Origin of the sequence: Duganella sp. Leaf126, assembly GCF_001423125.1 — a bacterium.
Lineage (GTDB): Bacteria > Pseudomonadota > Gammaproteobacteria > Burkholderiales > Burkholderiaceae_D > Rugamonas.
The window spans coordinates 342872-400542 of sequence record NZ_LMNW01000012.1 but is presented as its reverse complement, the minus strand read 5'-3'; the positions used below and the strand labels follow the sequence as shown (position 1 = coordinate 400542).

The following is a 57671-nucleotide window of genomic DNA, read 5'->3' as shown; positions in this document are numbered from 1 at the left end:
GCCATGGCGCCGCCCCCGGGCAAAAACAGGTTGTCGTGGTCCCAGGCGCGGCAATCGGCATCGACCACGGAATCGCGGTGGTCAAGGCCCATGATGGTGCCGCCCATGATGTGCTTGCTCTGGTTGAACTGGGGACTGAGCTTGATGTCGGTGGCGCCCATGGCCTGGGCGATCCGCTTGCCGATCGGGACCGAGTACACCTCGGCCGACCTGCGCGTGTAGTCGCCCACGTCGTAGTGGATCGCCGGTTTCGGCAGGCCGAGCCAGTCGGTCTTGTCGGACAGCGTCAGGCGGTTGTTCGGGTCGGGCAGCACCTCGTGCGCCAGCACCACGTCGGCGGTGCAGGCCGTCATGCGGCGGATCTCGGCGTCCAGCGCCTTGCCCACCAGGCCTTTTTTCAGCGCCGCGAACGTGACGAAGCGGTTGCGGGCGAAATTATTGAAGCGGAAGTAGGCGCCGGCGTGCTCGCTGCGGAACGCGCCCTGCGAGGTTTCCATGATGCCGCTGTTGACCACCGGTCCCACGCCGGCCCAGAACGGCTCTTCGAGCGTCAGCGTCATGGTCAGCTGCGGGTGGTCCATCATGTTGCGGCCGACCTGGTCGCTGCTGTTGGCCAGGCCGTTCGGGTTGCGGTCGTTCTTCGACATCAGCAGCAGTTTCGGCGTTTCGATGCCGTTACAGGCCAGCACGAACAGCTTGCCCGTGACGCGGTGGCTGGCCTTGTGCTGGTCGTAGTAGTTGACGGCGACCACGCGGTTGGCGGCGTCGGTCTCGAGGCGGTAGGCCACCGCGTTGGCGGTGATCGTTGCGCCTTTCGCCTCGATGCGCGACAGTGCCGTGGCGGCGTCGTACTTGGCGCCCACCGGGCACACGGGCACGCAGTTGTTGTTGGCGCAGCAGGCCGGGCGGTCGTCGTACGACGTGCCGCTGTTGCGGGCCTGCGCGGTCGGGATATTGTGGTAACCAAGCGTTTTCACCACGTCGGTGAAGCGCTGTTCGCCGGGGCCGAACGGCAGCGGCGGCATCGGATACGGTTTCGAGCGTTTGGCGGTGTCGGTCACGGGCGGCCATTGCTCGGCCGGTGCCGACGGACCGCAGATGCCCAGCGCATATTCGGTGCGGGTGTAGTACGGCTCCAGCGTCTGGTAGTCGAACGCCCAGTCGCGGCCCACACCGTAGAGCGTTTTCAGGCGCATGTCTTCCGGCGTCAGGCGCCAGCAGGTGCCGGCCCAGTGCCAGGTCGAGCCGCCGGCGTAGCGGATATAGCTCTGCGCATAGCGGTCGGGCCCGGAGAGCTGCAGGTAGGCGTCCTGCGGCGTCTCGACCGAGGCCATCGGATGCGGGGCCCAGGCCGCCGGCGGGTAGCAGGAAGACGGATCTCCCTTGAGCGCCAGCGGCAGGTTACGGAAGTTTTCCACGATTTCGGCGCGCGCCACGCGCGGGCCGGCTTCGAGCATCAGCACGGACAGGCCGGCGTCGAGCAGCGTTTCGGCGATTGAAACGCCGACGACGCCGGTGCCGACGATGACGACATCGGCGCTAGTAGGGTTGGGCATTTATGTGTTCCTTCGATCAGAAGACCGGCATGCTGGACAGCGGGACTATCGGACGGCTCCACAGATTGGGGCCGGAAAAGCCGTAAGACGGCATGGCCACGGCGTCGGCCGTGGTCTTGTAGGTGAGCGCCTGTTCGTAGGTGAACAGCTGCGCATCCTTTTTTGGCGACGAGCAGCCGGTGTACCAGGCAAAGATCACCCAGTGCGCGAATTCCTGCAGCGGACCTTCGGCGATGTCGGCGAAGAAGTCTTCCACCTGTTTTGCCTGCCTGGCCTGCGCCAGCTCGGCAATGGCCGTCAGCATGCGCGGCATGTCCGGGTACTTGGCGGCTGCCGCGGCTGCGATACGCGCGCCGACCGCGTCGTCGAGCTGGTGGTTGATCAGCAGGCGGGACACCTTCATGAACTGCGCGGTATGGGCACGGGCCGGGGCCGGGGCCGGCGGCGTCGCCACGCCCCACGCCGGCACCGTACCCCAGGTCACCCAGGCGCCGACGATGACGGTGGCGCCCAGCAAAAATTTGCGTCTTGAGAGAGACATATCGAATCCTGTAAAAAGGCCGGACGCGAAGCGGGGCCGGACCAGCGGCCCTGCCCCGCCAGCGCGTCAGAACGAGTGGCGCAGGCCCAGGGCCAGCATGGTCTGGCGCGGACCGTCGCCGACCAGGCCGGCCTGCGAAGTGCCGATCACGGCGTCCGCCGCGATGATCGTGCGGCCGTTCGCGCCCAGGGTCTTGCCGCTGGCGCGCTGCACCGCTTCGAGCAGGTACACCGAGGTGCGCTTGCTGAACCCGTACGCCTGCTGCAGCGAGAACTGGCGGTAGCGCGCGCCGTCGCTGATGCCGTTGGCGCTGGTGGCGCGGGTGTAGGTGAGGCCGGCGCCGAGCAGCCACGGGCTGGCCGTCTGCCACGACGCCAGCAGCGCGCCGGTGTTGAAGATCGCCTTGTCACGGAACACGGAACTGGCGTTGGGCGTGTATTGCACATTGCTGACCGAGCCGCCGAAGGTCACGGCGCCGGTCTCGTAGCGCGAAGCGGCGGCCAGGTACTGCACGTCGCGCGCGGACAGGTAGCCGGCGTTGAGCGGCGACTTGGAAAAGCTGCTCGACGCATTGGTATCCCAGTTCAGCTGGCTCGGACCGTTTTTCAGCAGCTGGTAGCCGAGCGCGTGGTGCCAGTGGCTGCCGTCGAACTTGACCGAAGCGGCCGCCGACCCGCCGCTGCCCGTGTGGCCGGCCTGCTCGCCGGCCGCGACCATGGCGCCTGCCGTCACGCCGTGCATCTTGGGCGAGGTGTACTTGATCGCATTGTTGTGGCGGATGGTGATGTCGAAGCCGTCGATATCGCCCGGGTGGTCGCCGGCAGCGCCGGTCACGACCGGCACCGGCCCGAACGCATTCAGGGCGTCGAAGTACGACGAATACTGGCGGCCCACGGTCAGCGTGCCGACCTGCTTGTTGGTCAGGCCGACAAAGGCGGCGCGGTTGAACAGGCTGCCCGCCTGGCCGGCGGTGCCGTCGTCGGTGTTGAAACCTGCTTCGAGCTTGAAGATGGCCTGGGTGCCGCCGCCCAGGTCTTCCGAACCCTGGAAACCGAGCCGGTTCCCGTCCTTGGGCCCGGATCGCATAAAGGTCTTGGCGCCGCCCGGCAGGTGGTCGATGCGCGTGACGGCCACGTCGACGATGCCGTACATGCTGACATTCGAGCCGCTGGTTTGGGCGGCAACGGTGCCGCAGGCGCCGGACAGCAGCAAGCCGCCCAGGATCAGGAATTGAGGTTGGTTCATATGCACTGGCAAGCGCGGTGTCCGGCCCGGCTTCCAGGCGGAACAGCGCTTGCATCATCTCCAAAATGGTCGCAGAGCGACAAAAAACAGGCAGCGCCTGTTATTCGACGCTGCCCCCACGACCGAGCACCCGCCCGGCCAGAATCACGATCGCTGGTGTCACCAGCGCGATATACATATTGTCGATACCCCAGGGATCCCCCAGCAGGTACCAGACGGTGGTGGCCACACTGGCCGCCAGCAGTCCCCACATGGCGCCGCGCCTGCCGCCAGACCAAGGTAAATACAGGCCGATCACGGCCACGACCGAAATCGACAGCCGCAGCGCACGCGTAAAAAACGACAGCTGCAACAAGCCCGGCGCAAACAGCACGAACACCAGCGGCACCAGCCCGATCGCCCAGGCCATCGCCCGCGTGGCGCGCAACTCGCGCTCCGGCGTGGGACGGCACAGCGGCACGTAAAAATCGCGCACCGCCAGCGAAGCGATCGCCAGCGACACGGCGCTCACCCCGGCAAACACTGCCGCCACCAGCGACACCGCCACCAGCCCGGCCAGGACCACATTCATGCTCTGCATGAACACCGGCAGCGCGTACAGGCTGGGCATGTCCGGGTGCAGATACCGCGCCGCCACGCCGATCAGGCCCAGTGCGATCCCGATCGGCAGCGCCAGCCAGCCCGCGATAAACGTCGCGCGGCGTGCCGCGTTGGCGCTCCGGGTCGATGAAATCGCCTGGATGATGTACTGCGTCGAGAAAATCGCCCCGATATTCCCGATAAAAAACGCTACGATGGTCGAGGCGCCGAATGCGCCGTCCCACGTGAAATACCATGCCGGCAGCGTGGCCACCATCGGCGCCACGCCCCCCGTCAGTTTCAGCGCCACCGCCAGCACCACCAGCACGCCCAGGTACTTGACGGCGCTGTGCAGCAGCGTGACGTAGGCCAGGCTCTTCATCCCGCCAAAGGCGAAATAGAAGGTGCTGACCGCCGCGATCACCACCGCCGCCAGCGGCAGGCTCACTTGCAGCACCGTGGCGATGGCCGCCGCGCCGCTCATGTAATTGCCCACGTTGACCAGCAACAGTGCGTAGATCATCACCAGCGACACCGTCATCTGGGTCGCCCGCCCGTAGCGCTGGAAGATCGCCCCGGAGATCGTGTACTCGCCCGAGTTGTACACTTTGCGCGCGAACACCAGCCCGAACAGCGGAAAGCCGATGGCCGCGCTCAGCACCGCCCACGACGCCGCCATGCCCGACTCGAACGCCGCCTGCGCGGTGCCGACAGCGGACTTGGCGCCGACAAATTCGGACACCATCAACACCCCCACCACCACGGCCGGCAGCGTGCGCGCGCCGACCATGAACTCGCTGGCGGTGCGGCTGCGCAGGCGCGCGGTCAGCGCCGCCGTGAGCGCGATGTACACCACCACCATCGCCACGATGACGGCAGCCCCGGCAGGTCCGGCCTGGCCCAGGACAGTCATCGCGCGGACCTAGCGGTCCTGGCCGACATAGCCGCCGGTGGTCTGCAGCGCGCGCGCCAGCTGCCCTGCCGCCGCCACCACTGCCGCCCTCGTGTCCTGCTCGAACTGCTGCAAGCTGCTGCGGCTGGCGGGGGCGGCCACGCTGAGCGAGGCCACCGGCAAGCCATCGACATCGAGCACGGGCGCTGCCATCACGTACACGCCGGACACGGTTTCCTGGTTCGACATCGCATAGCCCAGGGCCCGCACCTGCGCCAGGCGTTCGAGCAGGGCGTCGATATCGGTCAGCGTGGTCGCCGTCAGCCTGACCAGCGGCTGGCCGCGCAGCACCTTCAGTTGCGCATCCTGCGGCAGCCAGGCCAGGATGGCCTGCCCTACCGCGCTCGAATACGCTGCCACCCGGCTGCCGATGCGCACATCGACGCCCAGTTGCGCCAGTCCCGCCTGCACCCGTTCCACGTACACCACGCTGCTGCCGTCGAGCACCCCGATCGACGCCGCCTCGCTCACCTCGCCGACCAGGCCGCGCAGGATGGGCCGGGCCAGCGTGCGCAGGTCGGAACGCGCGATGGCGTCGAATCCGAGGTCCAGCACCTTGAGCGAGAGCCGGAACAGCCGGCTCTCCCCCACCTTGGTCACGTAGCCGAGGCCCACCAGCGTGTTGAGAAAGCGGAATGCGGTGGCGTTATCGAGGCCCGCCTTGCGCGCCACTTCGGCCATCGTCAATTCCGGCTCCTGCGCCGTAAACGCCTGCAATACCTTGAAACCCTTGGCCAGTGATTGCACCGTGTTCTTCGGGTCGGCCGGCGGTTGCTGTATAGGTCCTGTCATGCTGCACTCCTCTATGTTCGGAATGCGAATTATAGAGCAGCGACCTGGCCATGCTGCTTCCAAGGAGCATCAAAAACACGTCACAACGTCGGGCCCGGCTATCAATGATGCCACAATTATTCGGAATGCGAAGTTTTGTTCGCATAAAGTATAGGCCGCTTCTTGCTAAAATTCAAGTTAAAACCGTTTTGTGTCTATCGGTCGTTGCCGGAAACAACAGTGGGGTCGGCCAGCAGCCGGCCCAGCGCCGCGTGGTCGACCGGCTTGACGAAGTGGTGGTCGAAGCCGGCCGCCCTCGACAGCACCCGGTCGTGGGCCTGGCCGTAGCCGGTCAGTGCGATCAGCAGCTTGTCCGCAGTAGCCGGCCGGGCGCGCAGGCGCCGCGCCAGCTCGTAGCCGTCCATGTCGGGCAGGCCGATATCGAGGATGAAGGCGTCCGCCGCCGCTGCCCCATCGGCTTCCCACGCCGCGCTGGCGCGCAGCGCGCTTTCCGCGTCGTTGAAAATCGCCACCTGGTGCCCCAGCGCCTCGAGCAGCGCGCCGAGCGTGCGGCCGGCGTCCTGGTTGTCGTCCACCACTACCAGGCGCCGCTGGCGGGCGCTCGCCGCTGACGGCGCCAGGTGCGCCAGCGGCAGCGCCGCAGGCGCCGCGACGGCCAGCACTGCCGGCGACAGCAGCGGCAGCACGATGGTGAACGTGCTGCCCTTGCCGGCACCGTCGCTGGCGGCAACCGCGCTGCCACCGTGCAGCACGGCGATGCTTTTCACCAGCGCCAGGCCGAGACCGAGGCCGCCCTGCGCGCGGTCCGGCGTGCGCTCGGCCTGGGCAAACAGGTCGAACACGCGCGGCAGCAGTTCGGGCGGCATGCCGATGCCGTTGTCGGTCACCGAGAGGACCGCCTCGGCGTTTGCAGCGCCATGACGGTCGGCGTGGTCGCGCCGCACGTCCAGCGCGAGCACCACTTCGCCGCCCTGCGGCGTGTACTTGGCGGCGTTGTTGAGCAGGTTGGCCAGCGCCTGCACCAGCCGCGTCCTGTCGCCGCGCACGAATAGCTGGTCCGGCGGCAGGCGCAGCACCAGCGCATGGCGGCGCGCTTCGAGCAGGGGGCGCGCCTGTTCGACCGCGCCGTGGACGATGGCCATCAGCTCCAGTTCGTGCTGTTCCAGCTGCACCAGGCCGCGCGTGACGCGCGACACATCGAGCAGATCGTCCACCAGGTCGGTCATGTGCCTGACCTGGCGGATGATGATGTCGCTGGCGTGCTCGATCCCTGGCTCGCGGCTGCCGCGCAGCTTGAGCAGCTGGGCGGCGGTGCTGATCGGCGCCAGCGGGTTGCGCAGCTCGTGCGCCAGCATCGCCAGGAAATCGTCCTTGCGCTGGCTGGCCTGGCGCCATTCGGCTTCGGCCAGCTTCTGTTCGTGGATGTCGGTGCAGGTCCCCATCCAGCGGATGATGTGGCCGGCGTCGTCGCGGATCGGCAGCGCGCGCGCCAGCACCCAGTGGTAGCGGCCGGAGACGTGGCGCAGCCGGTACTGGATTTCGTAGGTGTCGCCGCTTGCCAGGCAGTGCTGCCACACGGACCAGGCGCGCGGCTGGTCGTCTGCGTGCAGCAGGCCGTTCCAGGCGTCACCGTCGGTCGCCCCGACCGGCATGCCGGTGAAGTCGTACCAGCGCTGGTTGAAGTAGTCGTGCAGGCCGTCGGGCAGCGTGGACCACACCATTTGCGGCATGGCGTTGGCGATGGTGCGCAAGCTGGCCTCGCTCGCGCGCAGCGCGATGTCGCTGCGCAGCCGCTCGCTGGTAGCGCGGGCGCGTTCGGCCATCTCGCGGATCAGCGCCACGTCCTCGTCGCTCCAGCTGCGCGGCTGCGCGCTGTGCACGAAGATCAGCGCCACCAGCTCGCCCTGCTCGATCACGGGCACGTCGACCAGGGCGCCGGCGTTGCGCGCTTTGAGCGCGGCGGCGACATCGCGCGTGCGCGGATCGAAATCGACATCGTCGATGGCCACCAGCCGGCCCTGCCGCAGCTCCTCGAAAAAGGTGCCGTAATCGCCGAAGCGCAGCGTGGCGGGCGGCAGCCGGGCGCCGGGCGCCGACCACTCGCGCGCCACCGTGAAGGTCTGCGCCAGGGCGTCCACGCTGCCGTAGCCGACCCGGCTCACGCCCAGCGTTTCGCCGAGGATCACGCAGGCCTGCATCAGGATGTCCTCGGGGTGGCGCACGCGGCGCGCGGCGTCGCCCAGGCGCACCAGCGCGTGGCGGCGCAGTTCGCGCAGCACGCGGTCGGTGACGTCGGTGCCGTGTACCAGGATGCCGGTGACGGCGTCGTCGGCGCCGCGCACCGGCTGGTAGATGAAATCGACATGCCGCTCGGTGGTGGCGCTGCCCGCGGGCGCCGTCACCAGGCAGCGCACGCCGTTGGCCGTGTGCGCCGTGCCGGTGCGGTACACCTGGTCGAGCAGTGCGATGAAGCCCTGCTGCTGCGCTTCGGGCAGCGCCTGTGCCACGGTCAGGCCCGGCACCGGACGGCCGTCGAGCAGTTGCCGGTAGCCTGCGTTGACGTAGGTGTAGCGGTGGCACGGGCCTTCCAGCATGGCCATGAAGACGGGCGCCTGTCGGAACAGCTCGGCCATCGAATGCTGGTCGCGGATGGTCTGCGCCTGTGCCACCAGCTCCGAACGCATGCTGGCGGCCTGGTTGGCGTCGCGCACGCGCTGGGTGACGTCCTCGGCATGCTGGATCACGTAGCGCACCGCGCCGTCGGCGCCCAGCACCGGCACGTGCACCGGCTTCCAGTAACGCTCGACGAAGCCGATGCCATCTTCGGCCGGCACATCGTAGCGCTGGACCGGCAGCGTATCGGGCATTCTGGTGTCCAGCACGCGCGCGATCGCGGCGCCGATATTGGCCGCACCATCGGGACGGTCGAGTGCCGGATTGTCGGGAAAGGCATCGAACAGCCGGCGTCCCAGCAGCTGCTCGCGGCGCGCGCCGGTGGCGCGCAAATGGGCGTCGTTGACCGCCACGATCACCAGCGCCGGGGTGACGGCCAGACACGGCGACGGCACGGCGTCGAACAACGCCAGAAAGTCGGCATCTGGCGCAAACGCGGAAACTGCAGGATTGATGGTACTCACGGGGACAGCCTGGACGTCATGGGACCGACAGTCTACCCGATGGCGACGCCGGGGCACGCACCCCTGGGGACGTGGCCTCGCTCCGCCCGGCATACAGGCTGCCCGGGCAAGCGGCTGTTCATTGTCAGGGAGCGCGACTCGCTGTAAGATCGACGACCACGCGCATGAGCGAGCGTTTTTCCATCCGGGCAGACGAGCTTCAGCAGGCCATTACCAGAAAGGTTCACCAGCAATGATACATTCGACAGCGATCATCGACAGCGGCGCAAAGCTCGGCAAAGGCGTCTCCGTCGGCCCTTACACCATCATCCACGCCAACGTCATCATCGGTGACGACACCCAGATCGGCTCGCATTGCGAGCTCGGCGTGCCATCAGCGCTGTCCGGTGGCGCGCCGCTGGTGATCGGGAAATCATCGCTGATCCGTTCCCACAGCGTTTTCTACGAGGGGTCCGAATTCGGCGAAAAGCTGAGTACCGGGCACCGGGTCACGGTGCGCGAGAAAACCAGGGCTGGCGATGGTTTCCAGATCGGCACGCTGGGTGACATCCAGGGCCACTGCACCATCGGCGACTACGTCAAGTTCCACAGCAACGTCCACATCGGCCAGCATTCGACCATCGGCAACTACGTGTGGATTTTCCCTTACGTAGTATTGACCAACGACCCGCATCCACCAAGCGAAGTCATGATGGGTGTCACCATCGAGGATTTTGCCGCCATTGCCACCATGTCGATCGTTTTGCCCGGTGTCACGGTCAAGTCAGGAGCGCTGGTCGGCGCCCACAGCTCGGTCAACAGGACGGTCGAGCCTGATACGGTGGTTGCCGGCAGCCCGGCCAAGTTCATCTGCAATACCAGCGATATCAAGCTCAAGGACGGATCGGGCAACAGTGCTTATCCTTGGCGCAAGCGTTTCCATCGCGGCTACCCGGAGGCTGCCGTGGCGGCTTGGGTGGCAGAGTTTGCTTCGGCCTGAGGAACAGCTGCTGACAGCAGCCCGGTGGCAGTAGCGGGCTATCCCGGTTCAGTTAGCGATGGCGGCGGACGGTATGCTACCATCGCCGATTGCAACTCCCGGCACCCGCTGCCCCGATCCGACATGAAGCACCGGTTATTCCTGTTCGACCTCGACGACACCCTGCTCGACTTCCGCGCCTCCGAACACCTGTCGTTCCAGCACACCATGCAGGTGCTGGGCCTCGACACCCTGCCCGACGGCCTGTTTGCACGGTACCAGGCCATCAACGTGGCGCTGTGGCGCAGCCTGGAACTGGGCGAAGTGACCACCGACTTTCTCAAGGTCGAGCGCTTCCGCATGACCTTTCTGGCGCAACAGCTCGATCTCGACCCCCAGGCCGCCAGCGAGATTTACCTGGCCTCGCTGGCCAACACGGTGGTGCTGATCGACGGCGCCACCGAGGTGTGCGCGGCGCTGGCGGCGGTTGGCGAAGTCGGCATCATCACCAATGGCGCCGAGCATGTCCAGCAGGTACGCATCGCCAGCTCGGGCTTGCAGGACTATGTGTCGTTTGTGGCCACCTCGCAAGCCTGCGGCCACGCCAAGCCGGATACACGCTTCTTCGAATTCGCGGCGCAAAAGGCGCGGCCGTTCAGCAAGGACCAGGCCATCATCATCGGCGACCGCCTCGACGCCGACATCCTCGGCGCCAACCGCTACGGCATCGACAGCTGCTGGTTCAACCGCGAGCGCTTGCCGAACACCTCGACCGCCATCCCCACCTTCGAGATCGCCGCCCTCGGCCAGCTGCTCCCCACGCTGGCCTAGTTTCGCGGTCAGGTCCCAGTGCCGTCAACTTAAGGTCTTGATCTCCGTCGTACCCGCGCAGGCGGGTACCCAAGTTCTGCGAGATGCGTCGACATGTCGGCCACATTGGGTCCCCGCCTGCGCGGGGACGACGTTTTTATGCAAACGAGACCAACCCTTTCCTCTTAACTTGACCGCGCTAGGGACATGATCCGACAGCCGGACATATTTGCACTTGATCCACCGCCGACGGTCACCTTCCGCCTTGGAGGCATCAACGGCCGCGGAAGCGGTGGATGGCGGCATCGACCATGCCTTCGGCGCTGCCGCTGCGGTCGTACTGCTGGCGCAGGTAGTGGGCGTCGCTGCCCTCGTGGGTGGCGCGCACCAGGTGTTGCAGGCCCTCGGTGCCGCCCAGCGTTACGCCGTACGGTTCCATCTTGCGCAGCGTGGTCAGAATGTCTTCGCGCAGCGACAGGCTGTCGTAGGTCTTCGGGTGCACCAGCGTGCCGTCCAGGCCGAAGCGGCAGGCCTGGAAGCGGTTGTAGTTATAGACCAGGTAGTCGTCCTCGGCCGGCGCCTGTTCGCGCCGTTCGAGCAGGTAGGCGCACAGCGCCTGCAGGTAGGCAGCCAGGGCGGCGGCGCGCTCCACCGTCAGCGGCGTATCGCACACGCGCAGCTCGATGGTGCCGAACTCGGGCTTGGGGCGGATGTCCCAGTAAAAGTCCTTCATGCTCTTGATCACGCCCGTGTGTTCCATCTTGGCGAAGTACTCGTGCTCGAAACTGTCCCAGCTCAGCGTGAACGGCGCCCGGCCGCTCATCGGAAATGCGAACACCGAGTTCAGCCGCGCCGAATTGAACAGCGTGTCGTTCCCCTGCACGAACGGCGACGACGACGACAGCGCGATGAAATGCGGCACGTAGCGGCTGAGCGCGTGCAGCAGGAACAGCGCATCGTCGCCCGACGCGCAACCGACGTGCACGTGCTGGCCGAAGATGGTGAACTGCTTGGCCAGGTAGCCGTACAGCTCGGACACTTCCTTGAAGCGCGGCTTGGCGAAGATGCGCCGCTCCGACCACTTCTGGAACGGGTGGGTGCCGCCGCCGCAGATGCCGATATTGAGCTGCTCGCCCGCCTGCACCAGCGTATCGCGGATCACCTGCAACTGCGCCACCAGCTCGTTGTGGCGGGTGTGGACGTCGCTGTTAATCTCGATCATGCTCTCGGTGATCTCGGGCGTGACGTTGCCGGGGAACGGCTTGCGTCCGAGCAGGTGCAGCAGGTCCGGGCTCGATGCGGTGAGGTCGTAGTCGGACAAACTCACCAGTTGCAATTCGAGTTCCACCCCCATGGTCAGCGGCGCCGAGTCGTTGAATTTTTCCAATGGCATCTTACTTCTCCTTGTTGGTGGTTTCGGCCGCCCAGATCAGCGCGCGCTGGGTGAAGATCGGCCCCAGCACTTCCAGCACCAGCGTCATCGCCGCCAGCGCCGCCAGCTCATCGACCAGCACGATGCCCATGTAGCGGGTCTGTTCGAGCAGCAGAGTCACGAAGACCGACATCGGCGCCAGTGCCACGCCGGTCAGCACGCCCTTGCGCCAGGAAATGCCGCCCACCCGGGCAAACAGGGTGGTGCTGGCGGTCTTGACCAGGAATCGCGCCAGCAGCACGACCATGCCCAGGCTGGCGCCCTCGACCACGCGTTCCCATTCCAGCGTGGAGACGGCAAACACGAACAGCAGCACGGTCAGCAGTTCGCCGATGCCGCCGAAATTGCGCTCGGTACGGCTGAACGCCACGCGGCTGTGGCGCGCCGCCAGGCCGAACGTCAGCGTGGCCAGCACCGGCGACACTTCGAACGCCGACGAGCCGGCCACCAGCAGCACCACGCCCAGCGCAAACGCGATCGTGCCATCCTGCGCCAGCGCGCCCAGGCGGCGCAGCACGGCCGGCACCAGGAAGCCGAGGATGGCGCCCATCGCTGCCGAGATCAGCAGTTCGATCAGCGAATGCGACACGGCCTGGGTCAGGCTGCCCGAGGTTTCGAACACCCAGAATCCGACCACCACCTTGAACACGAACACCGCCAGCACGCAGTTGATGGCCACCAGGTGCAGCACGCGTTCGGTCACCTGGCCCGAGCTGTTCTGCTCGTTAATCACGCGCAGCACGCCGGCCGGCGAGGTGGACATGGCCAGCGAAGCGAGCAGCAGCGACGTCAGCGCCGGCATGCCGGTCAGGTGGGCGATCAGGTACACCACCCCGAACGTGGCGGCCGATTCCACCAGCCCGGTGACCAGGATCCAGGGATTGATGCGCAGCCAGCGCAGGTTGATGCGGTAGCCGAACTCGAACAGGATCAGGCCGAAAGCGAAGTTGGCCAGCGTGGTGACCGTGCTGGCGGCGCCGCTGGTCAGCGCCGCCGGAAATGCCTGCGACAGCAGGAAGCCGACGATGCCGTACACGCTGATGCGCGGCAGCCGGGTCCAGCGGTGGATGAATTCGCCCAATAGCCAGGCGATGGCAATGGCAAGCGGCCAACCGAGGTCGGCCAGGATGACCTGGAAATCCGGCATGCTGTTCTCCTAGTTTGCAAAAGACTTAAGGTTACCGGTGATATTATGGCCGAAGACTCCACAATCTCCTGTTCCATAAGAAACATAAGGAAGCCCAACATGCTCGAATTGCTGAGTGAACACGCCTGTTTCGGCGGCGTTCAGCGCTTTTACCGCCACCCGTCGCGCGAGATCGGCCTGCCCATGCGCTTTTCGGTATTCATCCCGGCCCACCCGGACGGCCAGCGCCTGCCCGCCCTGTTCTACCTGGCCGGTCTCACCTGTAACGAGGAAACCTTCATGACCAAGGCCGGCGCCCAGCGTCATGCCGCCGAGGCAGGCCTGATCCTGATCGCGCCCGACACCAGCCCGCGCGGCGCCGACGTACCGGGCGAGACCGACAGCTGGGACTTCGGCGTGGGCGCCGGGTTCTACCTCGACGCCACCCGGCCGGCATGGGCCAGGCATTACCGCATGGAGAGCTACATCCACGAATTGCGCGCGCTGGTGGTGGCCGAGCTGCCGGTCGATGGCGACCGGGTCGGCATTTTCGGCCATTCGATGGGCGGTCATGGCGCGCTGACGCTCGCGCTGAAAAACCCGCAGGCCTTCCGCTCGGTCTCGGCGTTTGCGCCGATCGCCGCACCGATCAAGTCGCCCTGGGGCAAGAAAGCGTTCACCGGCTACCTCGGCGACAACCAGGAAACATGGGAGCCGTACGACGCCTCGGTGCTGATGGCGCGCCTGCAGACGCCCTTCCCGGCCGGCATCCTGATCGACCAGGGCCTGGGCGACAAGTTCCTCGCCGAGCAGCTCTACCCCGAAGTATTCGAGGCGGCCTGCCGCAATGCCGCGCAGCCGCTGGAACTGCGGCGTCACCCGGGGTACGACCACGGCTATTACTTCATTACGACCTTCATCGCAGACCACATCCGCTTCCACGCCAGGAATCTGACGGAATCGTAACGCCGCGCGCAGCAAAAAAAAATGGGCCGCGATGTCGCCATCGCGGCCCCCGGTACTGCGGTCACGCCGACGCTTACGCGGCAGCCTTGCCGATCACACTGCGGATCGTCGACGCCAGGTCCTCGGCCGAGAACTTGGCCACGTAGGCATCGGCGCCCACGCCCTTGACGTGATCTTCGTTGGTCTTGCCGGACAACGAAGAATGGATCACCACCGGAATCTTGGCAAAGCGCGCGTCCTGCTTGATCTTGCGCGTGAGCGTAAAACCATCCATTTCCGGCATTTCCAGGTCGGTCAGCACCATCGCCACGCGGTCGCTGATCTGCACGCCTTCGGCCTTGGCGCCGTCCGCGATCGAATTCAAGCGCTCCCACGCTTCCTTGCCGGACTTGGTCATGATGAAGTGCACGCCCATCGCTTCCAGGCCCTTTTCGATCAGGTTGCGCGCCACCACCGAATCATCGGCAGCAAGCACCACGCTGCCCGGCTTCAGCAGCACCTTGGCGCCGATGGTTTCCGGATCCACGTCCTTGCCATCGGGCGGCACCAGCTCGCGCAAGATGGTTTCCACGTCCAGCACCTGCGCCAGGCGCGTGTTCTGGACATCGCCATCGATGCGCGCAATGCTGGTGACCTTGCCGCCGGCCGTGCCTTCGGCCGTCAGCACCTGGCTCCAGTCGAGGCGCACGATTTCTTCCACCGATTCCACCGCGAACGCTTGCGTGGTGCGCGCGAACTCGGTGACCAGCATGATATTGAGACCAGTTTTTGGGGTCACACCGACGATGCCCGGCAAATCGAGCACCGTGATAATCTGACCGCGCAAATTGACGACGCCCAGCATATGTGGCGGGGATCCGGCCACTGCTGTCACTTCAGGCATCGCCACGATTTCGCGGATTTTGAAGACGTTAATACCGAACAATTCCGAATGCTCGCCATTGGCGTCGGCGCCGAGGCGGAACAGCAACAGTTCGAATTTGTTGGAATTGGTCAGGTTACTGCGTTCATCCACTTCCTGCTGAACTGATTTCATAGATCGTCTCCATCGGGTCCGCAAAACAGCGGGTCCACCGCGGACCCCTGCTGCCATTGCCTCGGAAGTATAACGTTCGCAACACTGTTACGGAGCACTTTCAGCAGCGTAATCTTGTCCTACAGCACGATAAACAACGCTTATTGCAGCAACATTGTTTGTTACATCAGGGATTTTGGCAGCGCTGGCGATGCGATCGACCATCCGTCCTGAAAGTCATCGAGTGAACAGGCGGGCGAAAACAAAAAAGGACCCGCAGGTCCTTTTTGAATGCACGCAGCTGTGACCATCTGCGCGCCTGAATGCTGGAGCGGGAGAAGAGTCTCGAACTCTCGACCTCAACCTTGGCAAGGTTGCGCTCTACCAACTGAGCTACTCCCGCTGGGAGAGGCCGGATTATGCCAGAACTTTTTCCGTAATGCCAGTCCTACGCCGTCATCGCCACCATCGTTTGCCAAATTCATACCGTGCGGCCCTTCGGTTAAACTTTGCCATCTTGCGTAATAAGAATAAAAGGATAGGAATGGATTCGATTGAAATTGTGCTGGTCATGCTGTTGGCCGTGGTGGCAAGCGCCTACCTGATGCGGCTGCTACCCAGCGCGATCCCGCTGCCGCTGGTGCAGATCGCGCTCGGCGCCCTGATCGCGGCCAAGTCCTCGCATGGCGTGGAACTGGAGCCAGACCTGTTTTTCCTGGTGTTTCTGCCGCCGCTGCTGTTTCTCGACGGCTGGCGCATTCCTAAAAGCGGGCTACTGCGCGATAAGGGCACCATCCTCGAACTGGCGTTCGGACTGGTGTTCTTCACCGTGATCGGCGCCGGCTTCCTGATCCACTGGCTGATTCCGGCCATGCCGCTGGCGGTGGCGTTTGCGCTGGCCGCCATCGTCTCTCCCACCGATCCGATCGCCGTGAGCTCGATCGCTGCCAACACCCCCATCCCCAAGCGCCTGATGCACATCCTGGAGGGGGAATCGCTGCTCAACGACGCCAGCGGCCTGGTGTGCTTCCGGTTCGCGGTGGCGGCAGCCATGACCGGCACGTTTTCGATCGGCACGGCCAGCCTGACCTTCCTGTGGCTGGTGGCCGCGGGACTGGGAGCCGGCGTCGGCGTGACCATGATCGTGACCTGGGCGCAGCGCTGGCTGACGCGCCGGTTCGGCGAACCGGTCGGCTCGCCGATCCTGGTCAACCTGCTGCTGCCGTTCGGCGCCTACCTCGTGGCCGAGCGCCTCAACGCCTCCGGCATCCTGGCGGCGGTGGCCGCCGGCGTCACCATGAGCTACGTGGAACTGAGCGGCCAGGCCATGGCCACCACCCGCATCCAGCGCTCGGCCGTCTGGGACACGGTGCAGTTCGCGCTCAACGGCGTGATGTTCGTGCTGTTGGGCGAACAGCTGCCCGACATCTTCAAGGGCGCCCGCGCCACCATCGAGGAGAGCGGCCATCTGAACCCGTGGTGGCTGGCCATCTACGCGGCAGCGATTACCGGCGGCCTGCTGCTGCTGCGCTTTGCCTGGGTGTGGGCGTCGCTGCGGCTGACCATCTTCCGCCGGCGCCTGCGCAATGAACCGGGGCCGCAAATCAAGTGGCGCCTGGTGATGGCCACCACGCTGGCCGGCGCGCGCGGCACCATCACCCTGGCCGGCGTGCTGACGCTGCCGCTGATGCTGCCCGGCGGCGAGCCGTTCCCGGCCCGCTCGCTGACCATTTTCCTGGCCTGCTCGGTGATCCTGCTGTCGCTGCTGATTGCCAGCATCGGCTTGCCGGGCCTGCTCAAGGGCATGACCTTCCCGGCCGAGCCGGAAGAACAGCAGGAGGAAGACCTGGGCCGCCGCGCCGCTGCCACCGCTGCGCTGGAGGCGGTCAAGGACGCCCAGGTCAAGCTGATGGAGGCAAACGACTGCGCCGACCCGAACGTGTATCCGGAGGCGGCCGGCCGCGTGATCGCGTTCTACGAGCACCGGCTGCGCGAAGTGGAGCCGGAAAAGGAAGGCGCGTGGCGCCGGTCCGACTCGGCCGAGCGCGAGCTGCGCCTGGCCGGCCTGAAGGCCGAACGGCGCACCGTGTTCGACCTGGCACGGCAGGACAAGATCTCCGATGCGATCTCGCGCAAGTTGGTGCGCGAGATCGATTTGCTGGAAGAGCGCTACAAATAGGATGGAACGCGCCCCGATGGCTGCCATGTCTTCTTCCCGCACCAGGCTCAATCTGGCCATCGCCTGGCTGCTGTTCTGGGGCCTGATGACGGCCACCGCGATCCAGGAATACCTGCGCAACGATGGCCGGCAATTATGGAAGCCCGTGGTCTGGGAGCTGACCTCGTTCGTGACGGTGACGCTGCTGCTGTACCTGCAGCGCCGGTCCACCGCGCGCCACGACGCCCTGGTCGGCGCGCCCGTGCGCTGGTTCGCGCGCCAGCTGGTGTGGCTGCCCGTGTACTGGGTGGCGTTTACGCCACTGGCCTTCGGCATGCGCCACCTGTTATATGGCATGGCCGGCGACGTCTACACCCACCAGGCCTGGCCCGAGGTGCTGCTGTACGAGAACGTCAAGATGACGGTGTTCTTCTTCATCTTTACCACCATTACGTTCGGCATCCTGTCCTACCACGCCATGCTCGCCGAAAAGCTGCGGCTCGAGCGTGTCAATGCGTCGTTGCGCGAGGTGCAGTTGCTGCGGTTGACCCAGCAACTGCAGCCGCACTTCCTGTTCAACGCCCTGAACACCATCTCTTCGCTGATGCACACCGATGTGCACCGTGCCGACGCCATGCTGGTGCAGCTGGCCGACGTGCTGCGCGCCACCCTCGACGTGGGCGAGCAGCACCAGGCGCCACTGTCCACCGAGCTGCGGTTGCTGCGCGGCTATGCGGCGCTGATGGCCGAACGGTTCGCCGACCGCGTCAGCATCGCCTGGCGCATCGACGAGGACGACCGGTCGCTGCTGGACTGCCCGGTGCCGGTGATGAGCATGCAGCCGCTGCTGGAAAACATCTTCAAGCACACGGTGGAACGCCGCCGCCAGCCGACCGCCATCACCATCAGCGCCCACCGCGAGGACGGCATGCTGGTGCTGCGGGTGGAGGACGACAGCGGGCGCCTGGCGCCGGTGCACGCCAGCGGCACCAGCGCCGCGGCTGCCAGCGGCATCGGCGTGCGCAACCTGCGCCAGCGCCTGGTCACGGGCTACGGCAGCGCGGCAACCTTCGATCTGATACAGCTCGCGCCGGCCGGCGTGCGGGCGGAAATGCGGCTGCCATGCGGGTGCTGATCGTTGACGACGAGCGCCCGGCGCGCGACAAGCTGCGCCGACTGCTGGCGCAGGAACCCGATATCAGCGCGGTGGCCGAGGCGCGCGACGGGGTGGAAGCGCTCGAACTGCTGGCGGAGTTTGCGCCCGACCTGCTGCTGCTCGATATCGAAATGCCGGAAGTGAGCGGGCTCGATGTGGCGGCATCGCTGCCGGCGCCGGCGCCGGTGGTGGTGTTCGTCACTGCCTACGACAATTACGCGATCCGCGCGTTCGACGCCAATGCCATCGACTACCTGCTCAAGCCCTACGACCAGCAGCGGCTGCGTCGCGCGCTCGACCGCGCCCGCGCGCGGCTGACGCAGCCGGCGGCACCGGCAAACGCGCTGGCGCCGCCACCGGCATTGCCGGCTCAGGCGCAGGCTCAGGTGCCGCCTCCTGTGCCGGCGCCCGTCCCCGCGCAGTTGCTGGTGCCGGAGCGCGGCGGCATGCGCGTGGTGCGCATCGACGACATCGCGTGGATCGAAACGGCCGACAACTACGTGGTGCTGCACACGGCCGACGGCCAGCCGCTGCTGCGCCAGACCCTGGCCGGCCTGCTCGCCACGCTCGGCCCGCGCTTCGTGCGCTGCCATCGCCGCGCAGCCGTGCAACTGCAGTGGGTGGAAGGCCTGGACATGCTGGACAAGGGCGACGGCGAACTGCTGCTGCGCGGCGGCGCCCGCGTGCCCTGCTCGCGCCAGTTCCGCCAGGACGTGCTGGCGCGGCTGCAGGCCGGGCCCGGGCCGGCGCCCGACGGGTCCCCGCACCGCGGCTGAAGCCGGCGGCGCAGCTGCTGGCTGACCCCGGCAGCGCGGCCTCAGGCTGACGCGGGTACTGCGCTGACCCATGCTGGCACGCCGGCTGATGCCGGCGACCGTGCCGTACGCCGGGGGCCGGCGCCGCCACCGCCACCGGTTGCGGCGCACCCGGCAGATCCGGCTCGCCCCTGCGGCATCCCGGCTCGCCCCACGAAGCTGGCCTCCGGGCCGGCGATCGCATAAGCTGGCGTCACCGATCAACGACAATCGCCGCCCCCACCGCCATGCACAACACCCAACGCCTGTATTTCCTCGACTGGATACGCATCATCGCCTTCCTGGTGCTGATCCTCTACCACACCGGCATGTACTACGTGACCTGGGACTGGCATGTGAAAAGTCCGGACGCCGGCCACGCCATCGAACCGCTGATGATCCTGTCGGCGCCATGGCGACTGGGCTTGCTGTTCATGATCTCGGGCGTGGCCACCGCCTTCATGCTGGGCAAGCTGAAAGCGGGAACGCTGATCGTGCAGCGCAGCTGGCGCCTGCTGGTGCCGCTGGTCTTCGGCATGCTGGTGATCGTGCCGCCGCAATCGTATTTCGAGGTCGTGGAAAAACTGGCCTACCAGGGCGGCTACGGCGACTTCCTCAAGCTGTATGTCACCGGCTACCGGGGCTTTTGCCGCGGCGACGATTGCCTGTCCATGCCGACCTGGAACCACCTGTGGTTCGTCGCCTACCTGTGGGTGTACACCATGATCTTCGGCATCGTGGCCTGGCTGGCCGGTAGCCGGCTGGCGCGCTGGCCCGACCTGGCGGGTCGGGTGCTTGGCGGCTGGAAGCTGGTACTGCTGCCGGTGATACTGCTGGTCGCGGCGCGCTTCATCCTCTCCGAAAAGTATCCGAGCACCCATGCCCTGTTCGGCGACTGGTACAACCATGCCCAGTACTTTTACCTGTTCGTGCTGGGCGCGCTGCTGGCCAGCCAGCGCCGCGTGTGGCAGGAAGCGGACCGCCTGCGCTGGACCAGCCTGGGCCTGTGGCTGGGCAGCTGGGCCATCCTGGTGGTGTGCTACAGCATGCCGCATGAACTGATGCACAGCGCGGCCGTCGCGCCGTGGCGCCCGCTGATGGGGGCCATCTACTGCCTGAACCAGTGGGTGGCGATCCTGACCGTGTGCGGCTATGCCCACCGCCACGTGGCTGGCGACAGCGCGCCGCGCCGTTACCTGACCGAGACCGTGTTCCCCGTCTACATCCTGCACCAGACGCTGATTGTGACCATGGCCCACTGGCTCAAACCGGTAAAACTGGCGCCCGTCACCGAAGGCGCAGTGCTGGTGATCCTGACCGTGACCATCAGTTTCGGCGTGTTCGAACTGGTGCGCCGTGTCGCGCTGCTGCGGCCGCTGTTCGGCCTGGGCCGCGAGCGGCCGGGCGCCGGCAGCCGCCAGGCTGACAGCGCGGTGTCGGCCAGCCTGTCACCGGCATCGGCTTCCTCCGTGACCGCGCCGGCGTCGTCGGCTGCCACGCCCGCCTAGCAGCTGCCGGCCCGGTGTCGCGCAGCGCCGTGCATGATGCCATGAACGGCGGCGGCGCAGCAGAACGGGCGGCAAATCGGACGGGAGAGCGGCGCACCGGTCGAGCCGACCGGCCCCTCGTTCACGCCCGACCTGCCTGGAAGGCGTTCAGCGTGTGCACCGGTGCGCCGGGCAGCAGCGGCGTTGTGCGCCCTGCCACCCAGTCGCTGCGGCCGGCGAGGAAATACGGCGACAGAGGATGGCCGCTTTGGCCGCCCGGCATGTTGAACACCGCTTCCTGCTCGCGGCCCGGCGACACGGTCAGCCGTTCCGAAGCGCCAAAGGTCGGCCCCGTCACGCGCGGCATGTGCTGGTCGCCTGCCAGCATGTCCGGCGCCACGGTCAGATAACGCCCCAGCAGCGGGATCGAGGACGCCATCGGATGCGCGCTGGCAGCGGTATTGCGCTGCCCCCAGGTGGCGTCGGCCAGGCGCTGCCCGTCCTGCGTCAGGTCGGCAATCGCGTGGTCGATCGCTGCCAGCTGCAACGCGTGCCAGCTGGCGTACTGCGGCGGCAGCCAGGCCGGCGGTTGCGCGTCGAGCAGGCGCGCCAGCACCACCGGCCAGCGCGACGTGGCCGACGCCATGCCCGCATGCGGATCGAGCAGGGCCAGCTGCCGGTCGGCGTCCCCGTATACGATGTCGTACAGCGCGTACAGGTAGCTGCGCGTGAGGCGATAGGCGACCGAGTCGACGCTGGCGTGCCCGGTCCAGGTGGACCGCAGCAGCGCCAGCGCCTCGGCGCGCTGCGGCCGTGCGGCCACCGACTGCGCATCGAGCGCCGCCATGGCGCGGTCGCGCCACGGCGCTAGGAACAGCGCGCGGTCGTCCAGCGCCACTGCGTACACCCGCTCCACGCCGGCGCGCGCCCCCAGTGCGGTGAGGCCGTCGCGCACCTGCCGCGTGCGGGCACCGAGGTCGAAGCCGCCGTCGCCGAGCAGCGCGGCGCCGGCGCCGTTCAGCTGGCGGCTGTTGGCCGTAAACAGCTGGCCGTCAGCCGGATCGACAACCCGCGGGTAGTCGTCGGCCGCCAGCCAGCCTTGCCAGGCGCTGTCGGCAGCGTCCGCGCGCAGCGGATAGCTGGCGTCGGGCGCGGTGACGGCACGGCGCGGGATGCGGCCGGCGATGGTCCAGCCGATATGGCCCGCGCTGTCGCCCGCCACCATGTTCTGCGCCGGGATGCCCAGCGTGGGCGCCAGTGCCAGGGCCTGCTGCACCGACGCGACATCTTCGAGCAGGTGCAGGCGCACGTTGACGGACCCCGGCTGGTGCGCGGCCCAGCGCACGGCATACGTCTTGCCGCCTGCCTCGTACAACGGCCCGAGCGATGTCTCGCGCACGACCAGGGTAGCGGCCGGTGCGCCCTTGACGACGATGGTTTCGCGATGCACGACGGGGGCTTCGGCACCGGCCGGTGTGCGAACCTGGCCCGGATGCGCCGGATCGCCGTCGAGCGCCAGCAGGTCGAGGTAGTCGCCATAGCTGTTGGTGAAACCCCACGCCACCTGGCCATTGCTGCCGGCGACCACGACCGGCGTGCCGGGCAGCGTGACGCCGACCACGCGGCGCTGGCCGCCCTTCCCGTCCGGGAACTGCAGCGCGGCGCGATACCAGATGACCGGCAACTGCAGTCCCAGGTGCATATCGTTGGCAACGATGGCCGCGCCGCTGTCGCTGCGGCTGCCGGCCAGCGCCCAGTTGTTGCTGCCCGTCGTGTTGCGCCATGCTGCAGCTGCCGGATGCATCGGTTGCCCCCACGGTCCGGCCAACGATGGGGACAACGAAGCGGACGACGAGGGAGCGCGGGCGCCGGTCACGGATTCGGCCAGGGTGTCCGGCAAGAATGCGGCGAGCAGGCCGGCACCGGACTGGCTGCCCGGCTGGCCAGGGGATGAGCCCCGGAACCGGTCATCCGGCGGCAGGTAGCCCGGGGCGCAGGCCTGCCGGTGCGGGTCGGCGGGACTGTCCGTGCGCTGTCGGCCCCACCATGCCGGTGCGCTGGGCGGTATCGACGGCGTGGCGCCGGTAATGCTGGCGGCGTCGAGCGGCGCGTCCCAGGCGCTGAAGGCAGGCGCCAGGAAGGCGCGCTGGGCCTCGTCGGTGTGCGCGCGCAGCCAGCCGCGCGACAGGTCGTGCTGCAGCTGGCCGCCTTGCAGGTCGAAGTACATGGCCCAGATCACCAGCAGCGAATCGGTCGCGCGCCATGGACGCGGCGCGGTGCCGTTCAGCGCATACTCGAACGGCTTCGCCTGCAGCGCGGCCAGGCCGGCGTTGACGCCGTCCGTGTAGCGCGTCATCAGCAGCCGGTCTGCGGGCGGCAGCGCAGCCAGGGCCAGGTCGGCGCGGGCGCGCAGGCGGTGCAGGCGGCGCGCCCGGTCGGTGGGCAGCGCCCGCGGCCCGAACAGTTCCGACAGCTCCCCGGCCGCCACCCGGCGCAGCAGGTCCATCTGGAAGTAGCGTTCCTGGGCGTGGACAAATCCGGTGGCGTACGCCACATCGAGCCGGCTGGTGCCGCTGATCAGCGGCACGCCGTGGTTGTCGCGCGCAACGCTGACCGCATCCTGCAGGCCGGCTGCGGTGCGCGTGCCATCGAGCACCGGCAGGCTGGCGCGCAGCCAGAGCCACCCGCCGACACCGGCCGCCAGCAGCAGGAGCATCACGCCTGCCGTCCACCGCAGCCCCCACCTGAGCCAGCGCCTGTCGCGCCATGTTGGTGCCATATCGTCTCCGCCTCGCTGTGATTCGTATGCGCCGTAATATCGCACATCCGGTGCCGCCCGTGCGCGGCCGGCACGCTGGCGCGCACCATTTTTTTCGCGGTGGTGGTACAGTCGGCAGCATGTGACCAACCGGCCGCCGCGCCGCCCACGCCATGCTCGCAGCTCCGATACCTGTCAATGACCAGCAGCGCCTCGACGCCTTGCGCGCGCTGCTGATACTCGACACGCCGCCCGAGCAACGCTACGACAACATCGTGCGCTTTGCGGCCGAAGAATTCGACATGCCGGTCGCCTTGATCACGCTGGTCGACGAGAACCGCCAGTGGTTCAAGGCCCGCGTGGGACTGGACATCTGCGAAACGGGGCGCGATGTCTCGTTTTGCGGCCACGCCATCGTGCAGCCCGATATTTTCGTCATCGCGGACGCACGCCAGGACTTGCGTTTTGCCGACAATCCGCTGGTCACCGGCACGCCATACATCGTGTTCTACGCGGGCGCGCCGCTGGCCGCACCGTCGGGACATGTCATCGGCACGCTGTGCCTGATCGACCATCGACCGCGTTCGCTGGACGCCACCGGGCTGGCCATCCTCGCCAGCCTGCGCGATCTGCTGCGGGAGGAACTATCCGGAACGGGGGGACAGCATGCCTGAACGTGGACGCCATCCGATCGACATGCTGCTGGTCGAAGAGCAGCCGCTGCTGCGCAAGACCGTCTCGATGACCGCGCGCTCGCTGGGCATTGGAACCGTGCACGAGGCGGCAACCGCCGAAGCGGCAGAAAAGCTGCTGCGCGAGCGCAGATTCCAGGGCGCGGTCATTTCGCTCGAATGCGGCGCCTTCGGCGGCGCCGCCCACAACTTCACGCTGCTCGACCGCGTACGCGGCGGCATGTCGGCCAGCCGCCCGCAGATTCCGATCGCGGTGATGGTCGATCAGCCCACGGCCGCGCTGCTGCAGGAATTGCGCAGCCGCGATATCAGCCGGGTCATCGTGAAACCGTTCCGGGCCAAGGTGCTGCTCGATACCTTCGCCAGCTTCGGCTGATCCTAAACGCCGCGCGCCACGTCGCGCACGTGGCGCAGCAGCAGCTGGGCGCCCGGCGACATCAGGTGGCCATCGACCATGATGATCCCGTAGCCGTCCATCCGGCATGGCAGCTCGATCGGCAGTATCGCCAGCACCCCTTGCGCTTCGTAATACTGCGCCACCGCCACCGGCATCACGTTCAAGGCATCGGTCTGCTGCAGCAGCGGCTTGATCATCAGCATGGCCGTGGTATCGATCACGTTGACCGGCACGTCCAGACCCGCGCGGCGGAACATCAGCTCGCAGCGCGAGCGCAAGATGCTGCCTTGCGGCGGCAGGATCCATGGCTGGGTCGAGATGTCGCGCAATTGCAGCTTGCGCTGCGCCAGCAGCGGGTGACCGGGCCGCACCACCGCGCAGGCCGGCTCGTCGCCCAGTTCCTCGTAGCTGAAACCCTCGGCGCTCTGGCGCTCGGGAATGCGGCCGATCATGAAATCGAGCCTGCCGCGCTGCAGCTGCTCGATCAGCACGTTGGACTGCTCCATTTCCACGCCGATGCGCAGGTGCGGCGCGGCCTGCTTGGTGCGCGTGATCGCCTGCGGCAGCAGCGCAATCCCCGGGGTCATGATGGTGCCGATATCGACCTGGCCGGCCAGCCCGGCCTTGATGGCGACGATGTCCTCGTGCGCCAGCGACAGGCTGTTCAAGGCCATGCGGGCGTGCCGTATCATGGTCTCGCCGTAGATCGTCGGCTCCATCCCGCGCGGCAGGCGGTCGAACAGCTGCACACCGAGCATCTCCTCGAGGTCCTTCAGCTGCTTGGAGGCAGCCGGCTGCGTCATGTGCAGTTCTTCGGAAGCGCGGTGGATATTGCGCTGCTCGTCGAGCGCGATCAATAACAGCAGCTGGCGCGTCTTGAGCCGCGCGCGTAAAAACCAGTTCGGGTTGATGTCCATGAAAAAATCGATATTCTGCGGGGCGCGTGTGGTGATCACGCATTATCGGCCAATATCAGCCTGCACTGGGGCTGACCAGACAACTGTCACATCATGAGAGAGCTTACCCGATCTCACGGCGGGGACGACCGCAATAAATGCAAGCCGTACAGCGGGCCGGCGGACGACCCGGGGCCGGCCACGAACTTTACCACCAGCTTGCCGTCATCGGCCGCCAGTGCCGGCGGCAGCGGATAGTCCACCGTATAAAAAGGCTGCGTGGCCGCTGCGTTCAGCACGACCTTGGCCAGCAGCTGCCCGTTGACGACGATATCGAAGCTGCGGCCGGCATCGGCTTTCGCGTAGGTCAGGCGCAGGATGCGCGCCTCCCTCTTGCTGTCGGTGAGCGTATAGCCGAACCAGCTCCTGGCGCGGCGCCAGTGCCTGCCCTGGCTGACACCGGCCTCGCCACCGTCGGCCACGAAGAAATGATCGGACTCCGGCTGCTGCTCGCCCGGCGCCACCTGGTCGATGGTGACCGCGTTCAACGCCAGCCGCGCCTTTTCGCGCTCGGCGGCCTTCGCTTCCAGCGTCTGCAGTCCGGCAGGCGTGGCGTAAGGCCAGTACAGCATGTAACGCGCATCGTGCAGACGGAAAAACGGCATGAACACCACCTGGTCCACGTTCTTGCCCTGCACCAGACCGGGTGCGGTAAATGTCAGGGGCCGGCCCGGCACCGGCACGAAGCGGTCCATGAAGGCGCGCGTGTCGCTGACCAGGGTGGGCGCCGACTCCAGCGGGCAGATCGGACCGGAGGCGATATGGCCCATGCGCGAGCCGTCGGCCAGGAAGTTGAGCTTTTCGTTGGCGACCGGCGCGGTTTTCGCCGCCAGCACGATGGGGCCGTGCAGCACCGCGTAATAATCCGAGTGATCGGGCATCTGTTCGAGCCAGGTGGTCATCGGCAGGCCGATTTCGACCCTGTCGCCGCTGTGCCAGCGGCGACTGACGCTGACATAGCCGTCCGCCCCGGGCCCGGCCGGAACGGCCTTGCCATTCACGGTCACGGTCAGCGCACCGCGCGCCACCCACGACGGGTAGCGTATCTTCATGGTGAATGCACCGCTGCCGGTAACGGTGACGGTGCTGCTGGCCTGGTCCGGGAACCGGTTGGCCTGGGTGATGACCAGGTTTTTGTCACGCCACGTGAGCGTGGACGGGATGAACAGATTTACATACAGCGCATCCCGGCTATGCGCATAGATGAATTCTCCGTACTTGGCATGGCTCTCGATACCGGATCCCACGCAGCACCACATGCCCTTGTCCACCTGCGAGTACACGCGGTAATGGTTGGGGCGCATCGGCGTGAAGTACACGAAGCCGCCGGTGTCCGGCCGCTGCGACGACAGGATGTGGTTATACAGCGCGCGCTCGTAGTAGTCGGTGTACGCGCGCTTCGCATCGCCGAGGAACAGCAGCTCGGTGAGCTTGAGCATATTGTAGGTATTGCAGGTCTCGGGGCCCTCCACCTCGTCGATCATCGGCGTGAAGTCTGCGGCGTCGTGGAAGTGCTCCTTGACGCTGTTGCCGCCGATCGCCACCGTGCGGTGGTCGTGCACGGTCTGCCAGAAAAATTGCGCTGCCTGCTGCCAGTCGCGCCGCCCGGTCAGGTCACCGATGCGCTTGAAACCGATCACCTTGGGAATTTGCGTATTCGCGTGCAGGCCGGTCAGCTGATCCTGGCCGCGCACCAGCGGCCGCAGGATGGCCTGGTGCGAAAAGCGCAGCGCCAGGTCCATGTACTTCTGCTGGCCCGTCATCTGCGCCACGTCGGCCAGCACCTCGTTCATGCCACCGTGCTCGGCGCGCAACATGGCCTGCATCTGGTCGTCGGTCAGGTGCGCGCTCAGGGCCAGCGCCCAGTCGGCCATGGCGATCAGCATCGTGCGCGCATCGCCGTTGCCGGCATAGTTGTAGGCGTCGCGCAGGCCCGCATAGAGCTTGTGCAGGTTATACCATGGCACCCACTTGCCGTTGACGGAAAAGCTGTCGGCGCGCAGGTCGCCGCGCGCGATGGCCTGCCATGCGGCGCTGCCGTCGGGTATGCCGCCGATGTAGCCGTTGCCGTTCTTGTCCTGGCAGCGCTTGAGCTCTGCCACGAAGTAGTCGAGCCGCCGCTTGACCTCCTCGTCGCCGGTGGACGCAAACATCAGCGCCAGCGCCGACAGGTAATGGCCACCCATGTGGCCATCGAGTCCGCTCGACTCCCAGTTGCCGTAGGTCGGCTGCTTCATCGGCAGGCCCGCCTCGCGCAGGAACGGCGCCAGCAGGCGGTCGGGTTCCATCGCCATCATGTAGCGCAGGTCGGTCTGCTGCGCCTCGAGGAAAGGACTGGCGCCGAGCCGCACGTCCTGCAGCGGGAACAGTTGCAGCGGCGTGGCGGCCGCGGTTGCAACAGCCGTTCCAGAAGCCGCAACAGCAGCGGATGTGGCGGCGCCGTGCGCGAACGCCAGCAGCGCTGCGCCAACCAGCATGCGCCGCAGCGGTCTCATTGCGCGGGCAGCTGTACGCTGCGGTACTGATTGAGGTCGGCCTGGTTCACGCCGGGCCAGCCGTCGCGGTCCCAGGTGATCGCCATGATTTTCAGCTTCTGCAGGTAGTTGTCCGCCGTCTCGTAGGCATGCAGCACCAGCCAGTCCTTGCCATCGAACGTGTAGGCGCTGTTATGGCCCAGGCCTTTCCAGTCCCTGTCGCCGGCAATCACCAGCGTGCCGCCGCCGTTGACCATGTCCACGCCCCGACGGTCCAGGTACGGCCCCTTGAGCGACTTCGCACGCCCCACCACCACGTGGTAGGTGCTGTCGGCCTTCTTGCAGCACAGGCCAAACGAGGCGAACAGGTAGTAATAGCCGTTCTTCCTGAAGATGAACGGCGCTTCGATCTCGCCCGTGCCGGCAGTTTCGCCGGCGACGTTGCCCGAACGCGGCCGGGCGGCAATCGCATGCCACTCCTGCGGTTCGGCCAGGCCGGTCCAGGCCTGGTTGAGTTTGACCAGTTTCAGGCCGCTCCAGAACGAGCCGAAAGCCATCCAGCCCACGCCGTGTTCATCTTCGATCACGTTGGGATCGATGGCGTTCCAGTCGTCGCGTACCGGCACCGACTGCAGCACCATGCCCTGGTCTTCCCAGCGGTAGTCGGGCGCGCGCGGATCGAGCGTCCTGTTGACGGTCACCCCGATGCCGGACGTGTTCTTGCCGAAGCCGGACACGGAATAATATAAATAGTATTTGCCGTCATGGCGCTGGATGTCGGGCGCCCAGATATGGCCGTCGAAGCTGGGCGCGGCGTGCTTGGCCCAGCTGGGCTGACCGGCGAACACGCGGCCTTCCGGCTTCCAGTGCAGCATGTCCTTCGAACTGTAGAAGGTGATGCCGGGGCCGGTGGAGAAAACATAATAGGTGTCGCCGTCCCTGGCCATCACGGGGTCGTGGACACTGACCTCGCTGGCGACGGCGGGACTGGCTGCGACAGCCGACACGGCAGCCATGGCAACGAAAACGACGGTGGAAAACCTGGAAAACATGAGCGCATCCTGGGGATGAGCGCTGCCCTTGCGACGCCGGCGCGCGCGTGGAATCGCCGCCGGCGCGCGCACGACCGCGCTGGGTTGACAGTTCAGGCGCCCCGAACCCGGACAGGCATGCCGCCATGCCGGGGCGCCCGGCGATGCTTACTCCACCGCCACCACGATCACTGCCTTGGATGGAACCTTGATCGTCAGCTTGCCGTCGGCCGCGGCGCTGGCGGCAAACGGTGCCGGCTTGATCGCGTCGGGCGACTGGAAGGTGTTGTGGGTATCCATGGCCGGTGCAGTCAGTACCCGTCCCTTGACCGACTTGACGGTCACGCCAGGCACGTTCACCGCCACTTCGGCGTCCTGGTGCGGGTTGGTGTTGACCAGCGCCAGATACAGCTTGCCGTCCTTGGCCCGGGCAGCGGAAGCGCTGATTTCCGGGATGCTCTTGCCGTCGTAGACATACGCAGGATTATCCTTGAGCGTCACCGGCATCGAGGTCGCGTCCTGGAACGGCACGTACATGTGGTAGGCATGGTAGGTCGGCGTGAGCAGCATCTTGTCCTTGTCGGTCAGGATCATGGCCTGCAACACGTTGACCATCTGCGCGATATTGGTCATGCGCACGCGGTCTGCGTGCTGGTGGAAGATGTTGAAGTTGAGCGCTGCAACCACGGCGTCGCGCAGCGTGTTCTGCTGGTACAGGAAGCCGGAATTGGTGCCCTTTTCCACGTCATACCAGGTACCCCATTCGTCCACCAGGAAGCCCACCTTTTTCTCCGGGTCGTTGCGGTCCAGGACTTCGACGTTGGTCTTGATCATGCCGTCGATCTTGAGCGTGTTCGCCAGCGTCGAGAACCACTGGTCTTCCTTGAAGCCGGTGGCGGCGCCCTTCACTTCCCATTTGCCGGTCGGGATGGTGTAGTAGTGGAAGCTCACGCCATAGGTCTGCTTGGCCGCTTCGCGGCTGATCATGTCGGTCCACTTGGTGTCGTCGCCGGTGCCGCCGCTGGCGATGATCTGCGGGCGCAGATGCTTGGGCGCGCGCAGGAAGGTCTCGGTCTGCTTGTAGAGATCGGTGTAGTAGCGTGGCGTCATGTTGCCGCCGCAACCCCAGGCCTCGTTACCGACTGCGAAGAAATCGACCTTGAACGGCTTGTCGCGGCCATTCTTGCGGCGCATTTCGGCCAGTGTCGACTTGCTGTCGGAGGTCATGTATTCGACCCACTCCGACATCTCCTGCGCGCTGCCGGTACCGAGGTTGCCGTTGACATAGGTGTCGGCGCCAAGCTGCTCGGCCAGGTCGAAGAATTCGTGGGTACCCACCGCATTCGATTCCTCCACGCCGCCCCAGTTGGTGTTGACCTTGACCGGGCGCTTCTCGCGCGGGCCGATGCCGTCGCGCCAGTGGTATTCGTCGGCAAAGCAGCCGCCCGGCCAGCGCACCAGCGGCACGTGCATCTCCTTGAGCGCACCCACCACGTCGTTGCGCCAGCCGCGCGTGTTCGGGATTTTCGACTTGGTGCCGACGTACATGCCTTCGTAAATGCCGGTGCCCAGGTGTTCGGCAAACTGGCCGTAGACGTTCTTGTTGATCACCGGACCGGGTTTCGACGTGTCGATGGTCACGCTGACCGGCGCGGCGCTGGCGTAGCCGCCGGCGGCGGCCAGGCACAGGGCGACGACCGCGTGCTTGATCTGGTTGAATTGATTGGTGGTTTGCTTGGTGCTGAAGGTCATACCCGTCTCCTGGTTACTGTTTTTTTGTTATCACGAAGCCGCCATGCGGCTTGATGGTCACTACTGCTTTTCCGCCAGCAGCAAGGCTGCGCTGGCTGAAACTGGTCGGCTGGCCAATCACGGCTTCGCCATCGGTGATCAGTTGCGCTGCGCCCGCGCCGGCAAACGCCAGGTCGAGCGTCAGGGTCTTGTCGGCATCGGTGGCGTTGATGCCGGCAATGTACCAGGTATCGCCGGCGCGCCGGGCGATCACCGCGTACCGGCCCGGATAGCCATCGACATACCGGCTGTCATCCCAGCTGCGCGGCAGCTGGCGCAGGAAGTCCTTGACGTAGGCTGGCGCGGTGGCCATACCTTCGGGACGCTCGGCAAAGTGCTGGATACCGGACAGCATCAGCACCGAGGTCGCCAGTTCGAAACCATTGCTGGTGGTACGCCTGATCTTCGGGATATCGCCGAACACCATGGGCGTGAAGTCCATCGGGTCGAACAGGTTGCGGGTAAACGGCAGCATGGCGACGTGGGCCGGCATCGCGTCCTCGTCTTTCTGATCGAAACTGGTGAATTCGAACCCGCGCACCGCTTCCATCGTCATCAGGTTGGGCCAGGTGCGCTGCCAGCCGCGCGGCAGCGTGGCGCCATGGAAGTTCACCAGCAGGCCGGCGGCTGCGGCGTCGTTCAGGATATCGACGTAGTAGGCGATCATCGACTGGGCGTCGCCGTTGAAGAAGTCGATCTTCACGCCTTTGATGCCCATCTCGCGCAAGCGCGCAAATTCCGCCACGCGCTGCGCGTGCGTGAGCAGCTGGCTCTTGGGCGAATACTTGGTGTCGTTCCACGCACCGGAAGAGTTATACCAGAGCAGCAGGCCGACGTTCTTGCTGGCAGCGTAGTCGGCCAGCTGCCTGACCTTGTCCACGCCGATCTTCTGATCCCAGTCGGCGTCGATCAGCGTGTAATCCCAGTGCATGTCGGCTGCGTAGTCGATGAATTTTTTCTGCACGTCGTACACCGTGCCATCGTCCTTGAGCAGCGCCCAGCTCCACGAGGCATGGCCGGGCCGGACCAGCTTTTCGTCAAAGGCGATCGCCGGCGCGGCCAGGTCGGTGCCGAGCGTGGAATCGGTGACGGTGGCCAGCGAGCCGAGCGCGATCAGGCGCCACGGCGTGGTCAGGGTGCCCTGCACGTCGGCCAGCAGGCCGCGTCCCGGGAACACTTCTTCCTTCATCGGGTTGCCGATGCTGTATACGCCGCCCGGCGACGCCGGCGCCAGGCGCGAGGCCTGGAAGCTGCCGTCCATGCCGGCTTCCGACAACGCCACCCAGGTGTCGCCGTGGTGGTACAGCGCCGGGAACACCCAGCCGGCCGGCGATGGCGACGCCGTACCTGCCGCGATGTCCATCTGGTAGTGCTCTTCGTACGACGGGTTGGTGCGGCCCCAGCCGGTATGCGCCACCGCGATCGGCTGCAGCCAGGCGCGGGTGGCGGCCGGGAAGGCAAAGGTGGTCCGTTCCTGCAGCAGCTGCTTGCGCGGCAGCGATGGCTCGGCCACCACGTAACGGAACGCCACGCCGTCGTTGGAAACCCGGAACACGATGTCCATCTTCTGCTGGCGGGCATTCTGCACGGTCCAGGTACGCTCGTTGGCGCGGTAGCTGATGTCGCGCCGTTTGCCCGCTGCCATGCGGTAGTCGTCGCGGACCGCTATCTCGGCCGAAGCGCCGGCGACCGTCAGCGCGCCGGACAGGTCGGCGTCCTGCAGCTGCAGGCCCAGCGCCGACGGCAGCAGCACCGGCTTGCCATCGCGCGCGACGGTGTAGCTGAGCGGCTTGCCGGGCGCCGCAACGATGTTGACCGTGATGTGCCGGTCGGGGCTCGACAGCGCCATCGGCGCCGGATAGTCGGCAGCAGCGGCAGCCGTCCCCGCAGTGCCGATGACCAGCAAACCTGCCGCCACCGTCAAGCCGGCCGCGCCGGCGCGGCGCCGTGCGCATGCGATGCCGTGCGCACTGGCCGGCATCGGTCGCACCGGACGCCCGCTGCCGGCGCCGGTTTCCCGGATGTGTGTTCGGTGCCCGGGCGCCACCGGCCCTGCGGACGATGAAATGGCCAACCGTGTCATGCAGTCTCCTGAAGTCAGATATCGATCTGTGCGCGCGGCCCCGTCTGTGCAGGGCTCGCGCAGGACGTCACACTGGCCGATGCTCAGTGGCGCGTCAGCTCGCCGTCGCGGCGGCGCCAGCCTTCGGGGGCGCTGTCGCGCAGCACCTCGGGCAGCAGCGCCTGCGGCAGGTTCTGATACGACACCGGGCGCAGGAAGCGCACGATGGCGCCGGTGCCCACCGACGTGCTGCGCCCGTCCGACGTGGCCGGGAACGGGCCGCCGTGCACCATCGCGCTGGCCACTTCCACCCCGGTCGGAAAACCGTTGGCCAGGATGCGGCCCACCTTGCGCTCCAGTACCGGCAGCAGTGTGCGCGCGACTTCGAGATCGGCATCGTCGAGTTGCAGGGTCGCGGTCAGCTGGCCTTCGAGCTGCTCGGCGACCTGCAGCAGTTCGGCCACGTCGCGGCACGCCACCACCAGCGAGGCCGGGCCGAAGATCTCTTCGCCCAACGCGTGCTGCGCCAGGAAAGCGGCGCCGGTGGTGACGAACAGGGCGGGCGCGCCCTTGCCCTCTTCCTGCGGCGCCAGCGACACGGTGGCGACGTTGGGCTGCTCCCTGAGCTGCGCGACGCCGCGCTGGAAATTGCCGGCGATACCAGGCGACAGCATGGTCACGGCAGCCGCGGTACCGGCCAGCGCCTGCGCAGCAGCGCCGGTGAAGCGATCGAGGTCGGGGCCGGCCAGCGCCAGCACCAGGCCGGGATTGGTGCACATCTGGCCCACGCCCAGCGTGAGCGACGCGGCGAAACCGGCGGCGATGTCCTCGGCGCGTTTGTCCAGTGCTGCCGGCAGCAGGAACACCGGGTTGATCGAGCTCATTTCGGCGTACACCGGAATCGGCACCGGCCGCGCGGCAGCCACCGCCATCAGGGCCATGCCGCCGGCGCGCGAGCCGGTAAAGCCGACCGCCTTGATGGCCGGATGGCGCACCAGCTCCTGGCCGATGGCGTTGCCGGCGCCGGTCAAGAGCGAGAACACGCCGCCGGGCAAACCGCACAGTTCGACCGCCCTGGCCACCGCCCGGCCGACCAGTTCCGACGTGCCCGGGTGGGCAAAGTGGGCGCGCAACACGACCGGGCAACCGGCGGCGAAGGCCGACGCAGTATCGCCGCCGGCCACCGAGAAGGCCAGCGGGAAGTTACTGGCGGCGAAAACCGCGACCGGGCCGAGGCCGATCATGCGCAGGCGCAGGTCGGGACGGGGCGGCACACGGTCCGGCAGCGCGGCATCGATGCGCACATCATTCCACGAGCCTTCGCGCAGCAGGCTGGCGAACAGTTTCAGCTGGCCCACGGTGCGGCCGCGCTCCCCTTCGACGCGGGCGCGCGGCAGGCCGGTTTCGGCCATCACGCGTTCGACCAGGGTGTCGCCGAGTGCCAGGATCTGCTCGCCGACGGTTTCCAGGAACACGGCGCGCTGCGCGTCACTGGTGGCGCGGAAGGTATCGAACGCCGCTTCCGCCGCGCGGCACGCAGCGTCGATCTGGCTGTGATCGACCGCGAAAAATTCGGCGTCGAGCTGTTTGCCGGCGGCCGGGTCCCAGGCGCGCAGCACGGCGCCCGTGCCCTTGACAGCCTGGCCGGCGATCAGCGCTTCGCCGGTGATGGTGGCGTCGATCATAATGCGGTCACTTTCGCGATGTCGGTTGCGTACACGGTCAGTTTGTTGCGCAGTGCCGGGCCGAACTGGGGCGCCTCGATCTCGAAGGTTTCGCCTTCCTTCACCACGATGTTGTCGGCCACGCTCAGCGTGGCGGTGCCGAAGAAATGGATGTGCACATCGCCCGCGCGCCGGAACAGCGGATACTTGAAGTGGTGATGTTCGAGGTTGGCGATGGTGTGCGACATATTCTGCTCGCCGCTGAAAAATGCCTTTTCCCAGCGCACCTTGCCGGCGGCGTCGATGATGCGCGAAGTGCCCTCGATGTGGGCCGGTGCGTCGCCGACCAGCAGCGCCGGGCCCAGGCCGCACACGCGCAGCTTCGAGTGGGCCAGGTACAGGTAGTTCTGACGCTCGGTCACGTGGTCGGAGAATTCGTTACCGATGGCGAAACCGACGCGGTAAGGCTGACCGTCGTCGCCGATCACGTACAGACCCGCCACTTCCGGTTCTTCGCCGCCGTCGAGCGCGAAGTCGGGCATGGCGAGATCCTGGCCGCTGGCCGCCACGATCGAGCCGTCGCCCTTGTAGAACCATTCCGGCTGCACGCCGGCCTTGCCCGCCTCGGGCTTGCCGCCTTCGACGCCCATGCGGAACATCTTCATCGAGTCGCTCAGCGTCTCGACATCGCCGCCGATCTTCTTGTGCATGGCGTCACGGGTATCGGCGCTGCCCAGGTGGGTCAGGCCGGTGCCGGTGACGTAGGTGTGGGCGTGGTCCGTATGATCGAGCGGCGGCAGCAGGCGGCCGCCGGCAGCAATCGCCGCGAACGAGGCGGTGCCGGCGCCGATGGCCTGGTCGGCCAGCGCGGCCAGACCGGTCGAACGGCGGATCGCCTCCTGCGCCAGCGCGTAGGTGGTGGTGTAGCCGTCGAGGATGCGGACGGTGTGCTGGTCCAGCACGCCGACCTGGCGCGCGCCCTGTTCGCTGGTAAATTGGATGAGTAGCATGAAAGTCTCCTTGATGGTCGTCCGGCTGTACGTCGTCCCGCCCATGCGGGGCCAGTGTCTGCGCGTCGCATGCACACTGGATCCCCGCCTGCGCGGGGATGACGGCCCGACGGCTGATGGCCGTGGTTATAAGTTGTTTGATGCGGCCTAGTGCGAGTGGCGCGGCACGGCCGAACCGCGGTTACCGACCAGGAAGTCGAAATCGCAGCCTTCGTCTGCCTGCAGCACGTGTTCGATGTACAGCTGCTGGTAACCGGTCTTCGGGCCCGGTGCGCTGCCGGCCACGCGAACTGCCTGGCGTGCGGCCATTTCTTCGGCGCTGATCTCCAGATTCAGTTCGCCGCCGGCGCAGTCGAGCGTGATCCAGTCGCCATCCTGGACGATGCCGAGCGGGCCGCCCGCCATCGCTTCCGGCGCCACGTGCAGCACCACGGTGCCGTAGGCGGTACCGCTCATGCGCGCGTCCGAGATGCGCACCATGTCCTTGACGCCGGCCGCGAGCAGCTTGGGCGGCAAGCCCATATTGCCCACTTCCGCCATGCCGGGATAACCTTTCGGGCCGCAGTTCTTCATCACCATGACGGAATCGGCGTCGATGTCCAGGTTCGGGTCCATGATGCGCGATTTATAGTGTTCGAAGTCCTCGAACACCACGGCCCTGCCGCGGTGCTGCATCAGCGCCGGAGTGGCGGCCGATGGTTTGAGCACGGCACCGCGTGGCGCCAGGTTGCCGCGCAAGATGCAGATGCCGCCGTCCTTGAGCAACGGCTTGTCCAGCGGGCGCACCACCTCGTCGTCGTAGATCGGCGCGTCCTGGCAGTTTTCCCAGATGGTCTTGCCGTTGACGGTGAGCGCGCCCGGATGCGGCAGCAGCTGGCCGTCGCCCATGCGGCGGATCACGGCCGGCAGGCCGCCCGCATAATAAAACTCTTCCATCAGGAAGCGGCCCGACGGCAGCAGGTCGACGATGGTCGGCATGCCGCGGCCCACGCGGGTCCAGTCTTCCAGTTCCAGGTCCACGCCGATGCGGCCGGCGATGGCTTTCAGGTGGATCACGGCATTGGTCGAACCGCCGATGGCGGCGTTGACGCGGATGGCGTTCTCGAAATTCTCCTTGGTCAGGATCTTCGACAGTTTCAGGTCTTCCTTGACCATTTCGACGATGCGGATGCCCGACATGTGGGCCAGCACGTAGCGGCGCGCATCGACTGCCGGAATGGCGGCGTTGTGCGGCAGCGAGGTGCCCAGCGATTCGGCCATGCAGGCCATGGTGGACGCCGTGCCCATGGTGTTGCAGGTGCCGGCCGAGCGCGAGTGCCCTGCTTCGGCAGCCAGGAATTCGTGCATGCTGATTTCGCCGCCCTTGACCTGCTCGTGCAGCTGCCAGACGGCAGTGCCGGAACCGATGTTCTTGCCGTTGAGCTTACCGTTGAGCATGGGACCGCCGGTGACCACGATGGTCGGCAGATCGACCGAGGCGGCGCCCATCAGCAGCGCCGGCGTGGTCTTGTCGCAGCCCACCAGCAGCACCACGGCGTCCATCGGATTGCCACGGATCGATTCTTCGACATCCATCGACGCCAGGTTACGGGTCAGCATGGCGGTCGGGCGCAGATTCGATTCGCCGTTCGAGAACACCGGGAATTCGACCGGGAAGCCGCCCGCTTCCAGGATGCCGCGCTTGACGTGTTCGGCCAGCTTGCGGAAGTGGGCATTGCAGGGGGTCAGTTCGGACCAGGTATTGCAGATGCCGATGATCGGCTTGCCCTGGAATTCATGGTCGGGGATGCCCTGGTTTTTCATCCAGCTGCGGTACATGAAGCCGTTCTTGTCATTGGTGCCGAACCACTCGGCGGAGCGCAGCTTTACCTTTTTGTCGTCGTTCTCGGACATGCAAATCTCCTCGGTTATTCCTGTGCGCGGGCGCGGCGTGGCGCCCCTTGCAGCGATGCGCCAGTCTAAGATGGTGCGAGATAACTTTCCAATAATTTATAAAACGACTTCGATATCGAAAACGATATCAGATCGGCGCACTCAGTCGGTCGTGAACCGGTAAGCCATCACGGTCGCGTACTCGGCGCCGGGGCGCAGGATCGTCGATGGGTAGTCGGGCTGGTTGGGCGAATCGGGAAAATGCTGGGGTTCCAGGCAAAACGCGCTGCGGTGGCCGTAGGTGCGCCCTTTGCCGCGGATGGCGTCGCCAAGGAAGTTACCGCTGTAGAACTGGATGCCCGGTTCCTGGGTCCAGACCTCGAGCACCCGGCCCGAGCCCGGTTCGCGCACGCGCGCCGCCAGCGCCAGTGCAGCTTCCTGCGGCCTGGCCAGCACGAAGTTATGGTCGTAGCCGGCGCCGTTGCGCAGTTGCCCGTCATCGGCGTCGATCCGCTCGCCGATGGCGTGCGGGGTGCGGAAGTCGAACGGCGTGCCGGCCACCGGCGCGAGCGGGCCGAGCGGAATCTGCACCTCGTCGATCGGCGTGTAGCGGTCGGCGTGGATGGTCAGTTCGTGGCCGAGTATGTCGCCGCCGCCGGCCAGGTTGAAGTAGGCATGATTGGTCAGGTTGACCGGCGTGGCGTGGTCGGTGATGGCATGGAAGGCGATGCGCAATTCGTTCGCGGCGCGCAGCTCGTAAATGACCGTGGTGTCGAGCTGGCCCGGGTAGCCCTGCTCGCCGTCGGCGCTCAGGTAACTGAGGATCAGGCCCGCCGAGGTGGGCGTGGTGAAGGTTTCGGCTGTCCACAGGCGGCGGTGGAAGCCGTCGGTGCCGCCGTGCAGGTGGTTGACGCCGTTGTTGACGTCGAGCTGGTACTGCTTGCCGTCCAGCGTGAAGCGGCCGTTGGCGATGCGGTTGCCGTAACGGCCGATTAGCGCGCCGAAGTAATGCGATTCGCCCAGGTAGGCGGCGACGTCGTCGAAGCTGCAGACCACGTCGGCCAGTTTGCCGTCGCGGTCGGGCACGTGGATTTCAGTGATCACGCCGCCCAGGTCGAGAATCTTGACGATCATGCCGCTGGCGTTGGTGAGCGTGTATTCGGTGACGGCGCGGCCGTCGGGCAGCTGACCGAACGGGGCTTCGGTAATCGTGGCTTGCATCGGGTGTCTCCATGTGAATGCGGCCGGAAGGAATCACCCTTTCCGGCCGTGGCGTGGTGTCGATTGGATCCCCGCCTGCGCGGGGATGACGGATCGACCTGTATCGGTGACTTTGTCGCGCATACGATGCGATGACGATAAATCAACCGTTGCAGCCAGCTCCGTCGCCCCTGCGCAGGCGGGGGCCCAGTTTTTAACATCAGGCGATCGATGGCTTGCCGAACACCGGCATCCCCTGCCCGTCCCACTTGAGCGGCTTGACATAGGTATGACGGTCCGGATTCCACAGCGGGTCGCCGATGATCTCGGTGTAAGTCCTGGCATGATAAACCAACATGACGGTTTCACCATCGTCGCCGATGGTGAAACTGTTATGACCGGGCCCGTACACGCCGTGCTCGAAGCAGGTCTGCAGCACCGGTTGCGCGCTCTTGGTCCATGCCGCCGGGTCCAGCACGTCGGCGTCGTCGTCGGCCCACAGCAGGCCCATCGCGTAGTTCTCGTCGGTGGCGCTGGCCGAGTAGGTGATGAAGATCTTGCCGTTGCGTTGCAGGACCGACGGTCCCTCGTTGACCCAGAAGCCGCGCGTCTCCCAGTCGAATTCCGGCTTGCTCAGCATGACCGGCGGCCCGCCCAGCTGCCACGGGGTTTTCATCGGCGCGATGTACAAGTTGGAATTGCCTTCGATGGCCACATCCTTCTGCGCCCACAGGTAGTACAGCTGCCCGCGGTGGGTAAAGGTGGTGGCGTCGAGGCAGAAGGTGTCGATGCCGGTGTCGATCCGGCCCATGAATTCCCACGCGCCTTCCAGTGGATTGGCGCTGGTATTGCGGATCGCATACATACGATGCTGGAACAGCTTGTGCTTGATCTCGCGGCTCGGCGCGGCCGCAAAATAGACATACCAGGCGCCATCGTTGAAGTGCAGCTCGGGCGCCCAGATCAGTTCACTATACGGGCCGGTGTCGGGCTTGTGCCAGACATCGACCTTCTCGGCATCCGCCAGGCCGGCGATGGTCTTGGCGCGGCGCAGCTCGATGCGGTCGTATTGCGGCACCGAAGCGGTGAAATAATAATAGCCGTCCGTGTGACGCATGATGAACGGGTCGGCGCGCTGTTCGATCAGCGGTTGCAGGACAGGTTGTGGAGTGCTTGGAGTGGCCATCGGGTTTGCAAGTAAGTTACAGGTATTTACAGTGTGGGGGCAGGCGAAGACTGCATCTGCTGCTTCACCTGCGCATAATAACGGTCCGTCACGCGGTAGCGGAACATCATCAGTCCCATCACGGTGTGGAAGAAGCCCGGGATCAGCGTCACCATCAGCACGATGCCGTGCAGCGCAAACGGCGTCTGTTCATGGTTGGGCGCGTACTGGAAATACGTAAGCAGCCACCCCACCAACACCCCGGCAATGCCCATGCCCGCTTTCTGACAGACCGAGATGCCGCCATAGGCAAAGCCCGATACGCGCTTGCCGGTCTTGACCTGGCCGTAATCGATCGTTTCGGCGATCGCCGACCAGAACACCGGCGCATGCAGGTCCACCACGAACGACAGCACGAAGTACAGCACGAACGCCAGCATCACATCGCCGGGCTTGACGACAAAATAGATCAGCGCACTGATCGCGCCGACCGCGATCTGCGACCAGCGGAACAGCTTGACCTTGCAATAGAACTTGGTGGTCCAGGTCGAGGCGATCATCGAGAGGATGGCCGCCACCACGCCGATCGACAGAAAGGTGGACACCGTGGCGGTATTCCCGCCCAGGTAGTACTTGGCGTAATAGATGGCGGCCGACGCCCGCACCACGTAGCCCACGGTGCCCACCACGCACACGCCGCACAGGATCAGCCACTGGTCGTTTTTCAGCAGCAGCTTGATCTGGTCGCCCAGCGGCTGGCGCTGCACCACGTGGCGTACCCGTTCGGTGGTGGCGAACACGCAGAACAGGAATAGCAGCACGCCCACCACGGCCATCACGGCCATCGCCGCCTGGTAGCCGACGGCCGGATTGCCGCCGCCCCAGCGCTCGGACAGGAACGGCACCACCACCGTCACCATGAAGGCGCCGATCTTGGCGAAGAACAGCCGGTAGCCGTTGGCCGACAGCCGGTCCTGCGGATCGTCGGTCAGGCTGCTGGGCAGCGAGATATACGCCACACCGACGCCGGACGTCATCAGGGTCATGATGATGTAGGTGGAATAGGCCCACACCAGCTTGGCGCTGTACGCCCAGTCCGGCGTGGTGAACACGAAGAACACGCTGACGCCGTACGGGATGGCCAGCGCCAGCAGCCAAGGACGGTAGCGGCCCATGCGCAGGCTGGTATAGCGGTCGGTCAGCTGGCCCACCACCAGGTCGCCGATGGCCCCTACCACCTTGACGACCAGGAACAGCAAGGCCAGGTCGGACGTCTTCAGACCGTAGATGTCGGTGTAGAAGAACGTGATGATCAACATCATCGACGAAATCACCACGTTCAGCGCCATGTCACCGGCGCCGAACCCCACTTTTTCCAACAGCGATAATTTTTGATTCGACATCTGCCTGCTACCTCTCCATCAATCCACCGGACTGCTTAATACTTGACATTCATCGACAGGCCCACCGTGCGATCGTAGCTGCGGGTATCGCGCGGGAAGATGTTCTCGTTATCCCAGTAATCGCGGTACTTGAAGTTGAGCAGATTGGTGCCGGTCAGGTTCAGCGTGACCTGCCTGGTCAGCTTGTAGCTGAGCGAGCCGTCGAGCGAGGAAATCGGTGCAGCAATCAGGTCCTTGCGCACCGGGTTGTTGACATCGGTCGAATCGCTGTATACCTGGGTGAACTTCGAGCGCCAGTTGTAGGCCAGCCGCGCCGACCACGCGTCCTTCTCGTACAGCCCGACGATGTTGTACGACAGCCGCGACATGCCGGCGAACGGCTTGTCGGCGATGGTAGGGTCGATCGACGAATCGACGCCGCCCTGGGTGTAGGTGACGTTGGCCTGCAGACCGAGGCCGCTCAGCCAGCCCGGCAAGGTGTCGTAGAACTGCTGGTACGCCAGTTCCACGCCCTGCAGGTGGCCCTTGTCGGTATTGAACGGACGGGTGACCGTGTAGTTGATACCCTGGTAGATCTCGCTCGAACGCTGGTTCATGATGTAACCGTCGAAATTATGACGGAACACGGTGCCGCTGACCGAGCCGGTGGACGCGAAATACCATTCGAGCGTGGCGTCGAAATTCTGGCCCGTGAACGGTTTCAGACCGGGATTGCCGCCGGACGCCGTGGCGGGCGTGGTGGTGACATTCGGATTGACGTAGGCGGTGGCCGGATTGAGTTGTGCAAAATCGGGGCGCGTGAGCGTCTTGTTGTACGCGAAACGGGCCAGCAGGTCCTTGCGGATCGCCAGTTTGAAGTTCGCGCTCGGCAGCACCTCGGTGCCCGAGGTGTCGATGCTGGTCGGCGCGTAGGTGGTCGTGGCGCCCGACGTCGTCGCATTATTGGCATTGATGGTCGAATCGGTCTTCGATACCCGCACGCCCACGACCCCGTCAACCGGGTAGGCACCGAGGTCAAAGCCGACCCGGGTCGTCACGTACGCTGCATAGTTCTTCTCGGTGTTCTCGAAGAACGACGCCGGATCGATCGCCCTCGCCGCAGCGTTGCCGGTAACGGCGGCCCGGATCGTGGCAGTGTTATTGACCAGGAAGTTCGCGCACGGCGTGGCCCATCCCGAAGTGCCGAAATTCTCCGACAGCGCCGGCGACGTGCACGACAGGCCGGGGATGCTGGCCATGGTGGCGGGATTCTGCGCCGGCACACTGCCTTCGAACGATTTGATCGAGCTGGCCTGGCGCTCGTTGTAGCGCACGCCGAAGTTCACGTCTTTCAGGAAGCCGTCGTTTTCCGGGGTCCAGGTGGCGTCCGCCCGCCAGTCGGTCGACTTGCCGCGATCGTAGCCATACCGGTCGAAGAACTGCGAAAGGACGATCTTGGTCGGGTCGGTCAGGCCGGCGCCCGTGTATTGCGCATACGGGCTCTTGTCGGCATTGGTCCGGATGGAAGCCGCCGCTGCGGTGGTGCTGGTGTCCAGGATCGGATTGACCCAGTCATACTTGCTGTTCGTCCTGGCCAGCTCGGTGCTGGCGCGCAGGCCTGGCGCCACGCGCCATTTGGCGCCGACGGCGCTTTGCCAGGTGGTGTTTTCGGAGGCACGCGCCTGCGTGGACAGGATGGTGTAGCTGTTGGTCGAATCGATGGTCTGCGCCTGGTCGGTGCCGGGGATCTTGGTGACCTTGATCTGATCCGGCGTCGTGGCCCAAGGCAGGCCGACAAAGAAATCGGTCTGGTCGTTGTTCTTGTACTTGGTGTACAGCCCTTCGGCGTACAGTTCCAGGTCCTTGTTGGGCTTCCACTGGAACGCATAGTTGGCTGCCTGCCGCTTGCGTTCGCCGTGCACGTTCTGCAGCCCCACCAGGTCGGGACCGGTGAGGTTGGGCGCCGCGAAGCTCTTATCGATCGGGAAGGTCTGGAACACGCGCTCTTCCTGGAAGCGGTCTTTCACCGACGACACGCCGAACAGGGCGCCCACTTCACCGAAACCGGTTTGCCAGCGGTTCGAGATCATGCCCGACAGTTCCGGATCGGTGGCGCCTGCCTTGTCCTTGTGCTTGGCGCCGACCTGCGCGCTGGCGGTAAAGTCCTTGAAGTCGAATGGCCGGTTGGTGCGCACGTCGATCACACCGGCGATGCCGCCTTCCACCTGATCGGCGCTTTGCGACTTGTAGACGTCCACCCGTTGCAGCATGGTGGACGGAATGTCGGCCAGCTGGATGTAGCGGCCGGTGGTGGTAAACATCTCGCGCCCGTTGAGCAGCGTGGCGATGCCGGGCAGGCCGCGGATCAGGACGGAGTTGGCTTCGCCGGCGTCGCGGCGCACCTGGATGCCGGTCACCCGGGCCAGGGTTTGCGCCACGTTCGTGTCCGGGAACTTGCCAATATCGTCGGCAACGATGGAATCGATGACGTTGTCGGCATCCTGCTTGAGCTTTTGCGCCGACTCGGCCGCCCGGCGCATGCCGGTGACGGTCACCACCGACACGTTGGCGTCGGCGGCGGTAGAGTTGGCGGCAGTGGCAGCCGGTGCGGCCTGCTGGGCCAGTACGGGCAAGGTGGTGAGCAGGCCGGCGGCGGCCAGCAGTGCGGCGCCCGACGTCAGGACCAGGCGATGCTGCGCGCAGGGCCGTGCGGCCCCGTAGTTCGAGGGTTTCATGTGTCTCCAGTGCTCGTCGTTATAGGGTCGTTACCCCGGCCTGTATCGGCCGATGAACCGATCTTATGGGCGCGCGCGAAAACAAACCAATCAATTTTTTGGCTTTTATGATATCGAAACCGGTATCAAGCCCTGCGCGCGGGCGTAAAAAAACCCGCGCGCGGCGGGCGGCGGGTGGCGGATCCGGGCGCGGCGGCGTGGCCGCTACTGGAAGGCGACCTCCGTAAAACTGCGCAATTTGCGGCTGTGCAGCTTGTCCACGCCGAGATTGCGCAGCATCTCCAGCGCCTTGATGCCGATGCGCAGGTGCTGGTCCACGCGGTCGCGGTAGAACTGGTTGGCCATGCCGGGCAGCTTGATCTCGCCGTGCATCGGCTTGTCGCTCACGCACAGCAGCGTGCCGTACGGGACGCGGAAGCGGAAACCGTTGGCAGCGATGGTTGCACTTTCCATGTCGAGCGCGATCGCGCGGCTCTGGCTGAAACGGCGCTCGGGCGTGCGCTGCGGCAGCAGCTCCCAGTTGCGGTTGTCGGTGCTGGCCACGGTCCCGGTGCGCATCACGCGTTTCAGGTCATGGCCGGTGAGCTGGGTCACCTCGGCCACCGCCGCCTCGATTGCCACCTGCACCTCCGCCAGCGGCGGGATCGGCACCCACAGCGGCAGGTCTTCGTCGAGCACATGGTCTTCGCGCACGTAGCCGTGGGCCAGCACGTAGTCGCCCAGTTCCTGGGTGTTGCGCAACCCGGCGCAGTGGCCCAGCATCAGCCAGCAGTGCGGGCGCAGCACGGCGATGTGGTCGGTAATGGTCTTGGCGTTGGCCGGACCGACGCCGATATTGACCATCGAGATGCCCGAACCGTCGGCGCGGATCAGGTGATAGCCGGGCATCTGCGGCAGCCGTGGCGGCTGGGTGCCGTAGGCGTCGCCCGGCGCCACCGACTGGCCCACGCGGCGCGTCACCAGGTTGCCCGGTTCCACGAAGGCGATGTAGGCATTGTCCCCTTCCCCTGCCGCCTGGCCCATCAGCTCATGACCGAGCTTGACGAATTCGTCGATGTAGAACTGGTAATTGGTAAACAGGACGAACTTCTGGAAGTGTTCGCACGAGGTGCCCGTGTAATGGCGCAGCCGCTGCAGCGAGTAGTCCACGCGCGGCGCCGTAAACAGCGCCAGCGGCTGCGCCTCGCCCGGCGCCGGCTCGTGGGTGCCGTTGGCGATGCCGTCGTCCATCGCGGCCAGGTTGGGCAGGTCGAACACGTCGCGCATCAGCAGGCGCCGCTCCATCGTCAGGCTGCCTTCTATATGTTCGTGCTCGGCGAACGAGAAGTGGATCGGGATCGGCTGGGCGCTGGTGCCGACCTCGATGCGCACCTGCTGGCGGTGCCCGTGATTTTTCAGCAGCAGCTTGAACTGCTGGATGTAATAGCGCTTGAACAGGTCGGGCCGGGTCACGGTGGTTTCATACGTGCCCGGGCCGGCCACGAAGCCGAACGCCAGGCGCGAATCGGCGCGGGCCACGGTATCGGTGTGGACCCGCACGAACGGGTAGCAGGCGCGCACGTGGTCGCCCACGTCTTCACCGGCCACGAAGCGCTTCATGGCATCGCGCAGGTGCTCGATGCCGGCGTCGTAAATGGTCAGCACCTGGTCGAACGCAGCTTCGGGATCGTCGAACTGCACGGGTGCGATGAACGGTCGGTTCGAAGGACGGATCGGTGACATACGACTCCTTAAAAGATAGCTCTGAAAGGAACCTCGTAAAACCTGCTGCGCGATCCGCTAGGGTTTTCCGAGGTTCGCTGAATGGCATTGTAAGGGCTGCCAGCCGAAGTTGCATCCAGTTGCACACCGTTGCAGATTTCTCCTTACGGCTAAGACAGGTCAGCGGTAAAACGGGTGGCCGTGGCGTACAATGATCGCCTCTCATCCACACTTTTTCAGCATGACCGAGCCAGCACCGCAGGGCCTTGATCCACGCCATCCCAGCCGCCATCCCGACATCCTGTTCGGGCCGCCCGACGATGCGTTGCTGCGCGAGGAAATTCTCGCCGACTTGCTCGAAGCAAGCGCCGCGCGCGCGCCCGAACAGCCGGCGCTGATCTTCGGCGACCGCACCCTGACCTACCGCGAGCTGGACGCCCGGGCCGCCCTGGTGGCGGCCCGCCTGATCGCCGCCGGCGTGCGGCCCGGCCAGATCGTCGGCCTGTGGCTGCCGCGCGGGATCGACCTGCTGGTGGCGCAGGCCGGCATCGCCAAGGCCGGCGCGGCCTGGCTGCCGGTCGATGAAGACACGCCGGTCGAGCGTTTGCAGGTATGCCTCGACGACGCCGACGGCGCCGGCGTGGTCACCAGCGCCGCGCTGGCCCCGCGCCTGGCCCCGGTCGGCCGGCCCGCCTGGACCATCGAGGCGCTGCTGGCCGCCCGCGGGGCGGACGAGCTGCTGGCCACGCGCGGTCCGGTCTCGCCCGATGCGCCGGCGTACGTGATCTACACGTCCGGCTCCACCGGCAAGCCGAAAGGCATCCTGATCTCCCAGCGCAGCATCTGCCACTTCCTGCGCAGCGAGAATGCGGTGCTGCAGGTGACCGCCGCCGACAAGGTGTACCAGGGCTTTTCGGTGGCTTTCGACATGTCGTTCGAGGAAATCTGGATTTCCTACCTGGCCGGCGCCACGCTGTGGATCGGCCCCAAGGACATCAGCGGCGACCCGGAAACGCTGCCGCGCATGCTCGACGCCCACCAGGTCACGGTGCTGCACGCCGTACCCACGCTGCTGGCGCTGTTCAACCAGGAGGTGCCGTCGCTGCGCCTGATTAACCTGGGCGGCGAAGCGTGCCCGGAGTCGCTGGTGGAGCGCTGGTCGCGCCCGGGCCGGCAGATGTTCAACACCTACGGCCCGACCGAAGCGACGGTGTCGGCCAGCCTGGCGCGCCTGCGCCCCGGCCACCCGGTCACCATCGGCACGCCGCTGCCCAATTACGGCTTGCTGGTGATCGAGGCCAACCCGGAGGCCGGCGCCCTGCGTCTGCTGCCCGTCGGCGAGGTCGGCGAACTGTGTATCACGGGACCGGGCCTGGCAGCCGGCTACCTGGGCCGGCCCGACCTGACGGCGGAAAAATTCCTGGCCAACCCGTGGTCCAGCGGCGTGCACGACAGCCGCCTGTACCGCACCGGCGACCTGGCGCGCATCGGCACCGACGGCGAGGTGACTTGCCTGGGCCGCGCCGACGACCAGGTCAAGATCCGCGGGTTCCGCGTGGAGCTGGGCGAGATCGAAGCGCTGCTGGCGCAGCAGCCGGGCGTGGGCACGGTGGCGGTGCTGCTGCGCAAGGACGACGGCATCGATCAGCTGGTGGCCTATCTGGTGCCGGAAGCAGGCGTGACGCTCGATCCGAAGAGCCTGCGCGCGGCGCTGGCGGCGACCTTGCCCCCTTATATGGTGCCGGGCCGCTACGAGATGCAGGCAGCCATGCCGCGCCTGACCTCCGGCAAGATCGACCGCAAGGCGCTCAAGGCCATGCCGCTGTCGGCGCCGCCGGCCGGCAGCGCGGCCGAATCGGACCTGCCCGAAACGCCGGCCGAAGCCGCGCTGTTCGCGGCGCTGGCCGCGCTGTTCCCCGGCCAGCCCATCCTGCGCCAGGCCGACTTTTTCTCCGACCTCGGCGGCCACTCGTTCTTTGCTGCGCGACTGGCCTCGAGCCTGCGCGCCGATCCGCGCTTCGCCCACATGACGGTGCGCGACATCTACCAGCAGCGCCAGGTCGGCAAGATCGCCCGGGCCCTGGCCGACGGCGCCAGCGATGCCGGCGCGGCGCGCGCCGAAGTCGAATGGACACCGCCCGCCACCGCGCGGCGCTGGCTCTGCGGACTGGCGCAGGCGGCGGCCATGCCGGGACTGGTGGCGCTGCGCATGGCGCAGTGGCTGGCGCCATTCTTCACCTACCACTTCTTCACGGGTGACCCCGGCGACTCGGTCGCACGCGCGATTGCCGCCTCGGTCGGCGTGTTCCTGATCGCCACGGTGCTCGAATTCGCCATCGCCATCGGCGGCAAATGGCTGATCGCCGGGCGCCTGCAGCCGGGCGAATACCCGCTGTGGAGCCTGACCTATTACCGCTGGTGGCTGGCCGACCGGCTGGTGGAGGCGGCGCCGGCCTACCTGCTGGCCGGATCGTCGCTGAACAACTGGTGGCTGCGCGCACTCGGCGCCAGGATCGGCAAGGATGTCACCATCGGTTCGATGACCTTGCGCGCGCCGGACCTGTTCAGCGTGGGCGACTTCGTCAGCATCGGCAACGCCGTCAATTTCGAGAACGCGCGGGTCGAGCGCGGCGTGCTCAAACTGGGCCGCATCGTGCTGGCGCGCGACGCCTGCGTCAGCTCGTTCGCTGTCCTGGAAGGCAATACCCGCATCGACGCCCAGGGCCACCTCGAGGGCCAGTCGGCGCTCGGCGACGGCGCCCACGTACCGGCCGGCCGGCTCTGGGCCGGTTCGCCGGCTGCCGATGCGGGCGCCTTCGATCCGGCGCGCCTGCCGCCGCGTCCGACCGTCACCGCGGCGCGCAGCCTGCTCGAAGGCGGCTTTTTCGTATTCGGCATCCTGCTCATCGTCACGCTGTTCTTCATGCCGGTGTTCCCGAGCTTCGTGCTGATCGACTGGTTCGACGAGGCAGGCTGGATGCCGTGGCTGCAGGGCGAAGGCATGGGCATCCGCCTGCTGCGCTATTTCGTGCTGGCCTTCCCGGCCAGCACGGTGCTGATCGTGCTGACTGCGCTGCTGTCGGCCGGCATCCGCTGGACCGTGCTGCCGCGCCTCAAGCCCGGCCGCTCGGCAGTGCACAGCAACACCTACTGCGCCAAGTGGCTGGTGAGCCAGATCCAGGAATCGAGCCTGAACGTCCTGCACGGCATCTACGCCACCGTGTTTGCACCGTACTGGTACCGGCTGCTGGGCGCCAAGGTGGGCAAGGATGCGGAAATCTCGACCGCGCTGGGCGTGGTGCCCGACATGCTCACGCTCGGCGACGAAACCTTCATCGCCGACGCGGTGATGCTGGGCGACGAGGAAATCGACGGCGGCTGGATGACCATGCAGCCCACCGTGGTCTCGAACCGCAGCTTCGTCGGCAACGGCGCCTACATCCCGGACGGCACCGTGCTGCCGGAACAGGTGCTGATCGGCGTGCACTCGCGCGCGCCGGGCAACGCCCGCATGAACACCGGCGACACCTGGCTCGGCTCCCCGCCCCTGAACCTGCCCGCGCGCGAGCAGACCAGCGGCTATCCCGAATCGCTGACCTTCCACCCGTCGCCGTTGCGGCGCCTGGGGCGCGGCCTGATCGAGGCATTCCGCATCGTCGCGCCGCACGCGCTGGTGATCGCGGTCGGCTACACGGTGGTGCTGGAAGTGATGCCGGCGGCCGGCGCCGGCCGCTGGGCCGAGGTGATCTGGGACCTGACGCTGGCGGGCCTGGTGTACGGCGTCGGCAATTATGTGTTCGTGGTGCTGCTCAAGTGGCTGCTGATCGGCCGTTACCGCAAGCAGTCGGAGCCGATGTGGACGCCGTTCGTCTGGCTGTCCGAAGGCGTGACCAATCTGTACGAAGGGATCGCGGTGCCGAACTTCATGCGCTACCTGCGCGGCACGCCGTGGCTGCCGCTGGCCTTCAACCTGCTCGGTGCGAAGATCGGCAAGGGCGTGTACATGGATACCACCGACATCACCGAATTCGACTGCGTGCGCATCGGCGACTACAGCGAACTCAATGCCCTCACCTGCCCGCAAACCCACTTGTTCGAAGACCGGGTGATGAAGATCGACGGGGTCGACATCGGCGAACGGGTCTACCTGGGTCCGCGCAGCGCTGTACTTTACAGCGCGGTCGTCGGCCGCAATGCGCGTCTCGGCCCCTTCACGCTGGTGATGAAGGGCGAGCATATTCCCGCCAACGGCAACTGGGCCGGCTGTCCCGCCGCGCCAGCAAAGGCATAAAACAATGACCACCATCGATCAATTGACAGTCCATGCCTGGCCCGGCGCCACGCCGGCCATCACCGACGGCGTGTTCGTGATCCGGCTGACCACCGGCGAGCAGCGCGAAGAAGCGCGCCAGCAGCTGCGCCAGGCACTGGCCGAGGCCCTCGGCGTGCTGCTCGAGACGCCGCCGCGCGAGATCGAGATCGAAGCGTTTCCCGGCGCAGCGCCGGTGGTGGTGCTGCCCGATGGCCGGCGCCTGCACTGCTCGTTCGCGCACGATGGCGGCATGTCGCTGGCGGCAGTGTGCTTCAACGGACCGGTGGGCGTGGACCTGATGCTGGCGGAAGAGGTGGCGGGCTGGGAGGCGGTGGCGCGCGATTACCTGGGACCGGAGACAACTGCGCGCATCGCCGCCACGCCGCGCGCCGAGCGCGATGCCGCATTCGCGCAGGCCTGGACGGCGCGCGAGGCGCACCTGAAGTGGCTGGGCGTAGGGCTGGACGAGTGGCCGGCGCACAGCCAGTCGTCGGGGGCGACCGTGACACTCGATTTGCCCGACAACCTGGTGGGCACCCTGGTGTACACCCAGGGCGCGGCCACGACTAGGCCAGCTTGAACGCTTCCACCACCACCCTGGCCGCTGCAGCCAGTATCTCCGCATTGGCGGCGTCGTCCCTGCCCGGCTGCGTGAAGTAGAGCGCCATCACCACCGGCGCCTTCCCGGGCGGCCATACCACGCCGATATCGATGGTGGTGCCATGGGCGCCGGTGCCGGTCTTGTCTCCCACCTGCCAGTCGAACGGCACGCCGGCGCGGATGCGCGTGTCGCCGGTGGTGTTCCCGACCAGCCATTCGGTCAGCTGCTTGCGCTTGTCCACCGTCAGCGCCGGTCCCAGCGTGACGCCTTGCAGCGATTTCATCATTGCCAACGGGGTGGTGGTGTCGCGCGGGTCGCCCGGAATCGCGGTACTGAGGTCGGTTTCCCAGCGGTCGAGACGGAAGGCCTTGTCGCCGATCGTGCGCGCAAACGCAGTCACGCCGGCCGGGCCCTTGACCAGTTTCATCAAAAGGTTGGCGGCGGTATTGTCGCTGTACTGGATGGCTGCCGCACACAGCTCGCCGACCGTCATGCCGTCCGCCAGGTTCTGGCCCGTGACCGGCGAATACGTCACCAGGTCGGCCGCCTTGTACCGGATGCGCCGGTCCAGCAGCGACGGCTCCTGGTGCAGGATGGCGGCCGCCAGCATGGCCTTGAAGCTGCTGCACAACGGGAAGCGTTCGTCGCCGCGATGGGACAGGATGGCGCCATCGGCCGTGTTGATGGCCGCGACCCCGAGCCGTCCCTTGCTGTCCGTCTCCAGGCGCGCCAGTTGCGCGGCGGGCGACAGGACGGTTGCAGCCGGCGGCCGGTCCAGCAGTTCGGCGGCGCCGGCCACTGGCGCGGCAACGAGCGCCAGCAGCATGGCGCGGCGGGTAATGGTACAGGTCATGGCAACATCGCAAACGTCAGGCAGTTGGTCGGTTAGTTGGTCGGCTAGTTATATAGCATGCATGGCCATCATACCATCGGCCGGCAGCAGCGCTGCGCGGTGTGCCGGACAGGGCGCCGTCGCTCAGGCGGCGACGGACACCGGCTGGCGCAGCCAGGCCGACAGGTAGCGCGCCAGGCGGCCGGCGAAAATACCGTTGAATAGGCCATACACGGCGCAGGTGGCGACCGCCACTGCCCCGCCGTGGGCGGCGGCAGGATCGATGGTCAACAGCACCGCGACGGTGTACCTGGTGGCGAAGATGCCCATCATCAGGGCCAGCGGCGCCCAGCTGCCGCGCTGCACGACCATACCCTGCGCGCGGTCGACCGCGATCGCGGCGCCGGTCATCCGCCACGCCAGGACCGCGCCGGCACCCGCTCCCGCCAGCCAGCAGGCCCAGACGGCGGCGCCGCCGCCGAAGGTGTGCTGCATGCCGCTCACGGACAGGTACAGCATCACGGCGGGAAGCACGAACAGCGCACGCAGGCTCACTTCGCGGTCGCGCGATGCCAGGCAGCCGCGGTACACCAGGAAGGCCAGCAGCGCCCAGACGTAGAGGGGGGTGTGAGCAAGGATGTGGTGCAACATGTCGGACTCCTGTGAGGTGCGGTTGGGATGACCGCACTATGCCCGCGCCAGCTCTGCCGCAGGAAACCATGCGACCAAACGTCTGGCGGCGGCGCCAACTGCACGCTGGCGACGCCAACTGCAGCTTTCTCTGCATTAACCCCGCCTTAAACCGCACGCAATTCCCATTGACACCGATCGGCGCGGCACGCTATGGTCATCCTCGCACTGTTTTTTCGCAACTATTGCCCAAGAAAAAAGGATGTCATGAGCCACCAGCCCCAGAATCTCTCCCGCCGCACGCTGTTATTGTCCGCCCTCTCCGCCACCGCCGTCTCGGCGTTGCCAGGCCTGGCCCTGGGCCGGGGCCAGGCTGCGGCAGGCAATGTGGCGCCGGTCGTTGCGGGGCCGGGCGATGCCACGTTCGCCAAGCTGCTCGACACGTTCGCCGACGAAATCCTGCGCCTGTCGCCGTCCACCGCCACCTCGCTGGGGCTGGACAAGGGCGCGCGCGCCGATCTCAAGTCGAAGCTGGAAAACGTCAGCCGCGCCGGCGACGCGGCCTGGGCCAGCCAGGTCAAGTCCATGCTCAAGCGGCTCGATGCGGTGGACCGCGTCAAGCTCGGTCCCGACGCCCAGCTGCGCTATGACACCGTGCGCTACGCCGCCGACGAAGGCGTGCAAGGCCTGCGCTTCAGCTACGGCGGCGCGGCCGGCGGATTCAACGGCAGCGCCGCGCCCTACCCGGTCACGCAGCAGGACGGCGCCATCGTGCGGGTGCCGGAATTTCTGCATTCCCAGCACCAGATCGCCAACGTGGCCGACGCCAATGCCTACCTGGACCGCCTGACCGCCCTGGCGCGCATGCTGGAACAGGAAAATACGCGCATCACCAACCAGGCGGCGCGCGGCATCATGCCGCCCGACTTCATCGCCCGCACCGCGCTGGGCCAGCTGCGCGAATTCCGCAAGACCCCGGTGGGTCAGCAAAAGCTGGTGCAGTCGCTGGTGGACCGCACCCAGAAGCTCGGCATCGACGGCGACTGGGCGGCGCGTGCCGCCAGGCTGGTCGAGCGCCAGGTGTACCCGGCGCTGGACCGCCAGATCAAGGCCCTGGCTGCAGCGACCGCCAAGTCCACCGACGTGCCGGGCGTGCACCGCCTGCCCGACGGCGACGCCTATTATGAATGGGCGCTGCGCCTCGGTACGTCCACCCGCCTGTCGGCCAAGGAAATCCACGAGATCGGCATGGAGCAGAACCTGGCGCTGCAGGCGCGCATCGACACCATCCTGAAAGCCCAGGGCATGACCCAGGGCACGGTGGGCGCGCGCCTGCTGGCGCTGACCAAGGACCCCAAGCGCTTCTATGCCGACAACGACAAGGGCCGCGACGAACTGATCGCCTACTGCAACGAGCGGGTGGAAGCGATCCGCGACCTGATGCCGAAGATCTCGCGCATGAACCTGAAGGTGCCGCTCGAAATCAAGCGGGTGCCGATCGATATCGAGGCTGGCGCGCCGCTCGGCTATATGAACTTCGCCGCGCTCGACGGCAGCCGGCCGGCGATCTATTACATCAACCTGAAATCGACCACGCTGTGGCCGAAGCCGGAACTGGCCACGCTCACGGCGCACGAGGGGCTGCCGGGCCACGCCTTCCAGGGCGCCTACCTGGCCGAGCGTCACGACAGCCTGCCGCTGATGTCGTCGCTGATCGGCTTCAATGCCTTCATCGAGGGCTGGGCGCTGTATGCCGAGCAGCTGGTCGATGAACTGGGCCTGTATGCCAGGGACCCGTTCAGCCAGATCGGTTACCTGCAGGCGCAGCAGTTCCGCGCGTGCCGGCTGGTGGTCGATACCGGCATGCACGCGATGAAATGGCGGCGCGACCAGGCGATCCGCTTCCTGGTCGAAAACACGGGCCGCGGCGAGCAGGCCATGACCAGCGAGATCGACCGCTACAGCGTGTCGCCGGGCCAGGCCTGCGGCTACAAGGTCGGCCATAACGAGATCCTGCGCCAGCGCGAACGGGCGCGCGCTGCGCTGGGCAGCCGTTTCGACCTGCCCGGCTTCAACGATGCGCTGGTGCAAAGCTGCGGCGTGCCGCTGACGGTGCTGCCGTCCGTGATCGACCGCTACATCGCTGCCGCCCAGCGTAGCTGATCGAAGCCGGTGCGGTGCATCGCCATTCTGTGGCGCACCGCACCACCGGACCATTGAAAACGGCGTAAGCTGGCCACATTTTAGGGTTGTTCCAACAGGAGATCCGTCATGAACAGTAAAACCATTGCCACCCGCCTCACGTTTGCCGCAGCGCTGGCGCTGTCGGCGCCCGTGTTCGCGGCCTCCCCGTCCGTGCACGACGTCTATCTGGCTGCGGAGGCGGGCAAATTCACCGAAGCCCAGGCCATGATGGACCAGGTGCTCAAGGAACATCCGAACAGCTCGCAGGCGCACTTTGTCGAGGCCGAGCTGCTGGCCAAGCAGGGCAAGTTTGCCGCCGCCCAGCAGTCGCTGGCCACTGCCGAGCGGCTATCGCCCGGGCTGCCGAAGGTGAACGCGACCTCGGTCGCCAACCTCAAAGCGCTGATCGCCAAGGGTGAACGGGGTGCGGTCGGCACCTCGTCGCCCGGCTACAGCCAGCAGGCGCCCGGTAACCGCGTCGGTCACGACAGCGGCGGCTACGCCAACCGCGCCGACGCCCCGCGCGCCAGCGCCGGCATTCCGTGGGGTAGCGTGCTGCTGATCGGCGGCCTGCTGGTGGGCTTCATCTTCGTGGCGTCGCGCTTCATGCAACGGCGCCAGCAGCAGCAAGGCGGCATGGGCAACCTCGGCAACGGTGGCGGCTACAACCCCGGCTTCAACACCGGCAATCCGCCAGCGCCCGGCTATCCGCCTGGCGGCTACCCGCAACAGGGCTACCCGCAGCAGGGTTATCCTCAGCAAGGCTATCCGCAGCAAGGTCCGGGCATGGGTTCGCGCATCATGGGCGGCCTGGCGACCGGCGCTGCGGTGGGCGCGGGTTTCATGGCAGCCGAGGCGATCGCCCGCAATATGGGCGGCAACCACGGCGCCAATGACAGCGGCGCCACCGACGGCGGCCGCAACGACATTATCTACGAGGATCCGAACCGCAGCAATATCGTGGCGAACGACGACATGGGCGGCAGCGATTTCGGCGTCAGCGGCGGCTGGGATGACGGCGGCAGTGGCGGTGGCGGCGGCGACGACTGGAACTGACCGCACGGATCATCCATCACGGGGCGCGCGCCGCAACCGCGCGCGCTGCCCCTGCCCCTGCCCCTGCCTTCACCATCGCAACATCCCAATACGGCGGATCGCCGAAAAACTCCCGCAAATGATTGATCAGCAACTGCGCCTTGGCGTGGTTGGAACGCCCCGGCATGTGCACGGCATGGATCGCCGACTCGTCCGGGTCGTGGCGCAGCGGCGCCCTGCCGCTGGCCGGCACCAGCGGCGCCATCGGGAATACCGGCACCAGCTTGCCGGCGACGATGGCATCGCTGACCATCCAGTTGGCCAGGTGGATGATGCCGGCGCCGGCCAGCGCCGCATGCATCAGGGTGTCGGTATCGTCGCAGCTGAACGCCGCCTTGACCGGCAAGGGCTGGTTGTGGTTGACGCCCTCGAAGCGCCACCAGGCGCGCGGCGACTTGCCCACCATCGACAGGCACTGGTGCTGTAACAGGTCGAGCGGCGTGGCCGGCCAGCCGTGACGTGCGAGGTAGGCCGGGCTGGCGCTGACCACGCGGTGCTGCGGCGCCAGCCGGGTGGCCACCAGCTCGCCGCTGGGGGCGACCCCGGCGCGCAGCGCCACATCGACGCGCTGCTCGGTCAGGTCCACGACGCTGTCGCCCACCAGCAATTGCACTTGCAGCAGAGGATAGCGGGCGACCAGGCTGGCAATGGCCGGCGCCGCGTGCAGCCGTGCAAAGCCGGCCGGCGCCGTCACGGTCAGCAGGCCGCGCGGCTCCGGTCCCACGTCCTGCACGGCAGCCATGCCTTCGGCCAGTTCCGACAACACCGCGCGGGCGCGCGGCAGAAAACGCTCGCCGGCGTCGGTCAGCACGACCTGCCGTGTCCCGCGCACCAGCAGCCGCGCGCCGAGATGCGCCTCGAGTGCATCGAGCTTGCGCGATACCGACGACACCGACAGTTTCAGGTCGGCCGCCGCGCGCGACAGGCTGCGCTGCTCGACCACTGCCACTAAGCAGTGCAAGCTATCGATCAAATCTCCTCCTGTTTGCAAAAAATGCAAAGTTGGTTTGCATGCGTAGCTATTGTGCCATTCTTTAGGGAGAGGCATACTTTGCCGGCACATAGCACACTACTGGTTACTACGCGCTAGCTACCCGGTATGTCAGCCCGTTTTTCTCAATAAAGTACTCGTTACAGCATGCACTCTCCGCGCCCCATTTCTGTCCTTGTCGTCGACGACCACCCACTGCTGCGGGCCGGGCTGGGCGAGGCCATTTCCAGCCAGGACGATATGCACCTGGCCGGCGAAGCGGGCAACGGTCGGGAAGCGGTCGAACGCTACCAGCAGCTGCGTCCCGATGTCACCATCATGGATATCGCGATGCCCGAGCTCGACGGCGTGACCGCCCTGCAGCGCATCCGCGGCCACCACAGCGAAGCCCGCGTGATCATGCTGACCACCTACAAGGGCGACGCCCAGATCCTGCGCGCGGTACAAGCGGGCGCAGCCGGCTTCCTGCTCAAGAGCACGCTGCGGCGCGAGCTGCTCGATACCGTGCGCGGCGTGCACATCGGTCAGCGCCGCATCCCGCCCGAAATCGCCATGGAGCTGGCGCAGCACATGGGGCAAGGCCCGCTGAGCCCGCGCGAGCTCGAAGTGCTGAACCACGCTGCCGGCGGCAATTCCAACCGCCGCATCGCCGAACACCTGTCGATTTCCGAAGAAACCGTCAAGGCCCACATGAAAAACGTGCTGTCCAAGCTCGCTGCCAACGACCGCACGCACGCGGTGACGATTGCACTCAAGCGCGGCATCATTACGATATAAAATCGTCGCTCCACCATACCCAAGGAGCCGGCGCCATGGCCGCCTTACACCCGTTCTTCCGCCAGCTCGGCGTGCACCATCCGCTCATCGGTGCGCCGATGGCGGCCTTCTCCACGCCGGCGCTGGCCGCTGCAGTCACCAATGCCGGCGGCCTCGGTTCGCTGGCCATCGGCGCCAGCACCGTGGAGCAATCGCGCCAGATGATCGCAGCGACGCAGGCGCTCACTGCCGGCCCGTTCAACGTCAATGTCTTTTGCCACGCGCCGGCCAGGCGCGACGCCGCCCGCGAAGCGGCGTGGATCGCCTGGCTGGCGCCGCTGTTCGCCGAGGTCGGCGGCGCCCCGCCCACGGCGCTCACGGAAATCTACCGCAGCTTTGTCGAGGACGAGCCCACGTTCCGCCTGCTGCTCGCACTGCGGCCGGCGGTGGTGAGCTTTCACTTCGGCTTGCCGCCCGCCCCCTGGCTGGCGGCGCTGCGCGCGGCAGGCATCCGCACCATGGCCACGGCCACCAGCGTCGATGAGGCGCGGCGCATCGAGCAGGCCGGCGTCGACGCCATCGTGGCCCAGGGCGTGGAAGCCGGCGGCCACCGCGGCGTGTTCGATCCGGACGCCCGCGACGAACGGCTCAGCACTGCGGTGCTGCTGCGCCTGCT

At 66.5% G+C, this 57671-nt stretch carries 40 protein-coding genes, 1 tRNA gene and 1 pseudogene (2 of these 42 running past the window's edge); 15 read left to right on the top strand and 27 right to left on the bottom strand.

From position 1 onward, the window contains the following. The 6 genes from ASF61_RS09450 to ASF61_RS09425 form a co-directional block, all read right to left on the bottom strand. Positions 1–1556 carry the 5' portion of a GMC family oxidoreductase gene (locus ASF61_RS09450; protein ID WP_056154428.1) on the bottom strand. The gene continues 91 nt to the left of window position 1, outside the view, so the window shows 1556 of its 1647 coding nt (coding positions 1–1556); it begins with the start codon at positions 1554–1556; the stop codon falls past the left edge of the window. Positions 1557–1572: 16 nt separating this feature from the next. Then, complete coding sequence (locus ASF61_RS09445; protein WP_056154426.1) at positions 1573–2097, bottom strand: sugar dehydrogenase complex small subunit; 525 nt, start codon at positions 2095–2097, stop codon at positions 1573–1575. A 66-nt stretch (positions 2098–2163) separates the two neighbouring features. Beyond that, complete coding sequence (locus ASF61_RS09440) at positions 2164–3342, bottom strand: porin (protein WP_056154423.1); 1179 nt, start codon at positions 3340–3342, stop codon at positions 2164–2166. Positions 3343–3442: 100 nt separating this feature from the next. Further along, on the bottom strand, positions 3443–4834 hold the full coding sequence (locus ASF61_RS09435; RefSeq protein ID WP_056154420.1) for a sodium:solute symporter family protein: 1392 nt from the start codon (positions 4832–4834) through the stop codon (positions 3443–3445). Between the two features lie 9 nt (positions 4835–4843). Beyond that, the gene (locus ASF61_RS09430; protein WP_056154417.1) at positions 4844–5665 is read right to left on the bottom strand and encodes an IclR family transcriptional regulator; all 822 of its coding nucleotides are present in this window, start codon (positions 5663–5665) and stop codon (positions 4844–4846) included. 194 nt (positions 5666–5859) lie between these two features. After that, on the bottom strand, positions 5860–8802 hold the full coding sequence (locus ASF61_RS09425; protein WP_162241982.1) for a PAS domain-containing protein: 2943 nt from the start codon (positions 8800–8802) through the stop codon (positions 5860–5862). A gap of 232 nt (positions 8803–9034) precedes the next feature. Between ASF61_RS09425 and ASF61_RS09420 the strand changes: the two genes are divergently transcribed. Both ASF61_RS09420 and ASF61_RS09415 read left to right on the top strand, forming a co-directional pair. After that, the gene (locus ASF61_RS09420) at positions 9035–9781 is read left to right on the top strand and encodes an N-acetyltransferase (protein WP_056154412.1); all 747 of its coding nucleotides are present in this window, start codon (positions 9035–9037) and stop codon (positions 9779–9781) included. A gap of 123 nt (positions 9782–9904) precedes the next feature. Beyond that, positions 9905–10591 carry a YjjG family noncanonical pyrimidine nucleotidase gene (locus tag ASF61_RS09415; RefSeq protein ID WP_056154408.1) on the top strand — a complete coding sequence of 229 codons (687 nt, stop codon included), beginning with the start codon at positions 9905–9907 and terminating at the stop codon, positions 10589–10591. Between the two features lie 253 nt (positions 10592–10844). Here ASF61_RS09415 and ASF61_RS09410 read toward each other — a convergent pair whose 3' ends face one another. Both ASF61_RS09410 and ASF61_RS09405 read right to left on the bottom strand, forming a co-directional pair. Then, a complete protein-coding gene (locus ASF61_RS09410; protein ID WP_056154406.1) occupies positions 10845–11963 on the bottom strand; it encodes a YbdK family carboxylate-amine ligase in 1119 nt (372 codons plus the stop codon). 1 nt (position 11964) lies between these two features. Further along, the gene (locus ASF61_RS09405; RefSeq protein ID WP_056154403.1) at positions 11965–13149 is read right to left on the bottom strand and encodes a cation:proton antiporter; all 1185 of its coding nucleotides are present in this window, start codon (positions 13147–13149) and stop codon (positions 11965–11967) included. Between the two features lie 99 nt (positions 13150–13248). On the opposite strand from ASF61_RS09405, the gene fghA reads away from it, so the two are divergent. Beyond that, positions 13249–14094 carry an S-formylglutathione hydrolase gene (fghA, locus tag ASF61_RS09400; RefSeq protein WP_056154401.1) on the top strand — a complete coding sequence of 282 codons (846 nt, stop codon included), beginning with the start codon at positions 13249–13251 and terminating at the stop codon, positions 14092–14094. Between the two features lie 73 nt (positions 14095–14167). Here the strand turns inward: fghA and ASF61_RS09395 are convergent, their stop codons facing one another. Further along, entirely contained in the window at positions 14168–15130 is a 963-nt protein-coding gene (locus ASF61_RS09395; protein WP_056154398.1) for a chemotaxis protein, read from the bottom strand. Positions 15131–15436: 306 nt separating this feature from the next. Continuing rightward, positions 15437–15512: transfer RNA gene (locus ASF61_RS09390), tRNA-Gly, on the bottom strand. A 141-nt stretch (positions 15513–15653) separates the two neighbouring features. Here ASF61_RS09390 and ASF61_RS09385 point away from each other — a divergent pair. From ASF61_RS09385 to ASF61_RS09370, 4 genes are all read left to right on the top strand, one after another. After that, entirely contained in the window at positions 15654–17288 is a 1635-nt protein-coding gene (locus tag ASF61_RS09385; protein WP_056154395.1) for a Na+/H+ antiporter, read from the top strand. A gap of 25 nt (positions 17289–17313) precedes the next feature. Then, a complete protein-coding gene (locus ASF61_RS09380) occupies positions 17314–18402 on the top strand; it encodes a sensor histidine kinase (RefSeq protein ID WP_056155414.1) in 1089 nt (362 codons plus the stop codon). Further along, positions 18390–19199, top strand: coding sequence for a LytTR family DNA-binding domain-containing protein (locus tag ASF61_RS09375; RefSeq protein ID WP_056154392.1), 810 nt, complete (start codon positions 18390–18392; stop codon positions 19197–19199). The genes ASF61_RS09380 and ASF61_RS09375 overlap by 13 nt, the downstream gene beginning before the upstream one ends. A gap of 266 nt (positions 19200–19465) precedes the next feature. Then, positions 19466–20725 (top strand): acyltransferase family protein, encoded by a 1260-nt coding sequence (locus tag ASF61_RS09370; protein ID WP_056154389.1) that lies wholly within the window; start codon positions 19466–19468, stop codon positions 20723–20725. A 121-nt stretch (positions 20726–20846) separates the two neighbouring features. On the opposite strand, the gene ASF61_RS09365 is transcribed toward ASF61_RS09370, so the two are convergent. After that, on the bottom strand, positions 20847–23420 hold the full coding sequence (locus ASF61_RS09365; protein ID WP_229205801.1) for a penicillin acylase family protein: 2574 nt from the start codon (positions 23418–23420) through the stop codon (positions 20847–20849). A gap of 215 nt (positions 23421–23635) precedes the next feature. Here ASF61_RS09365 and ASF61_RS09360 point away from each other — a divergent pair, with 215 nt between their 5' ends. Together ASF61_RS09360 and ASF61_RS09355 are read left to right on the top strand one after the other, a co-directional pair. Next, entirely contained in the window at positions 23636–24136 is a 501-nt protein-coding gene (locus tag ASF61_RS09360; RefSeq protein ID WP_056154383.1) for a GAF domain-containing protein, read from the top strand. Continuing rightward, positions 24129–24530 carry a response regulator gene (locus ASF61_RS09355; protein ID WP_056154381.1) on the top strand — a complete coding sequence of 134 codons (402 nt, stop codon included), beginning with the start codon at positions 24129–24131 and terminating at the stop codon, positions 24528–24530. The genes ASF61_RS09360 and ASF61_RS09355 overlap by 8 nt, the downstream gene beginning before the upstream one ends. Before the next feature lie 2 nt (positions 24531–24532). Here ASF61_RS09355 and ASF61_RS09350 read toward each other — a convergent pair whose 3' ends face one another. The 13 genes from ASF61_RS09350 to ASF61_RS09290 form a co-directional block, all read right to left on the bottom strand. Continuing rightward, positions 24533–25468, bottom strand: a complete 936-nt coding sequence (locus tag ASF61_RS09350) for a LysR family transcriptional regulator (protein ID WP_056155411.1) — start codon at positions 25466–25468, stop codon at positions 24533–24535. 113 nt (positions 25469–25581) lie between these two features. Beyond that, a complete protein-coding gene (locus ASF61_RS09345) occupies positions 25582–27984 on the bottom strand; it encodes a glycoside hydrolase family 127 protein (protein WP_056154378.1) in 2403 nt (800 codons plus the stop codon). A gap of 14 nt (positions 27985–27998) precedes the next feature. After that, the gene (locus ASF61_RS09340) at positions 27999–29033 is read right to left on the bottom strand and encodes an arabinan endo-1,5-alpha-L-arabinosidase (protein ID WP_056154374.1); all 1035 of its coding nucleotides are present in this window, start codon (positions 29031–29033) and stop codon (positions 27999–28001) included. Positions 29034–29180: 147 nt separating this feature from the next. Further along, positions 29181–30764 carry an alpha-N-arabinofuranosidase gene (locus ASF61_RS09335; protein ID WP_056154371.1) on the bottom strand — a complete coding sequence of 528 codons (1584 nt, stop codon included), beginning with the start codon at positions 30762–30764 and terminating at the stop codon, positions 29181–29183. 13 nt (positions 30765–30777) lie between these two features. After that, entirely contained in the window at positions 30778–32784 is a 2007-nt protein-coding gene (locus tag ASF61_RS09330; protein ID WP_229205777.1) for a glycoside hydrolase family 97 protein, read from the bottom strand. Positions 32785–32969: 185 nt separating this feature from the next. Further along, the gene (locus tag ASF61_RS09325; RefSeq protein ID WP_056154368.1) at positions 32970–34550 is read right to left on the bottom strand and encodes an aldehyde dehydrogenase (NADP(+)); all 1581 of its coding nucleotides are present in this window, start codon (positions 34548–34550) and stop codon (positions 32970–32972) included. Next, the gene (gene araD1 / locus ASF61_RS09320) at positions 34547–35539 is read right to left on the bottom strand and encodes an AraD1 family protein (protein ID WP_056154364.1); all 993 of its coding nucleotides are present in this window, start codon (positions 35537–35539) and stop codon (positions 34547–34549) included. The genes ASF61_RS09325 and araD1 overlap by 4 nt, the downstream gene beginning before the upstream one ends. A gap of 147 nt (positions 35540–35686) precedes the next feature. Beyond that, entirely contained in the window at positions 35687–37432 is a 1746-nt protein-coding gene (locus tag ASF61_RS09315; RefSeq protein WP_056154362.1) for an IlvD/Edd family dehydratase, read from the bottom strand. Between the two features lie 141 nt (positions 37433–37573). Beyond that, positions 37574–38632: an aldose epimerase family protein gene (locus tag ASF61_RS09310; protein ID WP_056154359.1), complete on the bottom strand. Its 1059-nt coding sequence runs from the start codon at positions 38630–38632 to the stop codon at positions 37574–37576. A 199-nt stretch (positions 38633–38831) separates the two neighbouring features. Further along, complete coding sequence (locus ASF61_RS09305) at positions 38832–39797, bottom strand: family 43 glycosylhydrolase (protein WP_056154356.1); 966 nt, start codon at positions 39795–39797, stop codon at positions 38832–38834. A 26-nt stretch (positions 39798–39823) separates the two neighbouring features. Further along, complete coding sequence (locus ASF61_RS09300; RefSeq protein WP_056154353.1) at positions 39824–41179, bottom strand: MFS transporter; 1356 nt, start codon at positions 41177–41179, stop codon at positions 39824–39826. 35 nt (positions 41180–41214) lie between these two features. After that, entirely contained in the window at positions 41215–43893 is a 2679-nt protein-coding gene (locus tag ASF61_RS09295; RefSeq protein ID WP_056154348.1) for a TonB-dependent receptor, read from the bottom strand. A 204-nt stretch (positions 43894–44097) separates the two neighbouring features. Beyond that, positions 44098–45615 (bottom strand): AMP nucleosidase, encoded by a 1518-nt coding sequence (locus tag ASF61_RS09290; protein ID WP_056154345.1) that lies wholly within the window; start codon positions 45613–45615, stop codon positions 44098–44100. Positions 45616–45835: 220 nt separating this feature from the next. Between ASF61_RS09290 and ASF61_RS09285 the strand changes: the two genes are divergently transcribed. Beyond that, entirely contained in the window at positions 45836–49885 is a 4050-nt protein-coding gene (locus ASF61_RS09285) for a Pls/PosA family non-ribosomal peptide synthetase (RefSeq protein WP_056154343.1), read from the top strand. Between the two features lie 4 nt (positions 49886–49889). Further along, positions 49890–50486: a 4'-phosphopantetheinyl transferase superfamily protein gene (locus ASF61_RS09280; protein ID WP_056154340.1), complete on the top strand. Its 597-nt coding sequence runs from the start codon at positions 49890–49892 to the stop codon at positions 50484–50486. Here ASF61_RS09280 and bla read toward each other — a convergent pair. After that, positions 50473–51360, bottom strand: coding sequence for a class A beta-lactamase (bla, locus tag ASF61_RS09275; RefSeq protein WP_056154337.1), 888 nt, complete (start codon positions 51358–51360; stop codon positions 50473–50475). The two genes, ASF61_RS09280 and bla, sit on opposite strands and share 14 nt — an antisense overlap. Before the next feature lie 123 nt (positions 51361–51483). Further along, a pseudogene (locus ASF61_RS09270) lies at positions 51484–51993 on the bottom strand (DUF6622 family protein); the annotation flags it as partial. A 243-nt stretch (positions 51994–52236) separates the two neighbouring features. Between ASF61_RS09270 and ASF61_RS09265 the strand changes: the two are divergent. Both ASF61_RS09265 and ASF61_RS09260 read left to right on the top strand, forming a co-directional pair. Beyond that, positions 52237–54132 carry a DUF885 family protein gene (locus tag ASF61_RS09265; RefSeq protein ID WP_056154331.1) on the top strand — a complete coding sequence of 632 codons (1896 nt, stop codon included), beginning with the start codon at positions 52237–52239 and terminating at the stop codon, positions 54130–54132. A 108-nt stretch (positions 54133–54240) separates the two neighbouring features. After that, on the top strand, positions 54241–55209 hold the full coding sequence (locus tag ASF61_RS09260; RefSeq protein WP_056154329.1) for a M48 family metallopeptidase: 969 nt from the start codon (positions 54241–54243) through the stop codon (positions 55207–55209). Positions 55210–55225: 16 nt separating this feature from the next. Here ASF61_RS09260 and ASF61_RS09255 read toward each other — a convergent pair whose 3' ends face one another. Beyond that, on the bottom strand, positions 55226–56221 hold the full coding sequence (locus ASF61_RS09255; RefSeq protein WP_229205776.1) for a LysR family transcriptional regulator: 996 nt from the start codon (positions 56219–56221) through the stop codon (positions 55226–55228). A gap of 165 nt (positions 56222–56386) precedes the next feature. Between ASF61_RS09255 and ASF61_RS09250 the strand changes: the two genes are divergently transcribed. Both ASF61_RS09250 and ASF61_RS09245 read left to right on the top strand, forming a co-directional pair. Continuing rightward, positions 56387–57016, top strand: a complete 630-nt coding sequence (locus ASF61_RS09250) for a response regulator transcription factor (protein WP_056154324.1) — start codon at positions 56387–56389, stop codon at positions 57014–57016. A gap of 35 nt (positions 57017–57051) precedes the next feature. Then, a protein-coding gene (locus ASF61_RS09245; protein ID WP_056154322.1) for a nitronate monooxygenase family protein crosses the window boundary here: on the top strand, positions 57052–57671 show its 5' portion. It continues 445 nt past the right edge of the window; only the first 620 of its 1065 coding nucleotides appear in the window; it begins with the start codon at positions 57052–57054; the stop codon falls past the right edge of the window.

What these genes read in the sequence shown, in the direction of transcription:
- bla (WP_056154337.1), bottom strand. Translation starts at nt 51,360, where the DNA reads ATGACCTGTACCATTACCCGCCGCGCCATGCTGCTGGCGCTCGTTGCC.
- ASF61_RS09300 (WP_056154353.1), bottom strand. Translation starts at nt 41,179, where the DNA reads ATGTCGAATCAAAAATTATCGCTGTTGGAAAAAGTGGGGTTCGGCGCC.
- ASF61_RS09325 (WP_056154368.1), bottom strand. Translation starts at nt 34,550, where the DNA reads ATGATCGACGCCACCATCACCGGCGAAGCGCTGATCGCCGGCCAGGCT.
- ASF61_RS09345 (WP_056154378.1), bottom strand. Translation starts at nt 27,984, where the DNA reads ATGCTGGTTGGCGCAGCGCTGCTGGCGTTCGCGCACGGCGCCGCCACA.
- ASF61_RS09435 (WP_056154420.1), bottom strand. Translation starts at nt 4,834, where the DNA reads ATGACTGTCCTGGGCCAGGCCGGACCTGCCGGGGCTGCCGTCATCGTG.
- ASF61_RS09360 (WP_056154383.1), top strand. Translation starts at nt 23,636, where the DNA reads ATGCTCGCAGCTCCGATACCTGTCAATGACCAGCAGCGCCTCGACGCC.
- ASF61_RS09395 (WP_056154398.1), bottom strand. Translation starts at nt 15,130, where the DNA reads ATGAAATCAGTTCAGCAGGAAGTGGATGAACGCAGTAACCTGACCAAT.
- ASF61_RS09365 (WP_229205801.1), bottom strand. Translation starts at nt 23,420, where the DNA reads ATGCTCCTGCTGCTGGCGGCCGGTGTCGGCGGGTGGCTCTGGCTGCGC.
- ASF61_RS09315 (WP_056154362.1), bottom strand. Translation starts at nt 37,432, where the DNA reads ATGTCCGAGAACGACGACAAAAAGGTAAAGCTGCGCTCCGCCGAGTGG.
- ASF61_RS09405 (WP_056154403.1), bottom strand. Translation starts at nt 13,149, where the DNA reads ATGCCGGATTTCCAGGTCATCCTGGCCGACCTCGGTTGGCCGCTTGCC.
- araD1 (WP_056154364.1), bottom strand. Translation starts at nt 35,539, where the DNA reads ATGCTACTCATCCAATTTACCAGCGAACAGGGCGCGCGCCAGGTCGGC.
- ASF61_RS09430 (WP_056154417.1), bottom strand. Translation starts at nt 5,665, where the DNA reads ATGACAGGACCTATACAGCAACCGCCGGCCGACCCGAAGAACACGGTG.
- ASF61_RS09280 (WP_056154340.1), top strand. Translation starts at nt 49,890, where the DNA reads ATGACCACCATCGATCAATTGACAGTCCATGCCTGGCCCGGCGCCACG.
- ASF61_RS09410 (WP_056154406.1), bottom strand. Translation starts at nt 11,963, where the DNA reads ATGCCATTGGAAAAATTCAACGACTCGGCGCCGCTGACCATGGGGGTG.
- ASF61_RS09355 (WP_056154381.1), top strand. Translation starts at nt 24,129, where the DNA reads ATGCCTGAACGTGGACGCCATCCGATCGACATGCTGCTGGTCGAAGAG.
- ASF61_RS09375 (WP_056154392.1), top strand. Translation starts at nt 18,390, where the DNA reads ATGCGGGTGCTGATCGTTGACGACGAGCGCCCGGCGCGCGACAAGCTG.
- ASF61_RS09305 (WP_056154356.1), bottom strand. Translation starts at nt 39,797, where the DNA reads ATGGCCACTCCAAGCACTCCACAACCTGTCCTGCAACCGCTGATCGAA.
- ASF61_RS09290 (WP_056154345.1), bottom strand. Translation starts at nt 45,615, where the DNA reads ATGTCACCGATCCGTCCTTCGAACCGACCGTTCATCGCACCCGTGCAG.
- ASF61_RS09440 (WP_056154423.1), bottom strand. Translation starts at nt 3,342, where the DNA reads ATGAACCAACCTCAATTCCTGATCCTGGGCGGCTTGCTGCTGTCCGGC.
- ASF61_RS09335 (WP_056154371.1), bottom strand. Translation starts at nt 30,764, where the DNA reads ATGACCTTCAGCACCAAGCAAACCACCAATCAATTCAACCAGATCAAG.
- ASF61_RS09420 (WP_056154412.1), top strand. Translation starts at nt 9,035, where the DNA reads ATGATACATTCGACAGCGATCATCGACAGCGGCGCAAAGCTCGGCAAA.
- ASF61_RS09445 (WP_056154426.1), bottom strand. Translation starts at nt 2,097, where the DNA reads ATGTCTCTCTCAAGACGCAAATTTTTGCTGGGCGCCACCGTCATCGTC.
- ASF61_RS09415 (WP_056154408.1), top strand. Translation starts at nt 9,905, where the DNA reads ATGAAGCACCGGTTATTCCTGTTCGACCTCGACGACACCCTGCTCGAC.
- ASF61_RS09385 (WP_056154395.1), top strand. Translation starts at nt 15,654, where the DNA reads ATGGATTCGATTGAAATTGTGCTGGTCATGCTGTTGGCCGTGGTGGCA.
- ASF61_RS09295 (WP_056154348.1), bottom strand. Translation starts at nt 43,893, where the DNA reads ATGAAACCCTCGAACTACGGGGCCGCACGGCCCTGCGCGCAGCATCGC.
- ASF61_RS09285 (WP_056154343.1), top strand. Translation starts at nt 45,836, where the DNA reads ATGACCGAGCCAGCACCGCAGGGCCTTGATCCACGCCATCCCAGCCGC.
- fghA (WP_056154401.1), top strand. Translation starts at nt 13,249, where the DNA reads ATGCTCGAATTGCTGAGTGAACACGCCTGTTTCGGCGGCGTTCAGCGC.
- ASF61_RS09265 (WP_056154331.1), top strand. Translation starts at nt 52,237, where the DNA reads ATGAGCCACCAGCCCCAGAATCTCTCCCGCCGCACGCTGTTATTGTCC.
- ASF61_RS09370 (WP_056154389.1), top strand. Translation starts at nt 19,466, where the DNA reads ATGCACAACACCCAACGCCTGTATTTCCTCGACTGGATACGCATCATC.
- ASF61_RS09310 (WP_056154359.1), bottom strand. Translation starts at nt 38,632, where the DNA reads ATGCAAGCCACGATTACCGAAGCCCCGTTCGGTCAGCTGCCCGACGGC.
- ASF61_RS09340 (WP_056154374.1), bottom strand. Translation starts at nt 29,033, where the DNA reads ATGTTTTCCAGGTTTTCCACCGTCGTTTTCGTTGCCATGGCTGCCGTG.
- ASF61_RS09380 (WP_056155414.1), top strand. Translation starts at nt 17,314, where the DNA reads ATGTCTTCTTCCCGCACCAGGCTCAATCTGGCCATCGCCTGGCTGCTG.
- ASF61_RS09330 (WP_229205777.1), bottom strand. Translation starts at nt 32,784, where the DNA reads ATGCCGGCCAGTGCGCACGGCATCGCATGCGCACGGCGCCGCGCCGGC.
- ASF61_RS09260 (WP_056154329.1), top strand. Translation starts at nt 54,241, where the DNA reads ATGAACAGTAAAACCATTGCCACCCGCCTCACGTTTGCCGCAGCGCTG.
- ASF61_RS09350 (WP_056155411.1), bottom strand. Translation starts at nt 25,468, where the DNA reads ATGGACATCAACCCGAACTGGTTTTTACGCGCGCGGCTCAAGACGCGC.
- ASF61_RS09250 (WP_056154324.1), top strand. Translation starts at nt 56,387, where the DNA reads ATGCACTCTCCGCGCCCCATTTCTGTCCTTGTCGTCGACGACCACCCA.